This window comes from Algorimicrobium algoritergicola (assembly GCF_008086165.1).
GTDB classification, from domain to species: domain Bacteria; phylum Bacteroidota; class Bacteroidia; order Flavobacteriales; family Flavobacteriaceae; genus Algorimicrobium; species Algorimicrobium algoritergicola.
On sequence record NZ_VSKL01000001.1, the window covers coordinates 1,037,521 to 1,095,191 of the forward strand.

Annotated in this window: 45 protein-coding genes, 1 tRNA gene and 2 pseudogenes (2 of these 48 only partly in view); 20 read left to right on the forward strand and 28 right to left on the reverse strand. The window is 34.8% G+C overall.

What is annotated here, in order from left to right:
* From ES675_RS04825 to rplM, 11 genes are all read right to left on the reverse strand, one after another.
* On the reverse strand, nucleotides 1-556 hold the beginning of the coding sequence (locus tag ES675_RS04825; RefSeq protein WP_066248943.1) for an efflux RND transporter permease subunit. The gene continues 1,871 nt to the left of window position 1, outside the view; the window shows 556 of its 2,427 coding nt (coding positions 1-556); it begins with the start codon at nucleotides 554-556; its stop codon lies beyond the left edge, outside the window.
* A gap of 59 nt (nucleotides 557-615) precedes the next feature.
* On the reverse strand, nucleotides 616-1,845 hold the full coding sequence (locus tag ES675_RS04830) for a hypothetical protein (protein ID WP_231931260.1): 1,230 nt from the start codon (nucleotides 1,843-1,845) through the stop codon (nucleotides 616-618).
* A 106-nt stretch (nucleotides 1,846-1,951) separates the two neighbouring features.
* Nucleotides 1,952-2,506 (reverse strand): ribosome recycling factor, encoded by a 555-nt coding sequence (gene frr, locus ES675_RS04835; protein WP_066248947.1) that lies wholly within the window; start codon nucleotides 2,504-2,506, stop codon nucleotides 1,952-1,954.
* Between the two features lie 63 nt (nucleotides 2,507-2,569).
* Nucleotides 2,570-3,277, reverse strand: coding sequence for a UMP kinase (gene pyrH, locus ES675_RS04840; RefSeq protein ID WP_066248954.1), 708 nt, complete (start codon nucleotides 3,275-3,277; stop codon nucleotides 2,570-2,572).
* A 167-nt stretch (nucleotides 3,278-3,444) separates the two neighbouring features.
* Nucleotides 3,445-4,044: a DUF6705 family protein gene (locus tag ES675_RS04845; RefSeq protein ID WP_066248957.1), complete on the reverse strand. Its 600-nt coding sequence runs from the start codon at nucleotides 4,042-4,044 to the stop codon at nucleotides 3,445-3,447.
* A 94-nt stretch (nucleotides 4,045-4,138) separates the two neighbouring features.
* Nucleotides 4,139-4,771, reverse strand: a complete 633-nt coding sequence (locus ES675_RS04850) for a DUF6705 family protein (RefSeq protein WP_066248961.1) — start codon at nucleotides 4,769-4,771, stop codon at nucleotides 4,139-4,141.
* 12 nt (nucleotides 4,772-4,783) lie between these two features.
* On the reverse strand, nucleotides 4,784-6,031 hold the full coding sequence (locus tag ES675_RS04855; protein ID WP_066248964.1) for a hypothetical protein: 1,248 nt from the start codon (nucleotides 6,029-6,031) through the stop codon (nucleotides 4,784-4,786).
* 821 nt (nucleotides 6,032-6,852) lie between these two features.
* Nucleotides 6,853-7,818 carry a translation elongation factor Ts gene (gene tsf / locus ES675_RS04860; protein WP_066248970.1) on the reverse strand — a complete coding sequence of 322 codons (966 nt, stop codon included), beginning with the start codon at nucleotides 7,816-7,818 and terminating at the stop codon, nucleotides 6,853-6,855.
* A gap of 99 nt (nucleotides 7,819-7,917) precedes the next feature.
* Nucleotides 7,918-8,691, reverse strand: coding sequence for a 30S ribosomal protein S2 (rpsB, locus tag ES675_RS04865; protein WP_066248972.1), 774 nt, complete (start codon nucleotides 8,689-8,691; stop codon nucleotides 7,918-7,920).
* Between the two features lie 207 nt (nucleotides 8,692-8,898).
* Nucleotides 8,899-9,285, reverse strand: coding sequence for a 30S ribosomal protein S9 (gene rpsI, locus ES675_RS04870; protein WP_066248975.1), 387 nt, complete (start codon nucleotides 9,283-9,285; stop codon nucleotides 8,899-8,901).
* Nucleotides 9,286-9,741: a 50S ribosomal protein L13 gene (rplM, locus tag ES675_RS04875; protein ID WP_066248979.1), complete on the reverse strand. Its 456-nt coding sequence runs from the start codon at nucleotides 9,739-9,741 to the stop codon at nucleotides 9,286-9,288.
* Between the two features lie 642 nt (nucleotides 9,742-10,383).
* Here rplM and ES675_RS04885 point away from each other — a divergent pair.
* A pseudogene (locus ES675_RS04885) lies at nucleotides 10,384-10,656 on the forward strand (monooxygenase); the annotation flags it as partial.
* Nucleotides 10,657-10,778: 122 nt separating this feature from the next.
* Here ES675_RS04885 and ES675_RS04890 read toward each other — a convergent pair.
* The 6 genes and pseudogenes from ES675_RS04890 to polA all read right to left on the reverse strand — a co-directional run bounded on the left by ES675_RS04890 (nucleotide 10,779) and on the right by polA (nucleotide 17,921).
* Entirely contained in the window at nucleotides 10,779-11,498 is a 720-nt protein-coding gene (locus ES675_RS04890) for a YoaK family protein (RefSeq protein ID WP_066248984.1), read from the reverse strand.
* A 52-nt stretch (nucleotides 11,499-11,550) separates the two neighbouring features.
* A pseudogene (locus ES675_RS04895) lies at nucleotides 11,551-11,721 on the reverse strand (DNA polymerase); the annotation flags it as partial.
* A 744-nt stretch (nucleotides 11,722-12,465) separates the two neighbouring features.
* A complete protein-coding gene (locus ES675_RS04900; RefSeq protein WP_066248987.1) occupies nucleotides 12,466-13,404 on the reverse strand; it encodes a hypothetical protein in 939 nt (312 codons plus the stop codon).
* Nucleotides 13,397-14,695, reverse strand: coding sequence for a DNA (cytosine-5-)-methyltransferase (dcm, locus tag ES675_RS04905; RefSeq protein WP_066248991.1), 1,299 nt, complete (start codon nucleotides 14,693-14,695; stop codon nucleotides 13,397-13,399). Before dcm ends, ES675_RS04900 begins: the two co-directional genes overlap by 8 nt.
* The gene (locus ES675_RS04910) at nucleotides 14,688-14,993 is read right to left on the reverse strand and encodes a helix-turn-helix domain-containing protein (protein ID WP_066248994.1); all 306 of its coding nucleotides are present in this window, start codon (nucleotides 14,991-14,993) and stop codon (nucleotides 14,688-14,690) included. The genes dcm and ES675_RS04910 overlap by 8 nt, the downstream gene beginning before the upstream one ends.
* Nucleotides 14,994-15,068: 75 nt before the next feature.
* A complete protein-coding gene (gene polA, locus ES675_RS04915; protein WP_066248998.1) occupies nucleotides 15,069-17,921 on the reverse strand; it encodes a DNA polymerase I in 2,853 nt (950 codons plus the stop codon).
* A gap of 203 nt (nucleotides 17,922-18,124) precedes the next feature.
* Between polA and ES675_RS04920 the strand changes: the two genes are divergently transcribed.
* The gene (locus ES675_RS04920; protein ID WP_148367283.1) at nucleotides 18,125-18,658 is read left to right on the forward strand and encodes a lipocalin family protein; all 534 of its coding nucleotides are present in this window, start codon (nucleotides 18,125-18,127) and stop codon (nucleotides 18,656-18,658) included.
* 104 nt (nucleotides 18,659-18,762) lie between these two features.
* Nucleotides 18,763-19,692 (forward strand): isoaspartyl peptidase/L-asparaginase family protein, encoded by a 930-nt coding sequence (locus tag ES675_RS04925; RefSeq protein ID WP_066249005.1) that lies wholly within the window; start codon nucleotides 18,763-18,765, stop codon nucleotides 19,690-19,692.
* A 109-nt stretch (nucleotides 19,693-19,801) separates the two neighbouring features.
* On the opposite strand, the gene ES675_RS04930 is transcribed toward ES675_RS04925, so the two are convergent.
* Together ES675_RS04930 and ES675_RS04935 are read right to left on the reverse strand one after the other, a co-directional pair.
* On the reverse strand, nucleotides 19,802-20,197 hold the full coding sequence (locus tag ES675_RS04930) for a hypothetical protein (RefSeq protein ID WP_066249007.1): 396 nt from the start codon (nucleotides 20,195-20,197) through the stop codon (nucleotides 19,802-19,804).
* 109 nt (nucleotides 20,198-20,306) lie between these two features.
* The gene (locus ES675_RS04935; protein WP_066249085.1) at nucleotides 20,307-21,170 is read right to left on the reverse strand and encodes a cyanophycinase; all 864 of its coding nucleotides are present in this window, start codon (nucleotides 21,168-21,170) and stop codon (nucleotides 20,307-20,309) included.
* 118 nt (nucleotides 21,171-21,288) lie between these two features.
* Here ES675_RS04935 and cphA point away from each other — a divergent pair, with 118 nt between their 5' ends.
* The gene (gene cphA, locus ES675_RS04940) at nucleotides 21,289-23,931 is read left to right on the forward strand and encodes a cyanophycin synthetase (RefSeq protein WP_066249012.1); all 2,643 of its coding nucleotides are present in this window, start codon (nucleotides 21,289-21,291) and stop codon (nucleotides 23,929-23,931) included.
* Nucleotides 23,932-23,938: 7 nt separating this feature from the next.
* Nucleotides 23,939-25,345, forward strand: coding sequence for an aldehyde dehydrogenase family protein (locus ES675_RS04945; RefSeq protein WP_082985867.1), 1,407 nt, complete (start codon nucleotides 23,939-23,941; stop codon nucleotides 25,343-25,345).
* A 66-nt stretch (nucleotides 25,346-25,411) separates the two neighbouring features.
* Here the strand turns inward: ES675_RS04945 and ES675_RS04950 are convergent, their stop codons facing one another.
* The 3 genes from ES675_RS04950 to ES675_RS04960 all read right to left on the reverse strand — a co-directional run bounded on the left by ES675_RS04950 (nucleotide 25,412) and on the right by ES675_RS04960 (nucleotide 30,806).
* Nucleotides 25,412-26,401, reverse strand: coding sequence for a N(4)-(beta-N-acetylglucosaminyl)-L-asparaginase (locus ES675_RS04950; protein WP_066249018.1), 990 nt, complete (start codon nucleotides 26,399-26,401; stop codon nucleotides 25,412-25,414).
* 59 nt (nucleotides 26,402-26,460) lie between these two features.
* Nucleotides 26,461-27,777: a sugar MFS transporter gene (locus tag ES675_RS04955; protein WP_066249090.1), complete on the reverse strand. Its 1,317-nt coding sequence runs from the start codon at nucleotides 27,775-27,777 to the stop codon at nucleotides 26,461-26,463.
* 80 nt (nucleotides 27,778-27,857) lie between these two features.
* Nucleotides 27,858-30,806 (reverse strand): GH92 family glycosyl hydrolase, encoded by a 2,949-nt coding sequence (locus tag ES675_RS04960; protein WP_148367284.1) that lies wholly within the window; start codon nucleotides 30,804-30,806, stop codon nucleotides 27,858-27,860.
* Nucleotides 30,807-30,910: 104 nt separating this feature from the next.
* Between ES675_RS04960 and ES675_RS04965 the strand changes: the two genes are divergently transcribed.
* The 6 genes from ES675_RS04965 (at nucleotide 30,911) to ES675_RS04990 (ending at nucleotide 39,245) form a co-directional block, all read left to right on the forward strand.
* Nucleotides 30,911-33,181 carry a beta-N-acetylhexosaminidase gene (locus ES675_RS04965; RefSeq protein WP_066249022.1) on the forward strand — a complete coding sequence of 757 codons (2,271 nt, stop codon included), beginning with the start codon at nucleotides 30,911-30,913 and terminating at the stop codon, nucleotides 33,179-33,181.
* A gap of 1 nt (nucleotide 33,182) precedes the next feature.
* Nucleotides 33,183-33,887, forward strand: coding sequence for a copper homeostasis protein CutC (locus ES675_RS04970; RefSeq protein WP_066249027.1), 705 nt, complete (start codon nucleotides 33,183-33,185; stop codon nucleotides 33,885-33,887).
* Complete coding sequence (locus ES675_RS04975) at nucleotides 33,884-35,080, forward strand: PNGase F N-terminal domain-containing protein (RefSeq protein WP_066249030.1); 1,197 nt, start codon at nucleotides 33,884-33,886, stop codon at nucleotides 35,078-35,080. Before ES675_RS04970 ends, ES675_RS04975 begins: the two co-directional genes overlap by 4 nt.
* Nucleotides 35,080-37,542, forward strand: a complete 2,463-nt coding sequence (locus ES675_RS04980) for a beta-mannosidase (RefSeq protein WP_066249033.1) — start codon at nucleotides 35,080-35,082, stop codon at nucleotides 37,540-37,542. Before ES675_RS04975 ends, ES675_RS04980 begins: the two co-directional genes overlap by 1 nt.
* Nucleotides 37,543-37,615: 73 nt before the next feature.
* Nucleotides 37,616-38,851, forward strand: a complete 1,236-nt coding sequence (locus tag ES675_RS04985; protein WP_066249036.1) for a metallophosphoesterase — start codon at nucleotides 37,616-37,618, stop codon at nucleotides 38,849-38,851.
* A gap of 97 nt (nucleotides 38,852-38,948) precedes the next feature.
* Nucleotides 38,949-39,245: a thioredoxin family protein gene (locus tag ES675_RS04990; RefSeq protein ID WP_066249039.1), complete on the forward strand. Its 297-nt coding sequence runs from the start codon at nucleotides 38,949-38,951 to the stop codon at nucleotides 39,243-39,245.
* Here the strand turns inward: ES675_RS04990 and ES675_RS04995 are convergent.
* Together ES675_RS04995 and ES675_RS05000 are read right to left on the reverse strand one after the other, a co-directional pair.
* Nucleotides 39,242-39,910 carry a polysaccharide deacetylase family protein gene (locus ES675_RS04995; RefSeq protein WP_066249042.1) on the reverse strand — a complete coding sequence of 223 codons (669 nt, stop codon included), beginning with the start codon at nucleotides 39,908-39,910 and terminating at the stop codon, nucleotides 39,242-39,244. The two genes, ES675_RS04990 and ES675_RS04995, sit on opposite strands and share 4 nt — an antisense overlap.
* 5 nt (nucleotides 39,911-39,915) lie before the next feature.
* Entirely contained in the window at nucleotides 39,916-43,284 is a 3,369-nt protein-coding gene (locus tag ES675_RS05000; protein WP_066249046.1) for a glycosyltransferase family 117 protein, read from the reverse strand.
* 151 nt (nucleotides 43,285-43,435) lie between these two features.
* Between ES675_RS05000 and ES675_RS05005 the strand changes: the two genes are divergently transcribed.
* Nucleotides 43,436-43,508, forward strand: a tRNA-Gln gene (locus tag ES675_RS05005).
* 187 nt (nucleotides 43,509-43,695) lie between these two features.
* On the opposite strand, the gene ES675_RS05010 is transcribed toward ES675_RS05005, so the two are convergent.
* Entirely contained in the window at nucleotides 43,696-44,520 is an 825-nt protein-coding gene (locus ES675_RS05010; protein ID WP_066249049.1) for a universal stress protein, read from the reverse strand.
* Between the two features lie 173 nt (nucleotides 44,521-44,693).
* Here ES675_RS05010 and rimP point away from each other — a divergent pair, with 173 nt between their 5' ends.
* From rimP to infB, 3 genes are read left to right on the forward strand one after another with little or no spacing between them, the layout of a single operon-like run.
* Nucleotides 44,694-45,155 (forward strand): ribosome assembly cofactor RimP, encoded by a 462-nt coding sequence (gene rimP / locus ES675_RS05015; protein ID WP_066249055.1) that lies wholly within the window; start codon nucleotides 44,694-44,696, stop codon nucleotides 45,153-45,155.
* A gap of 13 nt (nucleotides 45,156-45,168) precedes the next feature.
* Nucleotides 45,169-46,401 (forward strand): transcription termination factor NusA, encoded by a 1,233-nt coding sequence (gene nusA, locus ES675_RS05020; protein ID WP_066249059.1) that lies wholly within the window; start codon nucleotides 45,169-45,171, stop codon nucleotides 46,399-46,401.
* 29 nt (nucleotides 46,402-46,430) lie between these two features.
* The gene (gene infB / locus ES675_RS05025; RefSeq protein WP_066249062.1) at nucleotides 46,431-49,283 is read left to right on the forward strand and encodes a translation initiation factor IF-2; all 2,853 of its coding nucleotides are present in this window, start codon (nucleotides 46,431-46,433) and stop codon (nucleotides 49,281-49,283) included.
* 70 nt (nucleotides 49,284-49,353) lie between these two features.
* On the opposite strand, the gene ES675_RS05030 is transcribed toward infB, so the two are convergent.
* From ES675_RS05030 to ES675_RS05035, 3 genes are read right to left on the reverse strand one after another with little or no spacing between them, the layout of a single operon-like run.
* Entirely contained in the window at nucleotides 49,354-49,620 is a 267-nt protein-coding gene (locus ES675_RS05030) for a hypothetical protein (RefSeq protein WP_231931253.1), read from the reverse strand.
* A gap of 3 nt (nucleotides 49,621-49,623) precedes the next feature.
* Nucleotides 49,624-49,761: a hypothetical protein gene (locus tag ES675_RS16590; RefSeq protein ID WP_231931254.1), complete on the reverse strand. Its 138-nt coding sequence runs from the start codon at nucleotides 49,759-49,761 to the stop codon at nucleotides 49,624-49,626.
* A 42-nt stretch (nucleotides 49,762-49,803) separates the two neighbouring features.
* Complete coding sequence (locus ES675_RS05035; RefSeq protein ID WP_066248136.1) at nucleotides 49,804-50,205, reverse strand: SPOR domain-containing protein; 402 nt, start codon at nucleotides 50,203-50,205, stop codon at nucleotides 49,804-49,806.
* A gap of 214 nt (nucleotides 50,206-50,419) precedes the next feature.
* Between ES675_RS05035 and ES675_RS05040 the strand changes: the two genes are divergently transcribed.
* The 5 genes from ES675_RS05040 to ES675_RS05060 form a co-directional block, all read left to right on the forward strand.
* The gene (locus ES675_RS05040; protein WP_066248590.1) at nucleotides 50,420-51,715 is read left to right on the forward strand and encodes a cytochrome c3 family protein; all 1,296 of its coding nucleotides are present in this window, start codon (nucleotides 50,420-50,422) and stop codon (nucleotides 51,713-51,715) included.
* An 89-nt stretch (nucleotides 51,716-51,804) separates the two neighbouring features.
* Nucleotides 51,805-55,008, forward strand: coding sequence for a TAT-variant-translocated molybdopterin oxidoreductase (locus ES675_RS05045; protein WP_066248138.1), 3,204 nt, complete (start codon nucleotides 51,805-51,807; stop codon nucleotides 55,006-55,008).
* A 34-nt stretch (nucleotides 55,009-55,042) separates the two neighbouring features.
* Entirely contained in the window at nucleotides 55,043-56,779 is a 1,737-nt protein-coding gene (nrfD, locus tag ES675_RS05050; RefSeq protein WP_082985853.1) for an NrfD/PsrC family molybdoenzyme membrane anchor subunit, read from the forward strand.
* A gap of 3 nt (nucleotides 56,780-56,782) precedes the next feature.
* On the forward strand, nucleotides 56,783-57,319 hold the full coding sequence (locus tag ES675_RS05055; protein ID WP_066248140.1) for a DUF3341 domain-containing protein: 537 nt from the start codon (nucleotides 56,783-56,785) through the stop codon (nucleotides 57,317-57,319).
* Nucleotide 57,320: 1 nt separating this feature from the next.
* Nucleotides 57,321-57,671, forward strand: partial view of a c-type cytochrome gene (locus ES675_RS05060; protein ID WP_066248141.1) — the 5' portion only. Its footprint extends 207 nt past the window's final position; the window shows 351 of its 558 coding nt (coding positions 1-351); it begins with the start codon at nucleotides 57,321-57,323; the stop codon falls past the right edge of the window.

A 57,671-nucleotide genomic window follows, 5' to 3' on the forward strand; every position in this document is an offset into this window, starting at 1 on the left:
GAGCTGCTGTATTTACAATGGCTTTATTCATGTAAATAGCCGTTCTGATTGTTTTAGTTTCTTTATTAAATAAGAAATTATCGTAGAATGGATATTGGTTAAAGAGCTCGTTTTGTAATGTATCAATTTGTGATAACGAACGGATTGAGTCTTTAATAAACGGTTCTAATACAAAACGTTCATTGACATCATCTTTAACAAGCTTCTGTAAATCTTTTAAAGAAATTACAGCATCAACCGCTTCAAAGGTTTTAAAACGATCGGATAAATCGTTCCAAGCGTTCATGTTTTCAACCGTAAATAAAGTTGAATCTTTAATACCTAGAACAATTAAGTTACCTTCTTCACCAAAAATATCAAGAAAGTTTTGGTAAACAACATTTACCTCATGATCATCTGGTAGCAGGTTGGCCTCTGTATAAGTAAAACGCATGTTTTTCCACTGCAGGCTAAAAAAGATAGTAACTGCAAGGATACTTATAAGAATACCAATTTTGTTCCGCAAAATAAGTCGCGCAACAACATCCCAGAAATTTTTTGAAAATAATTTAAACATACGCTATTAAAAACAGGCGCAAAGGTAAGGAAAAGCGATGTATTACAGATGATATTGCTTTATAATGTCACGTTAAAAGTGAACTTTACAGCAATATTGTCTTCAAATTCAGGTAAATGGTAGCCACCATAGCGATAGGTACCACTTAAACCAAAACCAAAAAGGAGTTTATTAATTTCAAAACCGGACTCCGTATACCCTTTATTTAAGGTGCCGAAGGTGATACCTTGGTGCTTATCAATATTATTCATATTTCCAATGGCGAATCGAGATATTAAAACCAATTGTGGCTTAAAGCGACTAGCAATTTGGAAGGGTTTGAAATAATGGCGGAATTGAACGGTTGTAAACCTATCTGAAAAGAATTCGTTAAAAAACATGGTTTCAAAACTATCAATACCAGCAACTGAAAATCGCTGTAAAATAGTTTCTTTATTAATGTTGTTTGGGTAGGCGTGATATAAATGAGATAATGGCGCATTACCATTTGCATATCCTGCGGTTAGTACAAATCGCGTAAAGGATTCCGGCTGGTGTTTTATTTCATAAAGCGTTCGAAAATCAATTTTCGAAAAATTTAATTCACTTTTAAAAACACCACTAATAGCTTGCGTAAATTGAAGCGAAAATTTAGGGAAACCTACTGTTGTTTCTCTAAGGCGGTTTTTTACTAATTTGTACTCGCTAAACGGGTTGTATTGAAACGATACAATAGCGGTACTTAAATTAAATTCGGAATAAGTTTTGCCACCATCCAAATATTGATAATTATATGTTGGATTGATGTTGCTGACCGCAAATTGTAATTCCGAAAGGATTTTTGGTGTTAATGCATGTTCAATGGAAACGGATTGTTTTATGAATTTATAGAATAAATCTATATTTAACAATCGGGGTTCAAAAAAACTAAAGAAACGCTTATCTGTTAGAAATTTGGAGCTACCTGTTTCTTGCAAATCATCGGTATAATTAACATTCAACCATGTTTGACCATTAGATGTTAGGCGCACACTACCACCAACACCGTATTTAAAGCGGTTATCACGAAATCCATAAGCTACATAGCTACGCACGCGATATTTTTCAGAGAATCCATCGTTTGTTGCGCCTCCAAAACCAGTTCGGAACCCTTCGTATTGATTATATTTTATAAGGTAACGTAGATCTATATCAAAGTACTTGGTTGGAAAAAAACCATTACCAAGTTGCCTTAATAAATCTCTTTTTTTTAAGGAATCTTGCTGAACAGCAACCGTGTCTTTAGATACAATAGGTGTTTGAGACTGCACACGCAAAACACATAGAACACATAAAACAGTTAGAAAATATTTCCACATGAATAGTTGGCACGTTAATTCTATTAAAAAAGCGACTTTTTAATGTCGCTTTTTAAATTTAAACAGTCATTATTTCTTTCTCCTTAACATCAAAAATACTGTCTATTTTCAGAACGTATTTATCGGTCATTTTTTGAATATCCATTTCAGCATTTTTCTGAAGATCTTCAGAGGCATCCTCTAGACTTTTAATGTCTGTATTGGCATCTTTTCTAGCACTTCTAATACTTACTTTAGCGTCTTCTGTTTCAGATTTAGCTTGCTTGGCTAGATTAATTCGGCGTTCTTCCGTTAATGGTGGAACGTTTATAATAATCGTATCGCCATTATTCATTGGGTTAAAACCCAAATTAGCATGCATTATACCACGTTCAATTTCTTGAAGCATATTTTTTTCCCATGGCTGAACGGTAATCGTTCTACCATCTGGTGTGTTTACATTTGCCACTTGACTTAAAGGTGTTTGAGATCCGTAATAATCTACCATAACACTACCAAGCATAGCTGGGCTTGCTTTACCAGCTCTAATGTTTACTAATTGTTTTTCTAAATGCCTAATTCCGGCTTCCATTGATTCCTTTGCCGAGTCTAATATAAATTGAATGTCTTCCATCTGTAAAGAATTTTATAAGTTTTAAGCTTGATTCAAAAAACAAGCCAAACAGTAAATGTAATATTATAAATTAACTTTTGTTCCAATATTTTCGCCAGAAACCACTTTTAAAAGGTTGCCTTTTTTGTTCATATCAAAAACAATAATTGGCAATTCGTTTTCCTGACTTAAGGTAAAAGCGGTTGTATCCATAACCTTTAATCCCTTTCGTAATACATCATCAAACGTAATATGGTCGAATTTAATGGCTTTGGAATCTTTTTCCGGATCTGCTGTGTAAATACCATCTACACGTGTGCCTTTTAAAATAACATCCGCTTCAATTTCAATAGCTCTTAAAACGGCTGCTGAATCGGTAGTAAAATACGGATTTCCGGTTCCACCGCCAAAAATAACAACGCGACCTTTTTCTAAATGACGCATGGCTTTTCTACGAATAAAAGGTTCTGCAACTTGCTCAATATGAATAGCTGTTTGCAAGCGTGTTGGTACATCTGCATTTTCCAGAGCACTCTGTAATGCTAAACCGTTTATAACCGTTGCTAACATACCCATGTGGTCACCTTGAACACGATCCATACCATTGCTAGCACCTGCAACACCTCTAAAAATATTTCCACCACCAATAACAATGGCAACTTCTATACCTTTTTCTGTAATTTCTTTTATGTCATTAGCATATTCTGATAAACGTGCTGGATCAATACCATATTGACGATTACCCATTAATGCTTCTCCAGATAATTTTAAAAGAATTCTTTTGTATTTCATGTGCTGTTTTAGATATATGCGCTTCTCACGATTATGGGAATTGCGGTTTTGCAAAGCTACATAATTTTTTTATTTTTTGAATTGCGAAATTTTAGAGGAATTTATAAAAAACCTCCCAAGATTTTTGGAAGGTTAATTGGTGTCTGAAGATGTATTGAAGCACAATTTTATTGTCTTACCAAAACGTAGTCTCCATAAGGCACTCTTGGTTCTGTTGGCGCACCTTCTGGTATTGCTCTTGTACCTATACTAACTAGCTTTGCTTCTATTTTTTCTATACCATTATCTTCAATATACCTAATTGCTAAATAACTACTTAAATATTTTCTGTTTGGATCTGGATCATCGAAAAACATTAAAACTCGCCTTTCTATTGGAGTACATGCTGAACAACTTGGCCTATTGTTTTTATTTATTATTTCATTTCCTGCTATACTATGGTAATATGGGTCTGCAATATTTAAATCTAGTAAAGTATTTACAATTTCTCTCCCATTCACTGTGTAACTATATTCGCCTATTAGTAAATCTTCATACCATTCATCGTTATAAACTTGTACTTTTTTTTGAAAAATAACAGTTAGAGAGGTGTTACCGTTAGTATATACCCATGTGCCTACAAACTTATCTAGCTCATTTTCAGTGTCTTTATAATAAGCGCCATTTACAAATTCATTCTGATTATCTAAAGGAATAATTGGACTTTGTGCCTTACAAGAAACTATTGAAAAAACAAATACGAGTATAATATAAATTGGTGTTTTCATAGTTTGAAGATGTAGACTTGGGTTTCAGTGTAAGATAACAGTAATTTTTGAAAACAAAAAAGCCTCTCAAATGCATGAGAGGCTTTAAAATTATTTATTGTTTTATCATAACATATTTGCCATAAGGTATTCTGCTATTTGTTGGTGAGCCTTCCGGTATTATAGAATAACTACCGGTTATAACTGCTTTTAAATCGTTAACGTTATTGTTTTGAGTATTAGGTATGGTTCTTAAAACCAGTCTACATTTCAAATAATCTCTGCCAGGATCATAAAAAGCCAAGAAAATACTGCGCTCGTTCGGCCCGCAATTTTCACAGTTTGGTAAATATTGAGACGGGTCTATTGCATTACCAAAAATTAAATGTTCAGATATATCGGCAGGATTACTATCTATATTTGTTAAGGTATTAACTAATTCATTCCCATTAGAATCTTTGTAAAGATATTCTCCATATAGATAATCTGCATAAAAGGCAGGAATATTGCCTAAACCATTATAAAAATATTGTTCTTTTTTTCTAATAATAATTCTTAATTTTTCACTCCCGTTGTTATATTCCCACGTTCCAATAAACCTATCAAAATCGTTATCAGTATCTTTATAATAAGCATTCGCGGTTTGAGCATAGCCAGGGCCGTCATATAATGATATTATAGGACTTTGAGCCTTACAAGAAACTATTGAGCAAATAAATAAGAGTACACTATAAATTGGTGTTTTCATAATTTTTAAATTTTAATTACAGTTTGTTGGTGTTATGTTGCCATTGGTATCTAATGACAATTTTTGCCAAGTTGCATTTTGGCTTAACATATCGTTTGTATTCGCTTTATAAAGTGCAATGCCAAAATCGTTAGTTTCGCTTACAAATTTCAGAAAGGCTTTTGCCAGTTCCTCTTGGTCAGCGTCTGCTGGATTGGGCTTTCTATTTCCATAAGCGTCTCTATTAGCATCTTTGAAAACCCTATCTAATTGCATTTGGAATGCTTCTTCTGTTGTTTCATCAACAAAATATTGCTGAATTGAAGCTAGTTTATCTATATCTTCAATTTTAATAGCATAGGTATGGTCTCTTACGGTCATGAAGATAGTAAACAAGGAGTTGTCAAATTGATAATTAGGCAATAAGCTTGGGTTAAAATTATTAGCATATCTAAACAAGGTGTGAATATCACCATGACCAAACATTTCAAATTTACCAATAAAATGGTTATGCAAAAAGGCAAAGCTAAACGGGTTTTGACCAGCGCTTACTTCACTATAACTCACTGGTGGTTTAGGAATAACAGCAAAGTTTGGAAAATTTGCCCTAATATCTAGAGAGAATCCTGTTTCTGCATTTTGAGAAAGATTGTTATTTAAAGTATTGAAAGCACTTGCGGTATAAGTAGAATTTCCAATGCGGTTGAGTTCATCACAATTTTTTTGGTCTGGACTATTATTATCTCCGTTATCCATTGGAGGCTCTAATTCAGGACAAAACTTACAAGTAACAGGCGTTGTTGATCCACCTTGATTACCGCCTCCATGATTGGGATTACCATTTGGATTTGTTGGGTTATAATCTGGAGGATTTCCGCCATTGCTTGGACCACCACCTCCGTCACCACAAGGCACTAAAGTAGGTAAAAGAACGTAACCGCCATTTGTAGCCATATCGGTTGTGCCCCAATAATCACATTCATTTCCTTGAGCAAAAGTGTGTTTTGTACTCCGACATCTGGTTCCTGACTGATAAGTCCATAAATCTTCGTAACACGCACCATTATAATAGTATTTACCGAATATATCACCAACTAATTCATCTGCATTAAGTTCAATATATGTTATCTTATTTTCAACGTTTATTTGTTGCCTAAAATTAAGGGCTGTTATATCTTCAGGGGTAAATTCGTATTGAACTAAAAAGGCTGTATAGGTGCTGTCTGCTTGCTCAATTAACCAAAGGTTTTCTAAATAACCATTATCTTCCTCTCTGTACACAGGAAATGTGTAGGTGTATTTTGTACCATCAAAGATTTCTTTACAATAGTCTGTATTGATGGTGAATCCATTTTCTTCACTATAAACTTCGCGACCATTAATGAACGTTGCTTTGGTTGAGACTTTTAGTTTTGTTTTAATTTTATCTAGCTTTGGTTAGTAAACGCTTCTTTTTTAGAATTTTATCCGTTCGTAAAGTGGTTATTTTAACATTAGACTCTGTTAAAGAATTTTTGTTTTCCTGATTACTAAAATCATCTTTCTGACAATTAACCAGTAATAGTTAAATTCCAAAGAGTAATAAAAAGAATTTCAAATGTGTTTTCAGTTTGTATTTTTTCATTCGTACAATCTTGTTTTAAAGTTAGTAAAATTGTTTGCAGTTATGGCATAACCTATCCATCCGCTAAAAGCGATGTGATTAGGTTTAATGTCAAAACCTAGAAGTTTTAACTTTAGAAATTTTGTAGAAGTTTTATTTTAGAAGTTTTATGCTATTTGCCAAGTTATAGAGGGAATAAATAACTGACGTCAGTTTTGGTGATATATCCTGTTTTAAATAACTGATTCAGACTTCTAAAACTTCATCAAGTTATTTTCAACATGTTAAACATAAAAAAAAAAAAATGATTTACACAAGCTTTTTTTATGAATTATGTGCCGTTTATCGAAAATCCAAAAAACCGTTACGGTTTTCCCGTAAAAAGGCCCTCTAAACGCACTATAGGTTTTCTCTATGGTGGTCATTTTAATAAAAAATGGTATAAAAAAAAGCCTCTCAATTACTTGAGAGGCTTTACTATATGATTGATAATTTTAAATTATCCTACAGAAACACGTTTGAAATCAGTAATGGCAACGTTGCCAAAAGATTCCACATATTGTGCAACTGTTTGCTTGTCATCTTTAATAAAACGCTGATCTAATAAACATTGTTCTTGATCTAAAGTTGTATTATCTGAAATAAAACGCTCCATTTTACCTGGAAGAATTTTATCCCAAATTTGTTCTGGCTTACCTTCAGCTTTTAATTCAGCTTTAGCAGTTTCTTCTGCTTGTGCTAAAACTTCTGGCGTTAACTGTGCCATAGAAATATATTGAGGTACATTTTTAAGTGTTTTACCTAAACGACCTAATTCAATATTATCTTTTTCAATAACTGCAATACGCGCTTCAGTTTCGTTAGCAACGAAAGCTGAATCGAAATTTTTGTAAGATAAAGACGTTGCTCCCATAGAAGCTACTTGCATAGATACATCTTTCACCAATGTTTCAGCATTATCTACCTTTTCTGTTAAACCTACTAAAGCTGCAATTTTATTAATGTGAACATACTGTCCAACAAAAGGCGCTTCTAATTTTTCGAAACCAGTGATTTCTAATTTTTCGCCAACAACACCTGTTTGCTCAACTAATTTTTCAGCAACAGTCATACCTTTAAAATCGGCTGCTAAAAAGTCTTCTTTTGTATTGAAGTTGATAGCAACATCTGCTAACTCATTAGCTAAAGCTAAAAAGCTTTCGTTTTTTCCAACGAAATCCGTTTCGCAACCTAAAACAAGAGCAACACCAACAGTGTTTGCATCGTTAATTTTAGCTACTGCAGCACCTTCAGAAGAATCTCTGTCGGCTCTTTTTTCTGCTACTTTCTGACCTTTTTTACGTAATACGTCAATTGCTTTATCAAAATCGCCTTCAGCTTCTACTAAAGCTTTTTTGCAGTCCATCATACCTGCACCTGTGGCTTGTCTTAATTTATTTACTTCTGCGGCTGTTACTTTTACCATAGCTTGAAAATGTATTTTAAATTTAAAAAAGTCGTTTAACGTGTTTTCTTTACGGAAACGGTATCAAACGACTTTTATAAGATTGTTTTACTTAAGTTTTTATTCTTCTTCGTCTTTTACAACTTCCTTTTTAGCTTCTTTTTTCGCTTTAGGCGCATCTTTTTCTGCTTTAGGAGCGTCTTTTTCTGCTTTGCGTTCTGCTAAACCATTAGCGATAGCTGCTGTAACGTGTGTTAACACTTTGTCTATTGATTTAGAAGCATCATCATTTGAAGGGATCACATAATCAACTTGACGTGGGTCAGAGTTGGTATCTACCATTGCAAAAATAGGAATGTTTAATTTTTGAGCTTCTTTAATAGCAATGTGCTCACGCTTAATATCAACAACAAATAATGCCGCTGGTAAACGTGTCATATCAGTAATAGAACCTAAATTCTTTTCTAATTTAGCACGTTGACGATCTACTTGTAAACGTTCTTTTTTAGATAAGGAATTGAAAGTACCATCTTTCTTCATTCTATCAATAGTCGCCATTTTTTTAACGGCTTTTCTAATAGTAATAAAGTTTGTAAGCATTCCACCTGGCCATCTTTCTGTGATGTAAGGCATGTTGATATCAGCTGCTTTTTCAGCAACAATATCTTTAGCTTGTTTTTTAGTAGCTACAAATAAGATCTTACGACCAGATGCTGCGATTTTGCTTAACGCTTCGCCTGCTTCTTCTATTTTAGCTGCTGTTTTGTAAAGGTTGATAATATGGATACCGTTACGCTCCATATATACGTAAGGCGCCATGTTTGGATCCCACTTACGTGTTAGGTGACCGAAGTGTACACCTGCTTCAAGTAATTCTTTTACTTCTACTGCCATTTTGTAATAGTTTACGTTCTGTTGAATTAGCAATGATTTAGTGGTCTTTTTATAATAAAAATCGCCTAAACCATTTAGATGCTAAACTAAATCCTGCTTTACGCTAGGACAACAATAACTGTTTAAATTTTGTGTTTTGAAGTTTATTTTAAACGATGCTTCGACTGCGTTCAGCATGACATAGTAAAATAAATTTCGATAATAATATTAACGTTTCGAGAATTGGAATTTCTTACGCGCTTTCTTCTGTCCGAATTTCTTACGCTCCACCATTCTTGGATCTCTAGTTAACAAGCCTTCTGGCTTTAATGTCAATCTGTTTTCAGGATCTAACTCGCACATAATACGAGAAATACCTAAACGGATTGCTTCAGCTTGACCTGTAACACCACCTCCATATACATTTACTGTAATATCAAAGTTGCCATCATTGTTAGTCATAACTAAAGGTTGGTTTACTTTGTACTGCAATGTTGCAGTAGGAAAATAGACCGTCATGTCTTTTTTATTAATTGTAATCTTGCCAGTTCCCTCAGCAAGATATACACGAGCAACAGCCGTCTTTCTACGGCCAATTTTGTGAATTACTTCCATTTACTTGAATTCGTTTAAATTAATTGTTTTTGGCTTTTGCGCAGCATGCGTATGCTCTGCACCAACAACAACGTTAAGGTTACGGAATAATTCGGCACCTAATTTGTTTTTAGGTAACATTCCTTTTACTGATTTCTCTACTAATCTTGCTGGATCTTTTCCAAACAATTCAGTAGCAGTTAAACTTCTTTGTCCACCTGGATAACCTGTGTGACGGATATATGTTTTATCTGTCCACTTGTTACCTGACAAGTTGATTTTTTCCGAATTGATAACAATTACGTTATCACCGCAATCAACGTGTGGTGTGAAGTTAGGCTTATGTTTTCCTCTTAAAAGTTTTGCAACTTTAGAAGCTAAACGGCCCAATGTTTGACCTTCAGCGTCAACTAAAACCCACTCTTTATTAACAGTAGCTTTGTTGGCTGAAATCGTTTTGTAGCTTATTGTGTCCACACTTATTAATTTTACTTATTAAACATTCCTCTCTTTAAAAGAGTTTGCAAATTTACGATTATATATTTGATTACCAAATAGTGCGCTGAGTTATTTTTGATAACTTTGTTTATATCTTTTTTGGGTTTGGTTTAGGTGGTAAATATGAGCGTCTACATATTTAAATTTGGGATGATAATTTAGTACACTATATAATAGGAGAAAGAAATGATGGATTTTGAATGAAAGTTGATTTTTGTTTTTCTCCTTTTAATTAAAATCCATCCTATGTGTTGGAACGTTTTAAAGCTTATTTTGCTTTCTTCAGTCTCTTTTCAGCCTTTTTCTCTTTAGCCGTTTTAGCTGGTTCTTTTTTTAAGTTCTTTTTTGCGTCTTGACTTTTTGCCATGATAGATTGTTTTAAATGTTTGTAATTTGTTTTACTATTAATAATTCCAACTCAATAAGCTGGCGTTATTGGATTACTAAAGTAAGCATTTTTTAAATACGTATTTTTATTCTGTTGTTTTTATTCAAGTAAGAGGTGTTGATTTTTAATCTACCAAAATATGTGCTTTAAATACGTTAGGTATATTTTTGTTGTAATTTTATAAAAATGTAAAATTGAAGGTTATGGCAGTTATTATGTAAGTAGATTTTCCACACAAAGGAATTTGGGGAGATCAATTAGCAAGTGAAATGACAGAACTCATTGAAAGTATTATCAAAGAACCTGGTTTTATTTGGAAATTCTGGACGGAAAATAAAGAAGCTGAAGAAGCTGGTGGGGTTTATATGGTTGAGACTAGAGAAAGTACCGAAAAGTATCTCGATATGCACACCAAAAGATTAGAGAGTTTTGGGTATTCAGGAATTAGAAGTCGTTTTTTTGAACTAAATGAAAAACTGTCTAAAATGGGTAAAGCGCCTTTTTAATAAGGCTATTATTTGAAAAGGACGCATGTGGATTTACTGGTGTTGTATAGAAAACCCAGAAGGTGCATATGCGCAGTTAAATAGTGTATTAAGGGTTTTCTATTAGGACTCGGTAATGTGCATCAGGAACGTTTTATTTTTATAAATTTATATTTCAAATCATCATAAAATAAACTGATAAATAGAATGAAAGCTGCAAAAAAGAGCGTGTTTAACTCCATGTTTAATCGTGAATAAAAGAAACCACCAAGCAATCCGCCCAGAAAGAAGGATAAAATGATATATAGACGTAGTTTAATATTTACTTTTAGTTTTTGTCTTTTATGACGGTGTTTTTTAAAGAGTAAAAGCGATAAGTCAATACCTAAATCTGTAAATAGACCGGTAAGGTGTGTTGTTCTTACTACAGCATTGGAAATTTTCGTTACAAACGAGTTTTGAAGTCCCATAGCAAAAAGTAGTAAACAAACAATCTGGTTGGGAGATTCTATTGTAATAAAATTACTGACAAGTCCAATGGATAATAAAATGATACATTCAATAATTGTCGGCATTACATAAACATTAAGTTTTTTGTTTCTTTTAAACTTCTCAATTAAAAAGCTAGAGGCAAAGGAGCCGAATAGGAATGAGAAAATATATAAAAAATAAATTGTGCCTTGCCAAAATTTAAATTCAGCCACGTCATTAATAAATAGTGCAAAATGACCTGTTACATGTGTGGTTAATTGCTTGAAAGATAAAAACCCTGTTACATTCACAATTCCTGCTACTACAGACAGAATGGTCGCAATATGTAAATTATGTTTGGAAGTTCTGCTTTTACCTTGATGTGTAAACATGCACTTTTTTATTAATTGGATTTTTTATTACCATATTGTTTGATTACTAATTTTAATGCGCCTCCAACCAATTATCTCCAGTATCTAAATCCACATCCAAAGGAACTATTAGCGTAAACGCACTTTCCATTTCTGTTTTTACCAACGTTTTAATGACTTCTAATTCGGGTTTGTAGACATCAAAAACCAATTCATCATGTACTTGTAAGAGCATTTTGGTTTTGAGTAAGAATGGTTTGATGTTTGTTTATATACTTTTATAATGATGAAGGTAATGAATTGTTTTAAATGTGGCTCAGCCTATCCATGGAATGTTAAGAATTTTTTGTGTCAAATACATAAAGTATGCTTAAGGTTGTAAATCTTTTATTTTTTAATCACTTGCATTAACTCGGTTAAAGTAGTTGTAAAGGGGTTAGCTGATGCGCTGCCAAGATTGGAGCTTTTTAATTAAATAGAATAACCATATATGGGTTTCATCAGGGATTAGTTTTTGTTGACAATATTCTCTGGTTTAGATTCTGAAACTACAGTTGCTTTTGTTTATAGGTTTGAAAGCGGCTCATTAGTTGTTGACGATTTTGTAGATCCAATAGCCTTATGTATTTACTTAAATCTAGTTAATGAAGAATTATAATTTTCAGGTATTTAAGGCGAACAGATTTTAAAGTTGCCTTTTTTAAATTTGAATTAATAGAAAGTAATTCAGTATATGTCATTGATCTTTATACATTAGTTTAAATGTCAGATATTTTTACAATTGATGGTGAGATATACACCGATAAGCTCCTGAAAATAGCCTTAAGTAATGTTTATTTAAAGCGCTTTATTATATTTTAATTGAGGTTTTATGAAAGTAGAGCGAGTTTCCAGTTTTTTTGATGAATTAAGAGAAATTAGTGGCATTGTGCATGGAGAAATAGCACCTGCTTCTATTATGACTAGGTATGTTATATAGTTAAAACTTCTACTTTTTTCTATTTTTTAAAGTTAGGCCAATACCTAAGTCAAGAACAGGTTTATCGCTATATAGTATATTAGGGAAAAGCTTAGAGCCTACGGCAATTAATATTCGTTCAACTAATAATCGTGAATGTTCGGATGTTTCAGGAGGTAATTGTATAATGCAGTACTCTGTCCACTCATCAAATGAATGATGTTTTTGTTTTATAGGATATCTTTTTGACAAAGACTTCTTAGTTTCACCGAAGTATACTTCTTTTGTTTCTCTATTTAATAGGATATAAATATTATTTTCATTTAGTTCTTTTTGAATATTAATCCTAGGTTTCCAGTCACTTACTTGAATTCTTCTTAATATTTCGTCTTCTGAACTTAATAAATAATCGGTAATTAAATATGAGCTAAGCTCATTGAAAATTTTTGGAAAACCTTGAGATTCTTCTCGAACTCTAAAGAACTCTTTTAAGTATATTTTTGGATTGTTGTCTGTCCAGATAATTTTAACTTGTAATTGTTCTTTGAAACCGCCAATGTCATATTCAGTAAATTTCTGATTCTTATAGTAATCATCCCCAATATGGAACTCTAATGACCTCACAAAGCTCTTCGGGTAATCTTTTGCTAACTGTATAGCAAAATCATTATTCCATTTTAACCGGTAACTACTTGTTTTACTCCTGCCTTTAGCGAAAAACAATGATAATCTTCCTTTAAAATTATTTTTCACCTTGCCTAGTTCTTTTGGTGATTCATAATTTATTTCAATTTCCCACGATTTATTATCTAGGTTATGAGTATTTAAAACTTGTTCACCCCAAGATTCAGCATAATATTGAGGAATTGTTATCATTAAATCATTAATAAACATAGATTTATGAATATCTAAAGGGAAGAATTTTGGTGATAATCTGATAGGTTGTACTCTATTTGATCTTTTATCCATTTTCTATTTTGCTTAAAAGTTCTTTGCCTATTTTTTCAATTACTCCAACAACTAAAGCATTTCCCATAAAAAAAGCTCTTTTGGTGTCTGTAATTCCTTCTAGCCGTGTATGGTTGTCAGGAAACATGTTTAGTCTTTCAAGTTCAATAGGAGTTAATCTACGTAATCCTCTGTCAGATTCAATAACATGCTTGAAGCGTGATGGAGATTTTCCACCTTCTCCCGTAATTATGGTTCTAGAGGCATTGTCAAGAGAATCTGGATAAATCATAGCGCCTTCACCATAATTATATTCAAATCCATCTTGCGTAATTCTTTTCTCCTTTTTAGAACCTTTCAAATATTCCCACATTTCTATTTCTGTCGTTATAGTACTTTTTGACCCATCACGATTTGTAATAATTTTTGGAGTTTTTAATTTTTTGCGCTCAATAAAAAAATCATCTGAAACTTCTCCGTTTTGGATTAAATCTCTTAGTTTCGATTTATTTCCTTTATATTTTGGTGTACTTTTAGCTGTATATACTTTTCCATTTAATAACATTCCTGTGTTAAGAAAAGGGGATGATTTTCTGTCTTTGTTGAAGTTGTTGGTTATTTCAACTAAATCACCTTTAAGTTCAATTTCTTGAATTTTGATGTTCTTTTCTATAGGAAAAGCTTTAGCTATTGCTCCTTCTTCAGTTAACCAATATGATTTATTAGATTTTATAATTTTTTTATATGTATCTGTAGATTTATGATATCCAATAAAGAAAACTCGTCGTCGTCTTTGCGGCATTCCATATTCAGCTGCATTTATGACTCGCCACTCTACGGCATAACCTAAATCATTTAAACTTTGAAGCATGACTGCAAAATCACGACCTCTTTGATTTGCAGGTGATTTTAAAAGTCTATCCACATTTTCTAAAAACAGGTATTTAGGTTTGTTCTTTTTATTCTCTAAAATACTATGAATTGACCACCAAAGGACTCCCTTTTTTCCTTTTAAGCCTTTAGAGTTATGCAATGTTGTTGCGACAGAATAATCTTGACAAGGAAATCCTCCAACCAATAAGTCATGGTCAGGGATTTCTTCAACATCTCTTGTAACAACTTCATTTATATCTTCATTTGAATGGTTCTCTTTCCCAAATCGTGCTTCATAGACTTCCGAAGCATGTTGCTTTTTTGTGGAAGGTTCCCATTGGTTGCTCCATACTATTTCAAAATCACTTTTCTCAAGTCCAAGTCTGAAACCGCCAACACCAGCGAATAGTTCTGCTACTTTTATTTTCTTATTAGCCATTATCTTGAGTTTTGTAGTAATTAATTTTTTCTTCCGCTACTTTTAAAATTTCAGTTGTTGATTCTGTATATTTCAAATCTTCTGCAATTTTATCTGAATACCAACTTATTATTAAATCTTTCTGTGAAAGATTATAAAAGATTGCAAGTCTTATGAGTTGTTCTTTTGTTGGTTTCCGTTCGTCTTTCTCAAACTTACTGATAAGAGATTGGTCAATATCTACTTGAGCGGAGACTTTTCGAAGAATTAAATCAGCTTTATCTCTAGCTTCTTTAAGTGTTTTTCCTAATGTTCTCATTAGACAAATTATTTTTAGACAATTATTGTCCAAATATAATATATTTTAATCAAATTCAATAATTTAAATTAATTATTAATGCGCCTCCAACCAATTATCGCCAATATCCATATCCACATCCAACGGAACGGCTAACGTAAAAGCACTTTCCATTTCGGTTTTCACCAATGTTTTAATAACTTCTAATTCGGGTTTGTACACATCAAAAACCAATTCATCATGTACCTGTAAAAGCATTTTGGTTTTGTAATTTCCATCATTCAACTTATTGAAAATACTGATCATGGCAATTTTAATAATATCAGCAGCAGATCCTTGAATGGGTGCATTTACAGCATTCCGTTCGGCAGCTCCACGAACAACGGCATTTCTACTATTAATATCTTTTAAATATCGGCGTCTTCCTAAAACGGTTTGTACATAGCCATGATCACGTGCAAAATCAACTTGCGTTCCAATATAGCGTTTCAGTTTTGGATAGGTTTCATAATAGGTATCAATCAGTTCTTTGGCTTCGTTGCGGTTTAAATCCGTTTGATTGCTCAATCCAAAAGCTGATACACCATAGATTATTCCAAAATTAACCGTTTTGGCGTTGCTTCGTTGTTCACGAGTTACGTCGGCAAGTGGCACATTAAATACTTTAGAAGCGGTAGACGCATGAATATCTTCGCCATTTTTAAAGGCTTCAATCATGGTTTCTTCTTCACTTAAAGCAGCAATAATGCGTAATTCTATTTGGCTATAATCGGCAGCTAATAAGGTGTAGTCGTCATTTCTGGGTACGAAGGCTTTTCGTACTTGTCGTCCACGTTCAGTACGGATGGGGATATTCTGTAAATTCGGATTGTTACTGCTCAATCGTCCCGTGGCTGCAACGGTTTGCATATAATCTGTATGCACGCGTCCTGTTGATGGTTCTACCTGAAGTGGCAACGTATCTACATAGGTGCTTTTTAATTTTGAAAGGCCTCTGAAATCTAAAATACTCTGAATAATCTCATGGTCTTTTGCTAGGTAGCTTAATATTTCTTCGCCTGTGGCATATTGGCCTGTTTTGGTTTTTTTAGGTTTTGCAACCAATTTCATTTTATCAAATAAAATATCGCCTAATTGTTTTGGTGAGGCAATATTGAATTCTTCACCAGCTTCGGTATAAATTTTTTGTTCTAAATCGGCTATATCTGAATTCAATTGATCGGAAAGGGAATTCAAAAATTCGGTATCTAAATTAATACCTTCCAATTCCATAGCAGCCAAAACGCGGAGCAATGGGATTTCAATATCATCGAATAATTTTTGAGTATTGGCTTCACCGAGTTCATTGGTGAAAAGTTCTTTTAACTGCAAGGTAATATCAGCATCTTCAACCGCATATTCCGTTTGAATTTCTAAAGGCACATCACGCATGCTTTTCTGATTCTTACCCTTCTTTCCAATGAGTGTTTCTATGGGAATAGGCGAATAATTCAAATAGGTTTCAGCTAGAACATCCATATTATGTCGCATATCTGGATTTATCAGATAATGAGCCAACATGGTATCAAACAATTTTCCTTTTACGGTTATATTGTATTTAGCCAAGACTTTGATATCATACTTTAAGTTTTGTCCAACTTTTTCAATAGCTTCATTCTCGAAAAATGGACGCAAGGCTTCAAGTAATTCTTGTGCTTTTTCCTTGTTTTCTGAAAAAGGCAAATAAAATCCTTTACCAATTTCCCATGAAAATGCAATCCCAACCAATTCAGCTGTTAGCGGATTGAGACCCGTAGTTTCGGTATCAAAACAAACCGATGTCTGATTCATTAAGTTTGTGATGAACAGTTTTGTAGCCATTCCAGGTGCAATACTTTGATAGAAATGCGATGTGGTATCAGCCGTTTTTCTAGTGAAATCGTTTGTAATTTCGGTTTCTGCAGCACTTGATGGATCACCACCAAACAATGAAAATTGTCCAGCACCTGCCGAAGCCGTTTCTTTAGGTGTGACTTTAATATCAGCTGTTTTTGTAGACGTTTCTGAAGCTGTTTCCTCCGGTTGAACGGCAAATGTTTTTAAGAAATTATCAATTAATCGTCTGAATTCTAATTCTTGAAAAATCTCGGTGACTTTTGCAATATCAGGTTGGTCTAGCTCAAAATCTTTCGCATTAAATTCCACAGGAACATCTAGCATAATGGTTGCTAGCTTTTTAGATAACAACCCTAATTCTTTAGATGCTTCTACCTTTTCCTTCATTTTGCCTTTAAGCTCGTGGGTATTTGCCAAAAGACCTTCCATACTGCCATAAGCTTTGATGAATTTTTTGGCCGTTTTTTCGCCAACGCCAGGTAAACCAGGAATATTATCCGAGGCATCACCCATCATACCTAGAAAATCGATTACCTGTTCAGGACGTTCGACTTCAAACTTTTTCTGAACTTCAGGAATTCCCCAAACTTCATAGCCACCACCAAATGATTTTGGACGGTACATAAATATATTTTCAGAAACTAATTGGGCGAAATCCTTATCCGGCGTCACCATAAAAGTTTGATAGCCTTCTTTTTCAGCTTGTTTAGAAAGTGTTCCAATAACATCATCAGCTTCAAAACCTTCCTTTACCATAATAGGAATATGCATGGCTTTCAAAATTTCCAATATATACGGAACAGCCACTTTAATGCCTTCCGGTGTTTCATCCCGATTGGCTTTGTATTCCTCGTACATTTCCACACGATCTGCACTTCCGCCTTTATCAAAACAAACTGCTAAATGATCTGGTCTTTCACGCTTAATAACATCTAAAAGGGAATTCATAAAACCCATAATAGCAGAGGTATCGGTGCCTTTGGAGTTAATTCGTGGGTTTTTTATAAACGCATAATAGCCGCGGAAAATAAGGGCATACGCATCAACTAGAAAAAGACGTTTTTTATCGGACATGTGTAAAATATATGTTTGAAATTAAGATGTTTCTTCCATTGTAGTCTGAAGCCTTTTATTCTATTTAATAATTGTAAAAAGTTCAACTCTACTCTTGAAAAGACAAGTGCTTCAAATCTACAAAAACTTATGCTTTTTACTGTAAATAATTAAATTTCAATTTGTGATATTTATTGTATTTTTGCTTTTAAAATTTTTAAAAAATGAGGAAAATAGTATTAAGTTTATTCTGTTTATGTATGTTGTCATGTTCAAGTGATGATGATGCTAATGTTGATAACACACCTGCAATAATCGGTACTTGGGTGATATCTCAATTTAATGTAGAAAATGATGCTTTCGATTTAAATAACGATGGTACGGAATCTAATAATCTTGTTAGTGAATCGGGTTGTTACCAAGGAGAAACAATGATATTTAACGCAAACGGTACGGGTAGCATTACGTATACAACGGATTTAGAGCTTACGCTTACAAATTCTAATAATGTGGAAACCTTCAGTTTTGAGTGTTTAGTAGATAATTCTTCTTATAATTTTACATGGATTCAGTTAGAGAATGGTACTATTGTAGCAGATAATAATGGAGATCCAACAACTATAACAATGTTGTCTAACAATACCATTTCAAGATCAACATTTTTCGAATATCCTATTGTGTTTGTAGATGCTAATGGTGATGTAATAAGTACTTCTTATTCTGAATCTGATGCCACTAATGTATATGTAAAACAGTAAAAAATAATTTGTAACTTTTATATGATTCTAAGTATGCATTTATTTAGAATCATTTTTTTTATCCAAAGCTCAAAACAGTATTAATCTATTAGAATAATTTATATATGAATACATTTTCAATAGCCATACATGGTGGTGCAGGAACCTTGGTAAAAGGGATGATGACACCTGATTTAGAATTGCAATATAAACAGGCTTTAAAAACGGCTTTGCATGCAGGTTATGATTTGTTAGAATCGGGAGGAACAGCTGTAGATGCGGTTGAAAAGTCGGTTATGGTTTTAGAAAATTCGCATTTATTCAATGCGGGAAAAGGCAGTGTTTTTACAGCTGAAGAAACCCACGAAATGGATGCCTGTATTATGGATGGGAAGACCTTAAATGCTGGAGCGGTAAGTTTAATTTCAGGAATAAAAAACCCAATTAGCCTTGCAAAAGACGTCATGGAAAAAAGTGAACATGTGTTTTTAGCAGGTGAAGGCGCCATGCGTTTTGCCAAAGAATTGGATTATAAATTAGAAGATGCGACCTATTTTTATGATGATTTTAGACATAAACAATGGTTAGAAATAAAAGATACAGATAGTTTTCAGTTGGATCACGCCAAAAAGAAAGATTCAAAATTTGGAACCGTTGGAGCAGTAGCTTGCGATCAAGATGGGAATATTGCCGCGGCTACATCAACAGGAGGTATGACCAATAAAAAATGGGGTCGCGTTGGTGATAGCCCAATGGTTGGTGCCGGAAATTATGCCAATAATAAAACCTGTGCGATTTCATGTACGGGAAGTGGTGAGTTTTTTATTCGAGGTGTTGTGGCTTATGATGTGGCTTGTTTAATGGAGCATAAAAATATGAGTCTACAGGATGCTTCAAACGAAGTCATCAACAAACGTATTTTAGAATTAGGAGGCGATGGCGGCTTAATTGCCGTTGATGCCAAAGGAAATATTGCTATGCCTTTTAATACGGAAGGGATGTATCGTGGACAAAAATCATCTTTGGGTGTTGATGAGATTTCTATTTATAAATAACAAATCCCTTTGAAAAAAGGGATCTATTTTTTTGCGTTACCTAAAGGTCGGCAGGAGTGTTTCGAGTTTTTAATCGGAATGTATCGAGGAGTAAATAAGAATAATCTTCTTATTTAAAAGCCTCTTCCTTTTTTGCAAATAGGGTCTTGTCTTTGTAAAATTCAAGAAGAAACAGATCGTACGCATCGTAGTTTAATATGCCTGATTGAACTTGGCTTTTCAGATTTTGAAATTCTGAATCTAAAAGTACTTCGCTTAAATTTTCATTTTCATCAAAATAAATACGTAAGGCTAAAGTATTGACCATAGTTGTATTATTTAAAAATTTATTCGTTTTAGCCTTCATAAAAACTTCGGCGTTATCACCAATAGTTATAGACTTTAAAAAATCTTCCTCGCTAGTATTGTATTCTAATTTAACGAACGCTGGTTTTGTGTCTGTTTCTTTTTTACAACTAATAAAAATACTGCTAATAAATAAAATTAATAATAATTTTTTAAACATGGCTTGATAGTTTTTAGTTAATTCTAATAGTTAGTAGTGCTTAAAAACAACTTGTTACAATTTTAAAGTAAAAATTATTTTAAAAATAGAATTGCAACGGGAATCCAACTTATATAAAATCAGCTTCTATAGGTAGTACCGTTACTTTATGATTTGTAATATCATATTGATCACCATTGGCTAAAATGTGAAGGGTTAAATTTGCCATAGTCATTGGCGTGCCTTCATCTAATACGCGTTGATTGTTGAGAGTGAGTGTTTTGCCGTCAAAAACAATAACCATTCCTGAACCAATTACGGTACAGTTTTCACCGTTTTTTATAATCATACCTGTATCTTCCGCTAAACCGAAACCTGTAGCTTCTGGAAATTTGGCTATAGCTTCCGTAATTCGTCCAAAACGTCCACGTTGAATAAAATGTGTGTCGATTACTAATTCTGGAATTAAACCTAATCCTTTGCGCATTTTCACAGCACCTTTTACAAATGATTTTGCAGCACTTCCGCCAGCAATCATTTCTTTAGACATGGCCATGGCGCCAGCACTCGTTCCAGCAATAACAAAGTCTTCGTCGTTTTTGTAACGTTCCAATAAAACAGTATGGATGGTTGAACCACCAATGTGTTTAGCTATTTTTGATTGATCACCTCCAGAAAACATGATACAGTCGGCAGTTTTAATATGATTAATGAAATCTGATTTTTCAGAATCTGCTTGTGATCTGATATCTAAAACCGTAACATTTTTGCAGCCTAAAGTAGCAAATGCTGCTAAGTAATTCTCACCCACTTCCACTGGAATACTAGATGCAGTTGGAATCACAATTATTTTAGCTTGTTTCCCTCCGGCTTCATCAACAACATGAGCTAGAATCCCTTCTTCTACGTAATCTAACCTATGAATTTCATCCTCTTCAAACCCCTTATCTTCATTTCCACCAATTGGAATTAGTGTTCCTTTTATTTGTTGCATGCTCATTAATTTGCCGTTATAATATGATTATATAAAATCAGATTGCAAAACTAAACTTATTTAGTTAAAAAATTATATATTTATCACTATTCATTTTCCAACCTAAATAACACTTTACATGAAAATAAGAGAAATCAATGCTATGAGGGGTCCAAATTATTGGTCTATACGTCGTCATAAATTAATAGTTATGGTTTTAGACCTTCAAGAAATGGAGGAAAAGCCATCTAATAAAATCGATGGATTTTATGAACGACTAACAGCAATGTTTCCAACCATGTATGAGCATCGGTGTTCGGTTGGTGAAGCTGGTGGCTTTTTTCAGCGTGTAAAGGATGGCACATGGATGGGTCATATTATTGAACATATTGCTCTTGAAATTCAGACACTTGCAGGCATGGACGTAGGTTTCGGTAGAACACGTGGTTATGGTGAAGATGGTGTTTATAGCGTGGTTTTTGCTTACATGGAAGAATCTGTTGGGCGCTACGCAGCAAAAGCTTCTGTAGATATTTGTGAAGCTTTAATTGCAGGCGAAGATTACGATATGACAGATGATATTCAACACATGCGTGAGTTGCGTGAAAGTGATAGGTTAGGTCCAAGTACTGGCTCTATTGTGGAAGAAGCACAAGCTCGTGGTATTCCTTGGATTCGTTTAAATAAATATTCCTTGTGTCAATTAGGTTATGGAGCCAATCAAAAAAGAATTCAAGCAACAGTTACCTCTGAAACAAGTAGTATTGGTGTGGAATTAGCTTGTGATAAAGAAGACACCAAATTTCTTTTAGAACAAGCAGAAGTTGAGGTGCCAAGAGGTGATATTATTCGTCGTGAAAGCAGCTTGGAGGAAGCTTGTCGTTATGTTGGATATCCTTTAGTTATTAAGCCAGTTGATGGCAATCATGGTCGTGGTATTTCAGTGGATATTCAGAACTACGATGATGCACTAGTGGCTTTTCATCATGCAAAAGAAAGCTCTAAAAGTGGAGCGATTATCGTTGAGAAATTTATAACAGGTGAGGATTATCGATTGTTAGTCATTAATAACAAATTAGTAGCAGCAGCTAAACGAACACCTGCACATGTAATTGGTGATGGAAAATCAACCGTTCAAGAATTGGTAGATATCGTTAATTCAGATCCAAGACGTGGGTATGGTCATGAAAATGTATTGACGCAAATCACCATAAACGATTTAACAAAAAACATTATTAAAGATGCTGGTTATACGGTAGATTCCGTGATTCCTAAAGATGAAATGCTCATTTTAAAAGATACGGCTAATCTAAGTACTGGCGGAACTGCTGAAGATGTTACCGATATTGTGCATCCGGCCAATGTGAGTATGGCTGAACGTATTTCAAAAATAATAGACTTAGATATTTGTGGTATTGACGTCATGACAACGGATATTACCCAGCCACTTTCAGAAACTGGAGGTGCTGTTTTAGAAGTTAATGCTGGTCCAGGATTTAGAATGCATTTGGCGCCAACCAAAGGTTTGCCACGAAATGTTGCAGGTCATGTTATTGATAAATTATTCCCTAATCCAGGCGATACGGGACGAATTCCAATTATTGCTATTACAGGAACTAATGGTAAAACTACCACCACACGATTAATGGCACATATTGCAAAAATGAAAGGTTATCGGGTTGGTTACACTACTAGTGATGGTGTGTATATTCAAAACCGATTACTCATGACGGGCGATTGTACAGGTCCTGCAAGTGCAGAATTTGTATTGAAAGATCCTACAGTAAACTTTGCTGTTTTAGAATGTGCAAGAGGTGGTTTATTGCGTGCTGGACTCGGTTTTAAAAAATGTAATGTTGGTATTGTTACCAATGTGGCCGCTGATCATTTAGGCCTAAAAGGTATTCATACTATTGAACAATTAGCGAAAGCTAAAGGTGTTATTCCGGAAACCGTTTTACCAGATGGCTATGCTATTTTAAATGCAGATGATGATTTGGTTTATGATATGCGTCGTTCAGTAAATTGTCATGTTGCCTTGTTTTCTATGGATGAAAATAATCCGAGAATTAAAGCCATGCAACGCTTAAACGGGATTACCGCTATTTATGAAGATGGTTATGTAACTATTTGTCGTGGTGAATGGAAAATGCGCATCATGAAAGCTGAAAATATTCCTTTAACCTATGGAGGAAAAGCGCCATTTATGATTCAGAATGTTTTGGCTGCCATTTTAGGGGCACACGTTCAAGGTATCAGTATTGAAGATATGAAAGCTGGTTTAGAAACCTTTATACCTTCAGCTACACAAACACCTGGTCGTCTGAATTTATTCGAATTTAAAAATTTTACTATTCTATTAGATTATGCACATAATCCGGCTGGAATGTTGGCTTTAAAGAAATTTACAGATACTATGGAGTGTTCTGTAAAAGTGGGAATTATTGCAGGAGTAGGAGATAGACGTGATGAAGATACGAACCAAATAGGAAGTATTGCTGCTGATATGTTTGATGAAATTATCATCCGCCAAGATAAACGTCTACGTGGAAGAACGGAAGAAGAGCTTATTAATTTATTAAATGAAGGTATTCAATCGAAAGATCCGAATAAGAAGACAACCATAATTCCTTCAGAAAAAGAAGCGATAACCTTTGCCGTTAATAATGCGATTAAAGATTCGTTAATCATATTATGTAGCGATGTAATTCCAGATGCTTTGGAACTCGTTCAGAAATTTAAAGAACAAGATTCCAAAGGCGAACCTTTTAATGCCGATTAATAATTATATGAGTCAAGAAAATCCTTTTTTAGAATTATTTCAAAAGCAAAAAGCACATCAATTTAAAATTGGCAATACATCTCATAAAGAGCGTATTGCCAAATTGAAGCGTTTACAAAATGCGTTAGAAAAAACGTATAAACAAGACATTCGCGAAGCACTGTATCAAGATTTCAAAAAACCGCATTTGGAAACCGATTTAACTGAAATTTATCCTGTTGTAGATGAGATAAAGTTCGCCATTGCCAATCTTAAATCCTGGTTAAAAAACGAAAAAGTGGCCACACCCATTTCTATGTTAGGAAGTAGCTCCTATATTGTTAATGAACCAAAAGGTGTGTGTCTAATTATTTCGCCTTGGAATTATCCTATTAATTTAACGTTTGCGCCTTTGGTTTCTGCAATTGCTGGAGGCAATACAGTTATTTTGAAACCTTCGGAAATGACGCCAAATACGTCAAAATTAATGGCGAAAATAGTGTCTGATGTGTTTGAAGAAAATGAAATTGCTTTGGTTGAAGGTGAAGTAGAAACATCTACTGCTTTATTAGAACTGCCTTTTAATCATGTTTTCTTTACAGGTTCGCCAGCGGTTGGAAAAATTGTAATGAAAGCGGCATCTAAAAACTTAACGTCCGTTACTTTGGAGTTAGGTGGGAAATCGCCAGCCATCATTGATGATTCTTCTAATTTAGAAAAAGCCGTTCAAAAAATCGTTTATGGTAAATGTACCAATGCAGGGCAAACCTGTATTGCGCCAGATTATGTGTTAATCCAAGAGTCGCTTAAACTAGATTTTATAAAATTATTCAAAAAAGAAATTCAAGCTTTTTATTCCGAGAATCCTGAAAGTTCAGATTCTTACAGTCGCATTGTAAACAGTAAACATTTTGAACGTTTAACCAACAGCTTGGAAGATGCGAAACTAAAAGGAAGTGTTATTGAATCGGGAGGCAGAACAAATGCATCAGACTGTTATATTGAGCCAACATTAGTAAGTGGACTTCCAGAAGATGCCACGTTGATGCAGGAAGAAATTTTTGGACCTATTTTACCACTAAAAACCTATAAAACTATTGAGGAAGCCGTTGATTATGTGAATTCAAACGAAAAACCTTTGGCACTTTATATATTCAGTAAGAAAAATAAAGTAGTGGATTATGTAGTTCAAAACACACGAGCAGGAAGCACGTGTGTCAATCATAATTTGTTGCAGTTTTTAAATCATAATTTACCCTTTGGAGGTTCCAATAATAGTGGGATTGGAAAATCACATGGTATATTCGGGTTTCGCGAATTTACCAATCAACGTTCGGTTTTAAAACAACATACTATTGGTGCTGTGGATTTGCTGATGCCGCCTTATAATAATTGGAAACAGAAGTTGGTAGACTTAACGATTAAGTGGTTTTAAAAAATTAGGATATTATTATTACGTTGGGTGTTCCAATCATAAAGTTTGGAATGCCTCGCCTTGAGATTATTCTTTCAAAAAATAATCCGACTGAATCTGTTCATTTACACCATCTTGAAATTTGGTCATACTAAACCATTGGTGAATGGAATAACTGCCTGTTTCCCCTTGCTTGTTAACAGCAATATAGCCGACTTGAAAATTTTCATAATCACTATTTGGTTTTTTTACAATACGACTAATGGCTACTTCACAAGCTTCTTGAGGCGATTTGCCTTGACGCATCAATTCAACCACTAAAAAGCTACCAACAGTTTTCACCACTTCTTCACCTAAACCTGTAGCCACACAGCCACCAATTTCATTATCTATAAACAAACCCGAACCAATAATTGGGCTATCACCAACGCGTCCAGCCATTTTATAAGCCAAACCACTGGAGGTACAAGCGCCAGAAATATCGCCGTTTTTATCAATAGCCAGCATACCAATTGTATCGTGGTTTTCTATGTTGATAATCGGTTTGTATTTGGATTTCTTTTTCCATTCTTTCCAAGACTTTTTAGAAGAATCAGTTAATAGATTTTCTTTTTTAAAACCTAATTCATACGCATATTGTTCGGCTCCTTTACCAGCAAGCATAACATGGGGCGTGTCCTCCATAACTTTTCTAGCAATGGAAACCGCGTGGGTAATGTTTTGAAGGTAAACTACAGATCCACAATCTCCATCTTTATTCATAATGCAGGCGTCTAAAGTCACATTTCCTTCACGATCAGGCAAACCACCTTTTCCCACAGATTTGTTTTTTATATCAGCTTCTTCCACCATACAGCCTTGTTCCACGGCATCTAAAGCAGTTCCACCATTTTGTAAAATTTCCATGGCTTTGCCAGTGGCATTTTCAACATGCCACGTAGCAATAACTAAAGGTAGTGTGGTTGTGCTTTTTAAAGTATTCTTAAAAGGGGTTTCAGCATAGCTGACCAAAGAATTTCCAACTGCTAGTCCTACACCTGTAAGTGATGCGTTTTTTATAAAGTTTCTACGTTTCATACGGGTTGTTTTTTATAATATACCACCTATCCTCAATTCAAAAGAAAAACAGTGTGGTCTTAATTAATTTCTTGCAATCTGTTTTTAGAGTTTTTAAAACCATACCATAAAATATAGGCATAACAAATCACAATAAATAACAAGGCCGATTTGAAGCCCACATTATCGGTAAGTAAACCGAAAAAAGGCGGAATAATGGCGCCTCCAACAATAGCCATACAGAGTAAGCCCGATGCTTTTGGTTTCAATTCGCCAATACCATTAATTGCCAAAGCGAAAATAGTTGGGAACATAATGGAATTAAATAATCCAACTGCCAAAATGCTCCACATACTCAATAAACCAGTGGTGCTGATTGAAATTATTATTAATGAAATGGCGGTGGTTGCAAATATGCCAAGTACTTTTCCAGGTTTCATAATTTTGGTTAAATATGCCCCTGCAAATCGGCCAATCATAGCACCAGACCAATAAAAAGCAACAAATACTCCAACAATGGCTTTGCTATCTTTTTCGGTAATTCCAGCGTTCAGAATACCCTCAGCTATGGATTTCATAAAGCTATTTTCTTTAATAACTTCTACTATATTCATATCCATAAAGTAGTTGACTAAATAACTGCCAATGGCAACTTCTGCACCAACATAAAAGAAGATGCCTAAAACACCCAACATTAAATTCTTGTTTTTCAAAGCGCCAGAATAGGTTCCCGTACTTTCATCACTAATCATTTTAGGGAGTTTGGCAAATAGAAAAATACCAGCAATGAGTAAAATAAAAAGTGCCAAGACTAAAAATGGTGTTTGCACTGCTGATGCTTCCGAAACTAAATAGGTTTCTTTAGCAGCGCCAGTTAGTGAAGTAATTTCATCTTCTGTTTTAATAGTGTCGCTTAAAATAAACCATGCGCCAACAATAGGTGCAATGGCAGTTCCAAGAGAATTAAATGCTTGCGATAAATTTAATCTACTTGATGCACCATCTTCTGAACCCAAAACAGCCACAAACGGATTTGCTGCAACTTGTAAAACCGTAATACCTGCGGCAAGAATAAAATATGCCAGCATGAAAATACCAAACATACGATATGATGCGGCAGGATAAAATAGTAAGCAAGCTAATGCCATGGTTAGTAATCCTAGAATTATGCCCTTTTTATAGCCTATTTTAGAAAGAATATAACTGGCAGGAATTGATAGTATAAAATAAGCGCCAAAGAATGCAAACTGCACCAGTCCTGCTTGGAAGTAAGTCAATGTAAATAATTCTCGTAAACGTGGAATCAAAGAATCTACCAAAACGGTAATAAATCCCCAAAGGAAAAATAGTATGGTTAATAATATAAATGAGGAACGATAGGATTTTTGATGGTTCATAGGTTTCATATTCCTGCAAAAGCAGGAATCTATATTTTAGTTAAATTCATTTATTAGATTCCTGCTTTCGCAGGAATTTGTTATTTAATACTAATCTCATCAATAAATAACCAACTTCTACCATCATCGGCATAACCTAAATGCCACTTTGGAAGTTCGCCTAATTTTTTGGCAATGATTTTTATATATCTATAATTTTTGCCAGATTGTTTAAATGTTACGCTTTGCATATCCACTTCATCTGTTGGTGTAGTTTCCCCAAAGGTATACGTTCCAATTTCTTCATAATTTTGTCCATCTTTTGATGCTAGACAAATCACTTCCGTTGGATAAAAAATCCAAGAGCGTTGGTCTTTTAGAAAATTGGTAGTCACAGAATTTACAGGTTTCTCGCTTGCCAAATCAACAATAGCAATTACATCTTTATTTTGGTATCCTTGCCATGTTCCAGTTCTGAAATCTCTAGCGCCTACTATACCATCAATAAGCGCATTGGGTCCACCACCATTATATTGGTTGGCATATTCAGACTCTAATGTTAATGAAATGTTTGGATCAATTTCATAAAATTGCGTCGTTATTTCAGCACTTTTAAGATTGTTTTTTTTAGAATAAACCGTTAATACGGCAGGTTTTGAAATCGTGAAAGGCGTTTCGTAGATTTTAAATTTCCCATCATTCAATCGATAGAAAATGGCTGCTTCCGAATCTGCATTTTCTAAAACCACTTCCGTTTGTTCTTTAAATGCGACATCTCCTTTAGCAATAAATGGTGACGCTACAATAAGATGTTCGTCAATACTTGTTTTTGGTTCCTGACCTTCTTCTGTTCCCCAAGACGTTGGCTTACTCGTCATATTAAAAACCAATGTACCACCTTTTATAATGTCTTCATGCGTAATGAATGTTTGGTTGAGCGCCACATCATTTAAGGTAACACTTTCAATATACATATTGGTGTCGCTTAAATTTTCAGCAAGAATGGTGAAGTTTTTACCACTTTCTAAATTGATGGTGGCTTTCTCAAAAAGAGGTGTTCCTATAATATAATCGTTGCTTCCTGGTGTAACGGGGTAGAATCCCATGGACGAAAATATATACCAAGCACTCATTTGGCCGCAGTCTTCATTTCCTGAAATACCATCTGGTGTGTTGGTGTATAATTCGGTTAGAATCTGATGAATTTTCTCTTGTGTTTTATGTGGTTTATTTACGAAGTTGTATAAATATGCCATGTGGTGACTCGGTTCGTTACCATGTGCATATTGTCCAATTAACCCTGTAATATCCACTTGATGGCGGCCGGAAGTTTCGGATTCTGCTACAAACAATTCATCTAAACGTGCTTCTAATTGGTCCTTACCGCCAAGCAATTTCATAAATCCTGATACATCTTGAGGAACGTAAAAACTGTATTGCCATGAATTAGCTTCGGTGTAATTAAAATTCACTTCATACGGATCAAAAGGCGCAAACCAGGTGTTTCTAAAACGACCACGCATAAATTGCGATTCAGGATCGAATACGTTTTTATAATATTGAGCACGTTCTAAATAGGTTTTATAATCATCATCTTTTCCTAGGGATTTTGCCATTTGCGCAATGGTCCAATCATCATAAGCATATTCTAATGTTTTTGAAACAGATTCGCTTTCTTCTTCCACAGGAATAAACCCGAACTCCTTATAGCTTTTTAAGCCTAATTTATCACGTGTGGCAGAGTGTTTCATAGCTGTAAAAGCCTTTTCAATATCGTAATTTTTAATCCCTTTTAAATAGGCGTCAGCAATTACTGGAACCGCGTGATAACCAATCATACAACCTGTGTAATTTCCGCTTAAATCCCAAATCGGCATGATACCGCCTTCATCATATTTTGCTAAAAAGGTGTTTATAAAATCGTTGGTTCTGTCCTGTTCAATAATGGTGTAAAGTGGATGTGCAGCACGATAGGTGTCCCAAAGTGAAAATACGGTGTAATAATCAAAATCTGTAGTTTGGTGAATTTTTAAATCCATTCCACGATAGCGTCCATCCACATCTTGATATAAGTTTGGTGCAATCATGGTGTGATATAGGGCTGTATAAAAATTGGTTTTATAATCTACATTTTCACTTTCTATTACAATTTTATTCAGCTGTGCTTCCCACGTTTTTTGAGCTTCGGTTTTGACTTGGTCGAATGTTTTTTCGCCAATTTCTTCTTGTAAATTTTGTTTGGCTCCAACTTCATCAACTGCAGAAATACCGATTTTTACCTCGAGGACTTGGCCTTCATTAGCTTCAAATTCAAAAGCTGCCTTTACGTGTTTACCTTCAGCTATATCATTTAAAAAAACCATGTTTTTAAACGGCCTCGAAAATTGAATATTGTAAAATAACATCTGATTGGTTGCCCATGCTTTGGAATGTCTAATACCACCAACTTCTGTGTTGGAATAAACGGTAGCATTGGAGTTTAGAACTTCATCCCGATGCTCTAAATCTAAAATAACTATCTGTTTGCTATTTTTAGGAAATGTGTATTTATGAATACCACTACGTTTGGAAACGGTAAGTTCTACATCAATATTCGTAGAATCTAAATGCACTTTATAAAACCCAGGTTCTGCTATTTCATTATCATGAGAAAAATGTGCGCGATAGCCTTTTTTGCCATCGGCTCCATTATTAAATTCGACGTTGTTAGTTGGCATTAATAAAATATCGCCATAGTCTGAAACACCAGTTCCACTTAAATGGGTATGAGAAAATCCGTAAATGTATTCATCTGAATAATGATAGCCTGAACAGCCATCCCAGCCGTCCAGTCTAGTGTCTGGTGAAAGTTGCATCATCCCGAAAGGCATGGTGGCTCCAGGATAAGTGTGGCCATGACCACCTGTTCCAATAAATGGATTAACGAAACTGGTTAAAGGTTTATCGCTTTCAGGACTAGTTAATTTTTTTTCTTCATTCTTACATGAAGTCCCTAATAGTATGAGTAAAAAAACTAAAAAAAAGTTACGCGTTAATTGGTCGTGTTTCATTTGCGGTTGAAATCAAATTAGGTAATAACTTATTATAAGATTATTATCTAAATAAAGTAAATAAGTAATAAATTAGTGAAATATTAAACCTCTAATATACTAAAATGCAGTTCAAGTCATCCCTAGTTTGTTTAGTTTTTGTGAGTGTCATTTTTAGTTGTTCTAATAAAACAATAGAACCCACATTACCACAAATAATTCCTATCCCTTCAAGTCAAACCATGGAGCAAGGTTATTTCATTCTCTCTAATGACACAGGTTTAAATTTTGATGAAGAATTTTCCGTAGCTGGAAATTTTTTGAAAAATTATATTGAATCTGGAAGCGCGTTCAAGTTAAATCAAGGAAATGATATTGTATTTGAAAAAGATGAATCCATAATAAATGAAGAAGGATATACTCTAAACGTTTCGTCAAACCGCATCCTGATTAAAGCGAAAACTGGAAAAGGTGCATTTTATGCCGTTCAAAGTTTACGTCAATTATTACCTGTTGGTTTAGAAAATAGCTCATTTTCAGATTCCGAAATAATTGTCCAAAACATAACCATCCAAGATGAACCCAAATTTGTGTATCGTGGGATGCATTTAGATGTTGGTCGTCACCTATTTTCTGTCAATTTTATCAAGAAATACATTGATGCGTTAGCCCTGTTAAAAATGAATACCTTTCATTGGCATCTTACCGAAGATCAAGGTTGGCGTATTGAAATAAAAAAATATCCAAAATTGCAAGAAATTGCAGCCTATCGTGATGAAACACTCATAGGTCATTACAACACACAACCTCAAAAATTTGATGGCAAACGCTATGGTGGTTTCTATACCCAAGAAGAAATTAAAGATGTTGTGGCCTATGCTACAGCGCGATTTGTAACCGTAATTCCGGAAATTGAATTACCAGGTCATTCTCAAGCGGCTATTGCTGCTTATCCGAAATTGGGTTGTACAGGCGAACAAGTAAAAGTAGCAACAAAAGGTGGTGTTTTTGAGAATATTTATTGTCCGAAAGAAGAAACCTTTACCTTTCTAGAAGATGTTTTTGATGAGGTTTTGGAATTATTTCCAAGTAAGTATATACATATTGGTGGTGATGAAGCTCCAAAAACACGCTGGAAAAACTGCGATCATTGTCAGGCTTTAATTAAAAAAGAAGGCTTAAAAGATGAACACGAGCTGCAGAGTTATTTTATTTCTAGAATTGAGAAATATTTGAATAGTAAAGGCCGTCAAATTATTGGTTGGGACGAAATTTTGGAAGGTGGTTTAGCGCCAAATGCTACCGTTATGTCTTGGCGTGGTTTTGAAGGTGCTATTGAAGCTGCTAAACAAGGTCACAACGTTATTTTAACTCCAGGGTCTCATGCTTATTTTGATCATTACCAATCAGAAAATAAGGATGAACCCGTTGCTATTGGTGGTTTTTTGCCATTAGAAAAAGTGTATAGTTTAAATCCTATTCCAGATGAGTTAACGGAAGAAGAAGCTAAATATGTACTTGGAGCACAAGGGAATGTTTGGACGGAATATATCCCAACTTCCGAAAAAGTGGAGTATATGGTTTTTCCACGAATATTAGCGCTTGCGGAAGTCGTTTGGTCTGGGTCAGAAAATAGAGAATACAAAGAGTTTGTTTCTAGGGTTGAGAATTTTCATAAACGCATGGACGCTTTAGATATTAATTATGCCAATCACTTATACGAAATTGAAGGTAACATGGTAACTGATGGTAATGAAGCGGTGTATGAATTGAAAACGGCAACTGCTGGAAAAGTAATTCATTATACTTTGGATGGTTCTGAGCCGACTATAAATTCGGAAATTTATAAAACAGGAATTCCTATTACTAAAAGTGAAAACATAAAGGCGATAATTTTTGCCAATGAAAAACCCTTAGGAACCACATATAATCAAACTATTAATTGGCATAAAGCACTTGGGCATAAAATTACTTTGGATGTACATCCTCATCATGCTTATACCGGAAGTGGTTCAGGCGGTTTAGTTAATGGTGTTTCTGGAAGCAATGAACGTTATGGCGATAAAGAATGGTTAGGGTTTTGGGGCGAAGATGTTGAAATCACAATCGATTTGGGCATTAAAACCGATATCAGTTCTATTTCCACGCGTTTTCATAATGGCAATGGACAGTGGATTTATGCACCTGAAAAAATAGAAATTGAACTGGATAATGACCAAATTTTTGAAGTTGCTGTTCCAACTTCAGAAAATTTATTAGCACCAGTCACGTTTACACAAAAAGCTACAACCCAATTCATAAAATTGAGAATTTCTAATTATGGAATTATTCCGGAAGGCAAACAAGGTTCTGGAAATCCAGCTTGGACATTTATCGATGAAATAATCGTAAATTAATATGCTACTAGAAATTTGTGTCAATTCTTACCAATCTGCTATAAATGCCGAAAAAGCAGGAGCACAGCGTATTGAGCTTTGTAGCGAATTAGCGGTTGGTGGTATAACACCAAGTTACGGGCTTATTAAACAGGTGGTTGAGGTGCTTTCTATTCCTGTTTTTGTTTTAATCCGACCACGTTCTGGAAATTTCACCTATTCGGAGGCCGAGTTTAACATTATAAAAAAGGATATTGAAATCTGTAAAAAATTAGGTGTTCATGGTATTGTTTCTGGTGTTTTAAATGAAAATAATACAATCGATTTACAACGAACCCAAGCGTTATTTGAATTATCAAAACCAATGTCATTCACTTTTCATCGTGCGTTTGATTGTGTTCCAAATCCCATGGAAGCTTTGGAACAATTAATCGCTTTAGGTGTTCAACGAATTCTAACATCTGGATTAGAACCTTCTGCAGAAAAAGGTCTGGATATGTTACTGAAATTGAATGAGAAAGCCGAAAAAAGAATCATTATTTTAGCAGGATCTGGAATCAATGCGGAAAACGCGTCTAAATTTAAAGATGCTGGATTACATGAAATTCATGCTTCGGCTTCCACAGTTCTTTCAACCAAAAATAATCATGCCTACTTCGGAAATACGCAACAAACGGTTTCTTCCGTAGAAACTATAGAAAACATATTAAATAAAATGCATTCATGAAATTAAAATATCTTCCTTTATTTTTTTTACTAATTGTAGCTTGTCAAAAGCCTTTAAAACCAATAGGTGATAAAGAAATTACGGTTTTTAAAGACACACACCTTTATTTTGATATGGCTTTTAAAAGCGATAGTATTCAACCAACAGATTCTATTATTCGTTTGGATGCTGGTCGCGTTTTATTAAAGAAAGTCACCTTGCCTAATTATCAAAAGCAGGCGCACGTAACCGTAAAGATGAGGCTGACTTCTAATGGTGATCCTTGGGATAAATCGGGTTCGTTATTTGTGATTCCTACGACTTCCGATTTGAATTTATTAGATTTTGAAAGCGAGACATTAACAAAAGAACAATTTTCAAATGAAGCTCCCGGAATTGTTTCAAAAAAAATAGATGATAAACTATACGAACCAAATATTGAATTGTTGCGTTTTATGACACCTTTTGGTGTAGGTTTTTTTAATGATAACGAACGTGTAGCAGCTTTAAAACCCGTTTATATTCCAGTTTGGGAAAATAATGTCCAATGGGAACAGGATATTACCCAACTATTACCTGTTTTAGAAAACGAGGTTTATATTGGTGTTTTTATTGATACGTGGACCAAGGAAGGATATAAGCTTTCGGTAAGTCTAGATTTTGATGAAAGCGATATTCCAAATCACATAAAAAAAGAACAGAACGTCATTTCCGTCGTCAATACCAGTAAATATGCTGGTGCGCAACAATTTTATGATGCGTTTCATAAAGGGGATTTGCAAGTAGATTTACCAGTTGATGAAACACTAAAAAACGCCAAATTATATTATATCACAACAGGCCATGGTGGTCATGCCGAAGGTGATGAGTTTACAAAAAAAGAAAACATAATTAGTTTTAATGGTGAAGTTATAAAGCAGTTTGTGCCATGGCGAGATGATTGTGCTACCTTTAGACGATTTAATCCAACATCAGGTGTTTGGACAGAAAAAACAACTTGGAAAGGTGAAGAAATAGAAGAACGGATTGCATCATCTGATTACTCACGATCCAATTGGTGCCCTGGAAGTGACGTAAAACCTGAAATTATAGAACTCGGTAATATTGAAGCAGGGCAACATACATTTACGTTTTCCATTCCGGAAGCACAAGCTATTGAAAATGATAACATAAACTACTGGATGGTTTCGGCTTATCTGGTTTACGATAAGTAATGAAATACGTTCTCTATATTGGCTTATGTTTAATTATTTTGGGATGCCAAAAGCAATCTGATGTACCAGAAACACGGTTATTGCATGATAATTGGCGATTTAAATCTAGCGATAAAACCGATTGGTTAACGGCACAAATTCCAGGAAATGTATTTTCTGATTTGTTAGATAATGCAGAAATTCCAGATCCTTTTATTGGTACTAATGAAGATTCTGTGCAATGGGTTTCTAAAACCGATTGGGAATATCAAACAACTTTTCAAGTAGACTCCAAAACGTTACAAAAAAGACATATTGAATTGAATTTTGAAGGTTTAGATACTTACGCTTCGGTGTATTTAAATGATTCATTAATTCTAAAAACGGCCAATGCGTTCCGTGAATTTTCTGTAGATGTGAAACGGATTCTAAAAGTTGATAACACCTTGCGTATTCTTTTTGAGAATACAACAAAACACGAAGAAGCCGCAAAAGCCCATCTAAACTATACACTACCTGAAGGGAATCGTATTTTTACCAGAAAAGGCCAATTCCAATATGGTTGGGATTGGGGACCAAAACTGAATACGTCTGGAATTTGGAGACCTATAAAATTGGTGGCTTGGAACACGGTGAAAATTCAAGATATCTACATAAAACAACAGAATTTACAGGATTCTGTGGCAAAACTGGAATTAGATTTGTCTGTTCAAGGTGATGATACATCCGGTTTGGCATATCATATTTATGTGAATGATGAATTGAATTCGGTTTATTCGGCTGAAAATAAATCGATAATTCCATTCGAAATTAAAAACCCGAAACGTTGGTGGCCACATAATTTAGGGGAACCCTATTTATACACTATTAAAGTCATTGTTGAAAAAGACGATGCGATTTTAGATTCCATGTCGGTAAAAAAAGGTCTGCGCACTATTAAGTTAATTACGGAAAAAGATAGTTTAGGTGAATCTTTTTACTTTGAGGTAAACGGCAAATCTGTATATGCCAAAGGCGCCAATTATATTCCGCAAAATAGTATGCAAAATAAAGTAACGGATGCGCATTATAATAGCCTATTAAATGATGCGGTAGAAGCAAACATGAACATGCTACGTGTTTGGGGAGGCGGAATTTATGAGAATGCTATTTTTTATGATTTATGTGATGAAAAAGGCATCCTTATCTGGCAAGATTTTATGTTTGCATGTGCTATGTATCCTGGCGATTCTGGATTTCTAGAAAACGTACAACAAGAAGCCATTGATAACGTGAAGCGTTTACGAAACCATGCTTCCATAGCACTATGGTGTGGTAATAATGAAAATTCAGAAGGTTGGCATCGTTGGGGTTGGCAGGACGGCAGATCTGAAACCGAAAAAACAGAGATTTGGGATAATTATCTCAAGGTATTCGATTCCATGCTACCCAAAACAGTAGCGACATTTACAGACACGGATTATTGGGAAACATCACCAAAATTTGGACGTGGTAATCCCCAATTCGAATTTCAAGGTGATGCGCACGACTGGTGGGTTTGGCATGATGGCTATCCGTTTGAACATTTTGAAGAGCAAGTACCACGGTTTATGAGTGAGTTTGGATTTCAATCCTTTCCGAGTTATGAAGTCATTAATTATATCAATCAGAATGATTCAGATTCTTTAAATATTACTTCAGAAGGCATTAAAAATCATCAAAAACATAGTAGAGGATTTCAATTAATTGATGACTATATGGCCCGCGATTATCCGGTTCCAAATAACCCGAAAGATTACGTGTATATAAGTCAGCTGCTTCAAGCTTATGGCATGACTAAAGGTATTGAAGCGCAGCGTAGAGCAAAACCCTATAATATGGGCACGTTGTATTGGCAGTTAAATGATTGTTGGCCAGCAATTTCTTGGTCTAGTATTGATTTTTTTGGAAATTGGAAAGCCCTGCATTATAAGGGGAAGCGGAGTTTTGAAAATGTCCTTATTTCTTCGGAAGTAGAACAGGATTCACTTAATATATTTCTGATTAATGATACATTTAAAACTTTTTCAGGAACGTTATCTACAAACATATTGAATTTTTCAGGTGAAGTGATTTGGGGAGATTCAGAAGAAATAATTGTAAAGCCAAATTCAAGTGCCATAAAACAACGGATAGATTTATCTGGGCTTTCATTCAATAAGAACAAAGTGGTTATTGTTTCTAAGTTTCAAGAATCCGAATCATTATTCTATTTAGTAAAACCTAAAGATTTGGAATTACCTGCAAAAGCTATTCAAAAGGAAGTTATTAAAACTAGTGATGGGTTTATGATAACGCTATCATCTAAAACACTTCAAAAAGATGTCTTTTTATTTTGTAATGAATCAGGACACTTTTCCGACAATTACTTTGATTTGTTGCCAAATGAACAAAAACAAATCGTATTTAAAACAGATGCTAAAGTTTTAAATAATTTGAAAATCAAAAGTTTAAATGATTTTTGAATTTTAACACCACCTTAAAAATTGCTTGATATTTTTAGCGATATCTTTGCAATCGCTTGAAAAAATAAAATTTATGTCGCGTTGGATTATTGCTTTAATTATATTTTCAGTTGTCATTTTTGCTTTGGAATTTTATGCCTTTCAGGCACTAAAGGCCATAACTAAAAATAAGCTGATTAAAGGAGTCTGGATTATTTCGGCTATTGCCATTTATGCCTATTTCCTGTATGTATTATATATCACGCCTAGAAGTGCTGGTCAAACCAACACGTTTCAATTGGCAGCTGGGTTTATGATAACGTTTTTAATTCCAAAATTATTTTTGGTAATAATCATGTTTGGCGAAGATGTATTTCGTGTGTTTAGAAAAGGCTATTCGTGGGTGTCACCAGGTGTAACGGCAGATTTTGAAAGTCGTCGGATTTTTATTGCTAAAATAGCTTTGGGCCTAGCAGCCATTCCATTTGCGGCCTTTATTTATGGTATTATTCAAGGACGTTATAATTATAAAGTTTTAAAATATCAACTCACTTTTGACGATTTGCCAGAAGCTTTTGATGGTTTTAAAATCACACAAATTTCTGATATTCATTCCGGGAGTTTTACCAGTAAAGAAAAAATCCAATATGGTGTAGATTTAATCAATCAACAGGAAACGGACCTCATGTTGTTTACAGGCGATTTGGTAAATAATATGGCAACAGAAATGGATGATTGGATTGATATGTTTAAAACCTTGGATGCGCCATTTGGTAAATTTTCCGTGTTAGGAAATCATGATTATGGTGATTATGTGGAGTGGGATTCACCTGAAGCTAAAGTTAGAAACTTCCAAGCTGTAAAAGATCTTCACCCCAAAATTGGATTCGATTTGTTATTAGATGAACATCGATACATAGAAAAAAATGGTCAGCGATTAGCATTGATAGGTGTTGAAAACTGGGGAAAAGGCTTCAATCAAGCTGGCGATTTACAAAAAGCATCCGCAAACGTATCCAAAGATGACTTTAAAATTTTGATGACACATGATCCATCACATTGGGAATATCAAGTGAAAGCTGACGATTTTAATTATCACTTAACCTTAAGTGGTCATACACATGGTTTGCAAATGGGTATTGAGATTCCAGGTTGGTTTAAATGGAGTCCCTCACAATATATTTACAAACAATGGGCAGGATTGTATCAAGAGTTTGGACGGTATATTAATGTGAATCGTGGATTTGGTTATCACGCGTTTCCTGGACGTGTTGGCATTTGGCCAGAAGTAACCGTAATTGAGCTTAAAAAGGGCGTGAAAAACGGTTAAATTGATGTGTTTGAGCATCTAGCTTAATCGATTGTTAGTCAAAATAAAAAAAATTACGTAGGTTTGTTATAGCACATTTGGCTTAAACTGATACTGTATGTCAAAATTTGGGGAACTTATAGATGTTAATATTCCTGTTTTATTAGATTTTTTCACGGAATGGAACGACCAATCAACAGCTATGCATGCGGTATTGCGAGATGTTGCAGCTGCACTTGGTGACAAAGCAAAAGTCATTAAAATTGATGTTGATAAAAATAAAGAATTAGCCGAAGCGCTTCGGGTTAAAGGCTTACCAACATTAATCATCTACAAAAATGGTGAAATGAAATGGCGCCATAGTGGTGAACAAGATGCCAACACACTTATAGGCATTATTCAAGAATACATTTAAATAGGTAGCGTTTTAAAGCTATATCCTTTTTCTGAAAAGTGCGCAAGTACTTTAGGTAACGCATGCATGAGGTTTTTAGAAGCTTTCACGCTATCATGGAACACAATAATACTTCCTGGTTTTGATTCATTAATAACATTATTATAACAGGTTTCTGGAGCTGTTTCTTTTTCCCAGTCAAAAGACAAAATACTCCAAGTAACAACTGTATATCCTAATGCTTTCAGGGCTTTACCTTGACCAGGTTTTATTTGTCCGTAAGGCGGTCTAAATAGACGTGAAGTATGTGCGTCTTGCATAGCGATTTCGGACTTTTTCAATTCAAAATTGATAATTTTTTGTGCTTCATGGATATCCGAAATATAATTTTCTACAGATGTACGCCAACCTTTTAAATGTGTATTGGAATGGTTCCCAATTCGATGACCTTCATTCAGAATATTATGAAAAATATCGGGATGTTTCTGGATGTTATTGCCAATACAGAAAAATGTTGCTTTTGCTTGATATTGCTTTAAAGTATCTAGTGTCCATTGGGTAATTTCTGGTGTCGGACCATCATCAAACGTCAGATATAATACCTTTTCAGAAGTAGAATACTCCCAAACATAGTCTGGGAGTATTTTTTTAATAATAGTTGGTGTTTTAACAGGAACAATTCCCATAATGTTTATTCTTCTGGCACAATACTTAAGGTGTCTGATTGCAACATATCAACATCTATTGGTTCTGGTCGTTCTTCAATTTCGGGTTCAACATCAGGAACTTCATCACCACCATAAAAATGACTGAATAGATTTAAGAAATTTGAAAACGTCTTGGTTTCGGTTTTAGCAAATTCTTTATCATACGTAATCACAACATCCACAATACTCTTATAGCGTTCAATGTCTGTATAAATTTTCTCGAATACAAAACGTTGTTGCTCCTCATCAAGCTTGCTGTAATAGGTTAAATTTTCTTGATATTTTTCAGCGACATCCATAAAGAGTTTGCGTGCTTTTTCTTGCGAATCAACTTCATAATAAGCACTAATATAGGGTTCTAGTAACGTGTAATACCCAAAGTAATCTACTGGCATATTATCCATGGCAATGTCAGCAATTTCTTCTGCTTTTTCAGGTTGGTCTTCATTGATTAATTGTTCAATTAATCGGGCTAAATTCCCACGATATGTAATGGAGTTTTTACGCGTTTCTACATCGTGATAAATATCTGGACTCCCACTATTTCCCCAATCCCAGTTTTTAACCTTGTTATACATAAAATCACTGTCAACGCGACCCATATCGAAAGGATTGGCTCTGTTAACTGGTGTTTTTATTGGAACTAACTTATAAACCATTCCATCTAATTGTAAGTAGTCTTTCATCCAGATGTAATCGTCGTTTCCAAAAGCACCACCTGTAAAATAAATAGGACGTTTCCAGTCGTTTGTTGAAACGATATCTAACATCAATAAACGATTTTTGTAAATGGCGCCATCGGTTATTTTTACATCTAAATAGTCTTCAATTTTATCGGCATCTTTCTCTTTAACGATACCGTATTTCAATACATTTTCTTTGTTTACAGGCACGCGAATATTTTCAACAGGAAAATAATTCGACTTCTGGTATTGAATCGGATAGTAACTTGGATCCTCGCCTCGCATTTGTAAAATGTAACTCATTTTTGTCTTCGGATTATCACTACTTACAAAATCCATAAAATCTTTAATAAGTAATGTATCCTTGTTCATTACGCGTTGCGGTCTTCCTTGCGCATCTCTATATTCAATTTGTTTAGGAACATAGTCACGCGTACCCGAACGGTATTGCTCATGTGTTAATGTTGAAGGAATAGGGTCACTATCATAAGCCTTACGTTTCATTTGGTCTATATACCAATCCGTTTGGAATAAACTGGTGTTTACAACTCGAACATCGGTTCTGTAGCCTTCAATTTCTTGGGCATACCATAAGGCAAAGGTGTCATTATCACCAATGGAGAATAAAATACCGTTTTCTTCACAAGAATCCAGATACATTTTTGCCATGGCACGCGCTGTATATTTATCAGAACGGTCATGATCATCCCAATTATTGGCAGCTAAAATGCCTGGAACCAGAATTAGGCACAGGATGGTGACGGCTGGCGCTAAAGCTTTCGATTTGATCTTTGTTTTAAGCATATCCACTATAGCATATACGCCAAAACCTATCCACAGCGCAAACACATAAAAGGAACCAACTAAAGAATAATCTCGTTCTCGCGGTTCAAATGGTCTCACATTGGTATAAACTTGAATGGCTAATCCTGTAAAAAGGAAGAAAACCAACATCACCCAGAATAATTTTTTGTCTTTATTATAAAGAAAGAATAAACCTATTAGGCCGAGAATAAAAGGTAAGAAGAAATAAGTGTTTCGAGCTTTGTTGTTTTTTACATCACTTGGTAAATCAGTTTGTGGCATGCCTAAATGCCATTCATCAACAAAACCAATACCACTTAACCAATTACCATTAAAATCATCTAATTTTCCTTGCACATCATTTTGTCTTCCAACAAAATTCCACATAAAATAACGCCAATACATATAACCTAATTGGTATTCTAGCATATAGGCTACGTTGTTACCTAGTGAGGGTTTTTCAATATCAATAATCTGACTGTTTTGTTTTAAAAATTTATGATAATCTTCATAGTCTACCATACCATTGGCAACTTCATTTTTAAAGTTGTTAACTGCGGCCCGTAGCTCATTTTCCATTTGGTATTCGGGTTTCAGTTTGAAATCCAAATACCCAGTAAAAATCATATAATTTTCTGCGTTTTCGCCACTCCACATACGTGGTAAAATAGAAGCATGATCCGAATTATAATTCTGACGTGCTTTTTCCCAGTCGTTTATAATAACATATTTCCCTGTTTCTAGGTTCTTTTCATAATTTGGTTTATCATCAATATACGGTTCGTTTTCATCTAGTCCAGAATATTGATCGCTAAATTGTGGTCCATAAAACAGATGTGTTTCTGGGTATTGCTCCAAATTATAATAAGCTAAAAGTTCGCGTGCATCACTCGGGTCATTTTCATTAATAACCACATCTGCATTGGCACGAATAGGTAACATAAGCCACGACGAAAAACCTATAATAATAAAGGTAACGCACAAAAGACCTGTGTTGAGGTGTTTGTAATTTTTATTGCGTGTGTATCTTAGTCCAAAAAATATGATGGCTATTAAAGCGATTCCGGCAAAAATAGTTCCCGAATTAAAGGGTAATCCTATAGAATTGACAAAGAAAATTTCCGTAGCACTAAAAATACGTAGAATATTAGGTGCTAATAATTTAAATATAAAAAGTAAAATAGCTACAGAAACCACATTGGCAATAATGAAGTTTTTTATGGTGACCGTTTTATAATTTTTAAAATAATAAATTAATCCAATAGCTGGAATGGTTAATAATCCCATAAAGTGAACACCAAAGGATAAACCAATGATAAAAGCGATTAGAATGAGCCAACGGTTTCCTCTAGGGTTGTCCATATCGCGTTCCCAACGAAGACCTAACCAGAATAAAACAGACATAATTAATGTTGCCATGGCGTAAACTTCCGTTTCAACGGCATTAAACCAGAAGGAATCGGTGAATGTAAACGCTAAACTTCCTACTAAAGCACTCCCTAAAATTGCAATTTTTTGGGTTTTGTTAAGAGTTTTTGGTTCGCCAACTAACTTTCTTAATAAAAGTGTAATGGTAAAAAACATGAATAAAATAGTAAAAGCACTCGCTACAGCACTCATCATATTTAGCATAAACCCGACTTGCGAAGGCTCCAAAGCAAACATAGAAAAGAAGGCGCCAAACATTTGAAATAGTGGTGCTCCAGGCGGATGACCAACTTGTAGTTTGGCTGATGTTAGTATGTATTCGCCTGCATCCCAAAAACTTACAGTTGGTTCAACTGTTAGTCCGAAAGTGATGAATGCGACTAAAAAAGCGAACCATCCTAAAATAGTATTCCACTTTTTAAAGCTAATATGTGTCATGTAATTGCAATTTTTAGATGAAGCGAATTTAACAATAATTATCAAATTTGACATGCTTTTAAGGAAACGTTAAGTATTTAGATAATTTTTTATTCATAAAATGCTTGCGCAAATAAATAATTGTTTTAAATTTGCATCCTCAATACGAGATTGGCCTATGGTGTAACTGGTAACACGTTGGTTTTTGGTACCAAAGAGTCTAGGTTCGAGACCTAGTGGGCCAACTAGTTAAAGAGAGTCCTAATCATTTTTATGGTTAGGATTTTTTGATTTTAGTCGGTAAGGGTTAATGCGCTTATCCGCTTTTTATAGAATACAGTCATTAGTATTGCAGACTATAGAAAGATAATTAAAACAAAAAGCCTCTAAATTATTTGGAGGCTTTCATGTTTATAAAAAATATTCGAGGTACTATATTTTAAAAGTAACTACTGGTCGTTTGGCGTGGTTTACTAAATCCTCACTAATACTGCCATTAAAGAAGTGAGCAATACCTTGTCTGCCGTGTGTACTAATACCTATTAAATCGGCTCCCACGACGTGAGAGAAATTTAAAATTCCTTTTTCAACACTATCATCATTGTAAATTGAAATGGTGTAATTTTCAAAATCATTACCAGATATAAAATCTAATATTCTGCTTTTAGCTACATCAGTCGTTACAAAGTTATTTGCCGTATTTACAAACAATAAATGAATTTTAGCATTTAAAGCTTCTGCTAGTTTAATGGCTTGTAGGTAGGTTCCTTTATTATCATTTTTAAAATCTGAAGCAAATACAAAATCGTTGATTTCAAAATTTTCATGATCGTTTTTAATAACGAGAACTGGTGCTTCTGCAGTTCTTACCACTTTTTCAGTATTGGAACCAATAAACATTTCTTTAAAACCATTGGCGCCATGAGATCCCATGACAATTAAATCAATACCATGTTCTTTACACGTGTTTGTAATGCCCGTAAATGTTTGGTTAAAGTCCACCGTTTCATGCACAACTATGTCTTTTAAGTAATCTTGAGCCATCGTTTTTTCAAATTTTTGATGCGCTAATTTCATAAAAAACATGGCTTCTGGTAGTTCACTATATTGGCTTAAAGCATCCACTTGATCTAATGGAAGCTCCAGCATGTGGAGTAAATAAATTTCACTATCATGTTTTTTTGCTAATTGAGCAGCCACTTTTAAGGCCTGTTCTGCTTCTTTTGAAAAATCGGTTGGAACAAGAATTTTTTTCATAGGATGATTTTTTTTTTATCTGTTGGTTTCAATCACTAATTTAAGAATAAAAATTGATATTTCATTCATTATGGAATTCAATAAAATTATTGTATATTTGCAGCGTTGTAAGAAAAAGAATAAATGAGGGGACCTGAAGTCCCCTCTTTTTATACCAATTTTTTGTATCAAATATGTTAAGAAAAACTATAGAAACCTTATTGAATGATGCCCTTGAAGAGCGAGAAGATTTATTTCTAATCGATTTTACCATGGGAGAAGATAATTCTATTTCAGTCATTATAGATGGCGATCATGGCGTAACCGTTGATGATTGCGTATTTATTAGTCGTGCAATTGAGCATAATATTGATAGAGAAGAACATGATTTCTCATTGGAAGTGGCTTCAGGAGGTGCAACAGCGCCTTTAATTCATGCCAGACAATACAAGAAAAATATTGGTAGAGATTTAGAAATTCGAACAAAAGAAGAGGAAGTAACCGGGCAGCTTACAAAAGCAACCGATACACACATTACTCTAGAGTGGAAGGCACGAGAGCCAAAACCTGTAGGTAAAGGAAAAGTAACAGTACAAAAAGAGGCAGAAATAGCCTATCAAGATATTGTAGAAGCAAAAGTTATGATAAAATTTTAATTCAAAGAGAGATATGGAGAATCTTGCGTTAATTGACTCATTTTCGGAGTTCAAAGACGATAAATTAATCGATCGTGTAACGTTAATGGCGATTTTAGAAGACGTTTTTAGAAACGCCCTTAAAAAGAAGTTTGGTGATGATGATAATTTTGATATTATTATTAATCCAGATAAAGGCGATTTAGAGATATGGAGAAATCGTATAGTTGTTGCAGATGGTGAAGTAGAAGAGCCAAATCAAGAAATTTCATTATCGGAAGCTCGAAAAATTGAGCCAGATTTTGAAGTTGGTGAAGATGTATCAGAAGAAGTAAAACTAATTGATTTAGGACGCCGCTCAATTTTAGCTTTAAGACAAAACTTAATTTCTAAAATTCACGAACACGATAATACGAATATCTATAAGCAATTTAAAGATTTAGTAGGAGAAATTTATACGGCAGAAGTACATCATATTCGTCACAGAGCTGTAATTTTGTTAGATGATGATGGGAATGAAATTATTCTTCCAAAAGAAAAACAAATTCCTTCAGATTTCTTTAGAAAAGGTGACAACGTTCGTGGGATTATAGAAAGTGTTGAGCTTAAAGGTAATAAGCCAGCCATTATTATGTCTAGAACAGCACCTGTATTTTTAGAGAAGTTGTTTGAGCAGGAAATACCAGAAGTTTTTGATGGTTTAATTACTATTAAAAATGTGGTGCGTATTCCAGGTGAAAAAGCAAAAGTAGCGGTCGATTCTTATGATGATAGAATAGATCCAGTTGGAGCTTGTGTTGGTATGAAAGGTTCAAGAATTCACGGAATTGTTCGCGAATTAGGAAACGAAAATATTGACGTTATTAATTACACAAGTAACTTGCAATTATACATTACAAGAGCATTAAGTCCAGCACGTGTAACATCCATCAAAATTGATGAAGAAAACAAACGTGCCGAAGCTATATTAAAACCAGAAGAGGTAAGTAAAGCAATTGGACGTGGTGGTCACAACATCCGTTTAGCCGGTCAATTAACTGGTTATGAAATTGATGTATTTAGAGAGGGAGCTGAGGAAGATGTGGAATTATCAGAATTCCGCGATGAAATTGAACCTTGGATTATAAAAGAATTTAGTAAAGTTGGTTTAGATACTGCTAAGAGTATCTTAGAACAAGATGTTCAAGACTTGGTAAAAAGAACCGATTTAGAAGAAGAAACAATTATTGAAATAATTAGAATTCTTAAAGAAGAATTCGAAGATTAACATATATTAGGTTATATTAAAGGCGATTTATGGCTGAAACAATTAGATTAAATAAAGTATTACGTGAGCTAAACATTTCTTTAGATCGTGCTGTGGAATTTTTAGATTCTAAAGGCATTGATATCGAGAAGCGTCCGACAACAAAAATTTCTCAAGAAACTTTTGATGTGCTTTCAAATGAATTTCAAACAGATGCTAATAAAAAAATGGCATCTCAAGAAGTTAGTGAAGCCAAGCAAAAGGAAAAAGAGGCAATTCGGATTCAGCGTGAACAAGAAATTGAGGTTAAGGAAAAGGAGAAAGCAGAACGTGAAGCACTAGCTAAAGCTAAGGAAGCGGAAGTAGTAAAAGCGAAATCTACGCTTTCAGGTCCAAAACAGGTTGGTAAAATTGATTTAGATGCTGACAAGAAAAAAGCGATTAAACCAAAAGAGGAAGCACCTGTTGCTACTCCAGAGGTTGAAGCTAAAGAGGCTCCAAAATCTGAAGAAAAACCTAAAGCTGTAGAAGCCAAGAAACCAGAGGTTAAAGCAAAAACAGAAGACACGCCATCTTCTAAACCTGTTGATAAACCAAAAGTTGAAACGCCAAAAGCAGAGACTCCAAAGTCTGAAACATCTAAAAAGGAAGATCCTAAAACGGAAACGCCAAAAGTAGAAACTCCAAAAGTAGAAACTCCAAAAACGGAAGAAACTACTGAGTCAGATGCACCTATAGATGAGCGTTTAAAAACACAATATCAAAAACTTTCTGGGCCTAAAATTGCTGGTGAAAAAATAGATTTATCACAATTTAAAAAGCCAAAGAAAAAGACGGATAATAAAACGACAGATCCTAAAAAGAAACGTCGCCGAATCAGTAAAGCTGGTGCGCCAGGTGCTACAGGTTCTGGTACGCCAAGAACTGGTGGTAATGACCGATTTAAAGGTAAGCCAGCCGTTGGAAAAGGACGTCGTAATATAGTTAAAGAAGAGCCTAGTGAGGAAGACGTGCAGAAACAAGTACGTGAAACGCTAGAGAAACTTCAAGGTAAATCAAGTAAAGGTAAAGGTGCTAAATACCGTCGTGATAAGCGAGATCAGCATCGTGAACAAACTGAAAAAGATTTACAAGCAGAACAAGCAGATAGTAAAATTCTGAAAGTTACAGAATTCGTTACTGCTAGTGAAGTAGCTACCATGATGGATGTTCAAGTAACACAAATTATCTCGGCATGTATGTCTTTAGGTTTGATGGTTACCATGAACCAACGTTTAGATGCTGAAACGTTAGCTATTGTAGCTGATGAGTTTGGCTATGAGGTAGAATTTATTACTGCTGGTATTGAGGAGTCTATAGAAGTTGTACAAGACAAACCAGAAGATTTAGTAGAACGTGCACCAATAGTTACGGTTATGGGTCACGTAGATCACGGTAAAACATCGTTATTAGATAATATTCGTCAAGAAAATGTCATAGCAGGTGAGTCTGGAGGTATTACGCAACATATTGGTGCGTATGGTGTTCAGTTAGAAAGTGGTCAGAAAATTGCATTCTTAGATACACCAGGTCACGAGGCCTTTACCGCCATGCGTGCTCGTGGAGCTCAAGTAACCGATATTGCTATTATTGTAATTGCTGCGGATGATGCTATCATGCCACAAACAAAAGAAGCAATTTCTCATGCGCAAGCAGCAGGTGTACCAATTGTATTTGCTATCAACAAGATTGATAAGCAAGGTGCAAATCCAGAAAAAGTAAAAGAAGGATTAGCACAAATGAACTTGTTAGTAGAAGATTGGGGAGGAAAAATTCAATCTCAAGATATTTCAGCTAAAACAGGTGTTGGTGTTAAAGAATTACTAGAGAAAGTATTGTTAGAAGCTGAATTATTAGAGCTGAAAGCAAATCCTAATAAACGTGCAGTTGGAACCGTTGTTGAGGCATTCCTTGATAAAGGTCGTGGTTACGTATCAACTATTTTAGTACAAGCAGGAACCTTAAAAATTGGTGACTATGTATTGGCCGGTAAAAATAGTGGTAAGATAAAAGCCATGCAAGATGAACGTGGGCATGAAGTAAAAGTAGCAGGTCCATCAACGCCAGTATCTATTTTAGGTTTAGATGGCGCACCGCAAGCTGGTGATAAATTCAATGTCTTTGAAGACGAACGTGAAGCGAAACAAATTGCTACCAAGCGTACACAATTACAACGTGAGCAATCTGTGCGTACACAACGTCATATTACATTAGATGAAATTGGTAGACGTATTGCTTTAGGAGATTTCCAAGAATTAAATATTATCCTTAAAGGTGATGTGGATGGTTCTGTGGAAGCCTTAACGGATTCGTTCCAGAAATTATCAACTGAAGAAATTCAAGTAAATATTATACATAAAGGTGTTGGACCTATCACAGAAAGTGATGTGTTACTAGCTTCTGCATCAGATGCGGTTATTATAGGATTTAATGTTCGCCCAATGGGTAATGCTAGAAGCATAGCTGATAAGGAAGAAATTGATATCCGTATGTACTCCATTATCTATGATGCCATTAATGATCTTAAAGATGCTATGGAAGGTATGTTATCTCCAGAGCTTAAAGAGGAAATTACTGGTACAGCTGAAATTAGAGAAATCTTTAAAGTATCTAAAATTGGAAGTATTGCAGGTTGTATGGTATTAACAGGTAAGATTTTCCGAAACTCTGGTATTCGTTTAATCCGCGATGGTGTGGTCGTTTACACAGGTGAATTATCATCATTAAAACGATTTAAAGATGACGCTAAAGAAGTTGCTAAAGGATACGATTGTGGTATGCAAATTAAAAACTACAATGATCTTAAGGAAGGCGATATAATTGAAGCTTACCATGAAGTAGAAGTTAAAAAGAAATTGAAATAAATTTCATTATATATCAAAAAAAAGAGTGCCAATTGGCACTCTTTTTTTTGTTTTAATATCAAACGCTCTGTTAGCCCTTATTTTTTATGTTCCTTTTAGGTTTAACGCGAAATGCATCAGGAAATTCTTTTTGTATTAATATCAGTCCTCGATCTGCTTCCAACCGGTTTCTAAAATTACCTGCCCAAACTTTATAATTAGGAGGTTCGTATACGTCAATAACACGCCAACTCGTGAATGCCTTGTTAAAATGTCTTAATGCTTCATTAGTACCAGTTTTATCTCCAGAAAAAATTTGAATCTTGTAACGATCAGAATCATTATCCGATACATTCATTTCTTACTTTAAAGCTAATAATTTCTCCAATTCAGGAGCTTGATTAATAATAAGGCTGTCTTGTTGCGCATAAAACGTATTAACGGTAAGTGTTAGGCTAATGGTTAAAAATGCATAAGAATACCGATTTAATAAATTCATTCTAAAATATTTGGTAAAAAAGTAAAAGCCCTTATGGATAAATTATTTTCTATCCTTCTTTTTAGGTTTAAAACGAAATGCGTCATTAAACTCTTTTTTAATCTTTTCAAGGCCGCGATCGGCTTCTAAACGGCTTCTGAAATTTCCGACCCATACTTTGTAGTTTGGTGTTTCGTACTCTAAAACGGAAGGAATTTTATCAAATTTCGCATCAAAATTAGACATCGCTTTTTCGGCACCCGTTCGATCTCCAGAAAAAATTTGAATCTTATAGCGATCAGAATCGGTGTCAGAAACATTCATTTCTTTCTTTAAAGCTAATAAAGTAGCTAATTCAGGTGCTTGATTGACAGTAATTGTGCCTTGTTGGGCATAAAATAAATTAACAGTAAGCATCAGGCTTACTGTTATTAATGGTGTGGAATATCGGTTCAATAAATTCATTTTCAATAGTATTTGATACAAATGTATAAGATTATAACTTAAAAGCACTTCAATTTATTATTTAGAATTTCTCTAAATTAGCAATTAACAGTTCTGTAACATTTCTAAAATCGACTTTAAATGTTACTTTTGCGAGAGATTTTATTATTGTATTTTTTTCTTTTGTTAATTGAAAAAATCATACCAAAGTTTAGAAGTTAATTCAACCAATAATATGAAACAGGTGAATCACCGAAAATTAGGCAAGAACATTTTACGTTTAAGTTTAGTTATTTTATTAGCATTTTCAACATCACTTTCGGCCCAAGAAGGTGATCCAGCAAACGGTAAATCTTTATTTAATGCCAACTGTGCTGCTTGTCATAAATTAGACAAGAAGATGACAGGTCCTGCGCTACGTAATGTAGAGCAACGACTTGCAGAGGACGAAGGTCTTGACAGAGAGTGGTTAAGTAGTTGGATTCGTAATAGTTCAGCAGTGATCAAATCTGGCGATACGTATGCTAATAAAATATTCAATGAATATGGAGGTGCTGCAATGACGGCTTATCCACAATTGTCTGACCAAGATGTTAGTGATATCTTAGCTTATACTGCTGAAGAAGCTCCTGCTGCACCTGCTGGTGTTCAGGTTTCAGATGCTGGTCAAGGCGGTGGGTCAGATGGCGCAAGTATGTCTAATAAAGTTATTTTAGGCGCTCTGGCTGTGCTGTTTGCATTGCTAGCTATGGCACTTATTTTAGTAAGACAAACATTAAATCGTTTTGCAGAAGCAAAAGGTGTTGATGTTTCAGAAACTAAAGGGACTCCAATCTGGAAGGCCTTTATACAAAATCAATTTTTAGTATTGGTTTCTGTAGTAGTCTTGTTATTAGCAAGTGGTTACTTTGTGTTTGGTTACCTTATGCAAGTAGGTGTTGATCAAGGTTACCAGCCTGTTCAGCCAATCCATTTTTCTCATAAAATTCATGCAGGTGATAATGGTGTCGATTGTAAATATTGTCACTCATCAGCGCGTGTTAGTAAAACTTCCGGAATACCATCATTAAATGTTTGTATGAACTGTCATAAATCAGTTTATGAAGTGGCTCCCGAAACAGCAACTGCTGAATACAGTAAAGAATTTTACGATGGTGAAATTAAAAAGCTTTATACTGCCGTAGGTTGGGATGATGCTGATCAAAAATATACAGGTGATACGCAACCGGTTAAATGGGTGCGTATTCATAACTTACCAGATTTTGCTTACTTTAACCACTCGCAGCACGTTTCAGTTGCAGGTATTGAATGTCAAACATGTCATGGACCTGTGGAAGAAATGGAAATCATGTACCAACATGCGCCTCTTACAATGGGCTGGTGTATTAACTGTCACAGAGATACAAATGTTAAAGTAGAAGATAATGCATACTACACGAAAATTCATGAAGAATTATCTAAAAAGTATGGTGTTGATAAACTAACAGCTGCTCAAATGGGTGGTCTGGAATGTGGTAAGTGTCACTACTAATTTTTTAGTAGCTTCCACAAGCGTGGAAATCTCATAGTAGGGATTTAAAACTTTAAATAAATTAATAAGAAGTAATTCAATTATATAATATGTCATCAAACAAGAAATACTGGAAAAGTGTTGAAGAGCTAAACGAGAATAGCTCAATTGTTGAGACGCTAAAACAAAACGAATTTGTTGAAGAGATTCCAACGGATGATTTTTTAGGTAATAAAGAATCGTTAGAAAGTTCTAAAACAACCCGTCGTGATTTCTTAAAATATGTTGGTTTTAGTACAGCCGCTGCATCATTAGCCGCTTGCGAAGGACCAGTTATTAAGTCTATACCATATGTGGTGCAACCAGAAGTTATTACTCCTGGTGTAGCTAACTACTACGCAACAACAATTGCGGATGGTTATGACTATGCGTCTGTTTTAGTAAAAACTCGTGAAGGTCGTCCAATTAAAATTGAAAACAATACACTCGCTACTGCCAATGGTCATGCAAATGCTAGGGTAAACGCTTCTGTTTTAGGGTTGTACGACAGTATGCGAATTCAAGGTCCAATGAAAGCAGGCGAGCCTATTTCATGGAGTGAATTTGATGCGGAAGTTGGTCAGAAATTAACTAGTATAAGTGGTTCTGGAAAAGCTATCGTATTATTAACACAAACGTATGCGAGTCCATCAACTTCTAAATTAGTAAATGAGTTTAAAGCAAAATTTGGTAATGTACGTCATGTACAGTATGATGCCATTTCCGAATCTGCTGCTTTAGATGCTTTTGAAGCAAATTATGGTGAGCGTGGTTTAGCGAACTATGATTTTACAAAAGCTATGACAATCGTTTCAATTGGAGCTGATTTTCTAGGTGATTGGCAAGGTGGCGGATTTGATTCTGGTTATGCCAAAAACAAAGTTCCTACTAATGGGAAAATGTCACGTCATATTCAGTTTGAATCAAATATGTCATTAACTGGAGCTAATGCTGATAAGCGTGTATCGTTAACACCAAGTCAACAAAAAGTAGCTTTAGCTAAATTATATAGTGCTGTAGTGGGAAGTTCTGTTTCAGGCGATTTACCACAGCATATTGAAGACGCTGTTCAAAAAGCAGCTTCCCAATTGAAAAAAGCAGGAAGTAAAGGTGTTGTTGTAACTGGTATTCAAGATGTGAATGCGCAAACAGTTGTTTTGGCAATCAATGAGTATTTAAATAGTCAAGCATTTGATCCAAAAACACCTATTAAAATAAGACAAGGAAATGATAAAGCAGTCATGACTTTAGTTGCTGATATGAATGCAGGTAAAGTTGGTGCTATCATTATGAGTGGTGTTAACCCTCTATATACATTACCAAATGCTGGAGATTTCTCTGAAGGATTAAAGCAAACAGATTTATCTGTTTCTTTTACTATGAAAGCAGATGAAACAGCATTGGAAACCGAATATCAAGCAGCCGCGCCACATTATTTAGAGTCTTGGGGTGATGTTGAATTGAAAAAAGGTCATTTTGCATTAATGCAACCAACTATTCGTCCATTATTTGATACACGTCAGTTTCAGGAAACTTTATTAAAGTTGACTGATAACGATATGTCTTATCATGATTACGTGAAGCAAACTTGGAATGAAAGTATTTTAGGTAATACGTCATTTAGCCAAGCTTTGCATGATGGTGTTTATGTTACAAGTTCGGCTTCAACAAATGCCGATCAAACGACAACTTCTTCAACTACTGAAACAGATAAGAAAACGTGGGTTGGTGGTATTATAGAAGATGTTGCTGAAGGTGTTGGTTTAAAAGAAAAAGAAGGCGATACAACAACTAATGGAATTGCTGCTCCTGTAGCGGTTTCAGGTGGAGATGCAGCTAGACAATTAGGAGCAACTTCTACATCTAATGGATTAGAATTAGCTTTGTACTCTAAAACATCAATGGGTGACGGGCAGCATGCTAATAACCCATGGCTGCAAGAAATGCCAGATCCAATTACAAGAACAACTTGGGATAACTATCTTACCGTTTCTCAAGCTGATGCTAAAGATTTAGATCTTAGAAATTGGCATGAAGCTGATGGTGGATTAAATGGAAGTGTTGTTGAAATATCAGTAAATGGTGTTACGGTAACCGCACCAGTAATCATACAACCAGGTCAAGCAAAAGGATCTGTAGGATTAGCTTTCGGTTTTGGTCGTAGAGCTGGTTTAAAAGAAGAAATGCAAACAGGCGTAAATGCCTATCCATTATATATGGATTTTAATACAGCACAAGGAAATGTATCCATGACTGTTTTAGGTGGCGAGCATGAGTTTGCTTCGGTACAGCTTCATAATACCTTAATGGGTCGTGGTGATATTATAAAAGAAACAACACTAGAGGTATTTAACACGAAGGATAAGAAGTATTGGAATATAATGCCTATGGTTTCTTTAAACCATCAAGAAACTCCAGTAACATCACCAGAAGTAGATTTATGGGATGAGTTTGATCGTTCAATTGGTCATCACTTCAACTTATCAATCGACTTAAACTCCTGTACAGGTTGTGGTGCGTGTGTTATTGCTTGTCATGCTGAAAATAATGTACCTGTTGTAGGTAAAGAAGAAATTCGTAAGAGTCGTGATATGCACTGGTTGCGTATTGATAGATATTATTCTTCAGAAGAAACATTTGACGGGGATAACACGAAAAAGAATGACACCAAAGGATTAGCAATTATTAATGCACTGGACGAAATGGAAACGGCTGCGGCTAATCCGCAAGTAGCTTTTCAACCAGTTATGTGTCAACATTGTAATCATGCACCTTGTGAAACGGTTTGCCCAGTTGCAGCAACATCACATGGTCGTCAAGGACAAAACCACATGGCTTATAACCGTTGTGTTGGAACGCGTTATTGCGCAAATAACTGTCCTTATAAGGTGCGTCGTTTTAACTGGTTCTTATATAACCAAAACGATGAGTTTGATTACTACATGAATGATGATTTAGGGCGTATGGTTTTAAATCCGGATGTTACTGTTCGTTCACGTGGTGTTATGGAAAAATGTTCTATGTGTATTCAAAAAACACAAAAAACTATTCTTGACGCGAAGCGAGATGGTCGTGAAATTAAAGACGGTGAATTCCAAACAGCTTGTTCCGCAGCATGTGGAACTGGTGCTATGGTTTTTGGCGACATAAACGATAAAGATAGTCAAGTTGCAAAACTTAAAGAAGATAATCGTATGTATCATTTGTTAGAGCACATAGGCACAAAACCAAACGTGATTTACCATACTAAAGTGAGAAATACAACCGAAGCATAATAAAACGAATTAAGAAAATAATTATAAAAGGATTATGGCGTCTCATTACGAAGCACCTATTAGAAGACCTTTAGTTACAGGGGAAAAATCATATCATGATGTAACAGTCGATGTGGCAAGACCTGTTGAAGGTAAAGCAAATAAATCTTGGTGGATTGTATTTTCAATTGCACTTATCGCTTTCCTTTGGGGAGTTGGGTGTATAATATATACAGTGTCAACAGGTATTGGAACTTGGGGTTTGAATAAAACCGTAGGTTGGGCTTGGGATATTACTAACTTCGTTTGGTGGGTTGGTATTGGTCACGCAGGAACATTAATTTCTGCAGTACTTTTACTTTTCCGTCAGAAATGGAGAATGGCAATTAACCGTTCAGCGGAAGCAATGACAATTTTTGCCGTTGTTCAAGCAGGTTTATTCCCAATTATCCACATGGGTCGACCATGGTTAGCATATTGGGTATTACCAATTCCAAACCAATTCGGTTCCTTGTGGGTTAACTTTAACTCACCATTACTTTGGGATGTATTTGCAATTTCAACGTATTTATCTGTTTCATTAGTATTCTGGTGGACCGGTTTACTACCAGATTTCGCTATGTTACGTGATAGAGCAGTGAAGCCTTTCCAAAAGAAAATTTATTCCTTATTAAGCTTTGGATGGACTGGTCGTGCAAAAGATTGGCAACGTTTTGAAGAAGTATCTTTGGTACTTGCAGGTTTAGCAACACCATTAGTACTTTCTGTGCATACCATTGTATCTTTTGACTTCGCAACTTCGGTTATACCAGGTTGGCATACAACCATTTTTCCTCCTTACTTTGTTGCAGGTGCAATTTTCTCTGGTTTTGCCATGGTGAATACCTTATTAATTATCATGCGTAAAGTCGCTAATTTAGAAGATTACATTACCGTTCAACATATTGAGTTAATGAATATCGTTATCATGCTTACAGGTTCTATTGTAGGTGTGGCATACATCACGGAGTTATTTGTAGCTTGGTATTCTGGAGTGGAATATGAACAATACGCTTTTTTAAACAGAGCAACAGGACCTTACTGGTGGGCTTACCTATTCATGATGAGTTTTAATGTGTTCTCACCACAATTTATGTGGTTCAAGAAATTACGTACAAGTATCATGTTTTCATTCTTTATCTCTATTATCGTAAATATAGGAATGTGGTTTGAGCGTTTTGTAATTATTGTAACATCATTACACCGTGATTACTTACCATCTTCTTGGACAATGTTCTCACCAACATTTGTAGATATTGGAATATTTATTGGAACTATTGGGTTCTTCTTTGTATTGTTCTTGTTATATGCTAGAACATTCCCAGTAATTGCTCAAGCAGAAGTTAAAACAATCTTGAAATCTTCAGGAGAACGTTATAAAAATATTAGAGAACGTGGAGATAGTCTTGTTGGAACAGGATCAGATGCTAGAACATCTGGTGTCGTAATTGCTAAACCAGTTACACCTGTAGTGCCTCCAGCGGATCATACTGAAAAAACAAATAATCTATTAGAAAACATTGGTAAGTTTGACCCAACAATTCAAACGGCTGATGATCTTCAAAAAATTAATGGTATTGGGCCAAAAATGGAAGAAGTACTTAATAGTATCGGAATTTTTACATACTTACAAGTTAGTAGAATGACGAAAATAGAATACGATTTGTTAGACGAAATTACAGGTTCATTCCCAGGAAGAGCAGAACGTGATGATTGGTCTGGACAAGCTAACCAAATAATAAACGAAGCGTAGATAATGGAAACATCAAAAGTAATTCACGCTATTTATACAGATGACGACGTATTAATGTTGGCTGTTAAAAGAGTTAAAGCTGAAAAGCATCATATTGAAGAGGTTTTTACACCTTTTCCAGTTCACGGACTAGATAAAGCCATGGGATTAGCTCCAACACGTTTGGCCATCACGTCCTTTATTTATGGCTGTATTGGTTTAGCGGTTTCTATAGTTATGATGAATTTTATAATGATTGAAGATTGGCCTCAAGATATTGGAGGTAAACCAAGTTTTAGTTATATTGAAAACATGCCAGCGTTTGTTCCAATTATGTTTGAGTTAACGATATTTTTCGCGGCTCACTTAATGGTAATAACATTTTACTTACGTAGTAGATTGTGGCCATTCAAAAATGCAGAAAATCCTGACCCAAGAACAACGGATGATCATTTCTTAATGGAAATTGCAATTCATAACAATCAACTTGAATTAGAAAATTTACTGAAAGAAACTGGTGCAGTTGAAATTAACATTGTTGAAAAAGTAGAAGCACATTAATATGAAGGCCTTAATAAAAATAGCAATTATAGCATTAGTATTAGTAACGATTGTGTCGTGTAAAAATGATTCATCTCGTAATTACCAATACATGCCAAATATGTATGAATCGGTTGGTTACGAAACGTATTCTGAAACTGATGCATTTAGAAATGGTGTAGAAGCACAATTACCAGCAGAAGGATCTGTACCAAGAGGTCATATGCCTTTTGATATTGATAATACTTTAGATGGTTTTAATGAAGCCAAAGCATCATTAATAAATCCAATGGACTCTACACTGTATGATACTGAAAGAGCTAAAGAATTATTCAATATTTATTGTGCAATTTGCCATGGACCTAAAGGTGAT

Coding starts and splice junctions, on each gene's coding strand:
- frr (WP_066248947.1), bottom strand. CDS start 2,506: ATGGAAGACATTCAATTTATATTAGACTCGGCAAAGGAATCAATGGAA.
- pyrH (WP_066248954.1), bottom strand. CDS start 3,277: ATGAAATACAAAAGAATTCTTTTAAAATTATCTGGAGAAGCATTAATG.
- ES675_RS04845 (WP_066248957.1), bottom strand. CDS start 4,044: ATGAAAACACCAATTTATATTATACTCGTATTTGTTTTTTCAATAGTT.
- ES675_RS04850 (WP_066248961.1), bottom strand. CDS start 4,771: ATGAAAACACCAATTTATAGTGTACTCTTATTTATTTGCTCAATAGTT.
- tsf (WP_066248970.1), bottom strand. CDS start 7,818: ATGGTAAAAGTAACAGCCGCAGAAGTAAATAAATTAAGACAAGCCACA.
- rpsB (WP_066248972.1), bottom strand. CDS start 8,691: ATGGCAGTAGAAGTAAAAGAATTACTTGAAGCAGGTGTACACTTCGGT.
- rpsI (WP_066248975.1), bottom strand. CDS start 9,285: ATGGAAGTAATTCACAAAATTGGCCGTAGAAAGACGGCTGTTGCTCGT.
- ES675_RS04890 (WP_066248984.1), bottom strand. CDS start 11,498: ATGTTTACACATCAAGGTAAAAGCAGAACTTCCAAACATAATTTACAT.
- ES675_RS04900 (WP_066248987.1), bottom strand. CDS start 13,404: ATGGATAAAAGATCAAATAGAGTACAACCTATCAGATTATCACCAAAA.
- dcm (WP_066248991.1), bottom strand. CDS start 14,695: ATGGCTAATAAGAAAATAAAAGTAGCAGAACTATTCGCTGGTGTTGGC.
- ES675_RS04910 (WP_066248994.1), bottom strand. CDS start 14,993: ATGAGAACATTAGGAAAAACACTTAAAGAAGCTAGAGATAAAGCTGAT.
- polA (WP_066248998.1), bottom strand. CDS start 17,921: ATGTCCGATAAAAAACGTCTTTTTCTAGTTGATGCGTATGCCCTTATT.
- ES675_RS04920 (WP_148367283.1), top strand. CDS start 18,125: ATGAGGAAAATAGTATTAAGTTTATTCTGTTTATGTATGTTGTCATGT.
- ES675_RS04925 (WP_066249005.1), top strand. CDS start 18,763: ATGAATACATTTTCAATAGCCATACATGGTGGTGCAGGAACCTTGGTA.
- ES675_RS04930 (WP_066249007.1), bottom strand. CDS start 20,197: ATGTTTAAAAAATTATTATTAATTTTATTTATTAGCAGTATTTTTATT.
- ES675_RS04935 (WP_066249085.1), bottom strand. CDS start 21,170: ATGCAACAAATAAAAGGAACACTAATTCCAATTGGTGGAAATGAAGAT.
- cphA (WP_066249012.1), top strand. CDS start 21,289: ATGAAAATAAGAGAAATCAATGCTATGAGGGGTCCAAATTATTGGTCT.
- ES675_RS04945 (WP_082985867.1), top strand. CDS start 23,939: ATGAGTCAAGAAAATCCTTTTTTAGAATTATTTCAAAAGCAAAAAGCA.
- ES675_RS04950 (WP_066249018.1), bottom strand. CDS start 26,401: ATGAAACGTAGAAACTTTATAAAAAACGCATCACTTACAGGTGTAGGA.
- ES675_RS04955 (WP_066249090.1), bottom strand. CDS start 27,777: ATGAACCATCAAAAATCCTATCGTTCCTCATTTATATTATTAACCATA.
- ES675_RS04960 (WP_148367284.1), bottom strand. CDS start 30,806: ATGAAACACGACCAATTAACGCGTAACTTTTTTTTAGTTTTTTTACTC.
- ES675_RS04965 (WP_066249022.1), top strand. CDS start 30,911: ATGCAGTTCAAGTCATCCCTAGTTTGTTTAGTTTTTGTGAGTGTCATT.
- ES675_RS04970 (WP_066249027.1), top strand. CDS start 33,183: ATGCTACTAGAAATTTGTGTCAATTCTTACCAATCTGCTATAAATGCC.
- ES675_RS04975 (WP_066249030.1), top strand. CDS start 33,884: ATGAAATTAAAATATCTTCCTTTATTTTTTTTACTAATTGTAGCTTGT.
- ES675_RS04980 (WP_066249033.1), top strand. CDS start 35,080: ATGAAATACGTTCTCTATATTGGCTTATGTTTAATTATTTTGGGATGC.
- ES675_RS04985 (WP_066249036.1), top strand. CDS start 37,616: ATGTCGCGTTGGATTATTGCTTTAATTATATTTTCAGTTGTCATTTTT.
- ES675_RS04990 (WP_066249039.1), top strand. CDS start 38,949: ATGTCAAAATTTGGGGAACTTATAGATGTTAATATTCCTGTTTTATTA.
- ES675_RS04995 (WP_066249042.1), bottom strand. CDS start 39,910: ATGGGAATTGTTCCTGTTAAAACACCAACTATTATTAAAAAAATACTC.
- ES675_RS05000 (WP_066249046.1), bottom strand. CDS start 43,284: ATGACACATATTAGCTTTAAAAAGTGGAATACTATTTTAGGATGGTTC.
- ES675_RS05010 (WP_066249049.1), bottom strand. CDS start 44,520: ATGAAAAAAATTCTTGTTCCAACCGATTTTTCAAAAGAAGCAGAACAG.
- rimP (WP_066249055.1), top strand. CDS start 44,694: ATGTTAAGAAAAACTATAGAAACCTTATTGAATGATGCCCTTGAAGAG.
- nusA (WP_066249059.1), top strand. CDS start 45,169: ATGGAGAATCTTGCGTTAATTGACTCATTTTCGGAGTTCAAAGACGAT.
- infB (WP_066249062.1), top strand. CDS start 46,431: ATGGCTGAAACAATTAGATTAAATAAAGTATTACGTGAGCTAAACATT.
- ES675_RS05030 (WP_231931253.1), bottom strand. CDS start 49,620: ATGAATGTATCGGATAATGATTCTGATCGTTACAAGATTCAAATTTTT.
- ES675_RS16590 (WP_231931254.1), bottom strand. CDS start 49,761: ATGAATTTATTAAATCGGTATTCTTATGCATTTTTAACCATTAGCCTA.
- ES675_RS05035 (WP_066248136.1), bottom strand. CDS start 50,205: ATGAATTTATTGAACCGATATTCCACACCATTAATAACAGTAAGCCTG.
- ES675_RS05040 (WP_066248590.1), top strand. CDS start 50,420: ATGAAACAGGTGAATCACCGAAAATTAGGCAAGAACATTTTACGTTTA.
- ES675_RS05045 (WP_066248138.1), top strand. CDS start 51,805: ATGTCATCAAACAAGAAATACTGGAAAAGTGTTGAAGAGCTAAACGAG.
- nrfD (WP_082985853.1), top strand. CDS start 55,043: ATGGCGTCTCATTACGAAGCACCTATTAGAAGACCTTTAGTTACAGGG.
- ES675_RS05055 (WP_066248140.1), top strand. CDS start 56,783: ATGGAAACATCAAAAGTAATTCACGCTATTTATACAGATGACGACGTA.